At 46.3% G+C, this 57,503-nt stretch carries 63 protein-coding genes (1 of these 63 only partly in view); 53 read left to right on the top strand and 10 right to left on the bottom strand.

The window, feature by feature from the left end:
* The 4 genes from FE296_RS06520 to FE296_RS06535 form a co-directional block, all read left to right on the top strand.
* Positions 1–70 carry the 3' end of a metal ABC transporter solute-binding protein, Zn/Mn family gene (locus tag FE296_RS06520; RefSeq protein ID WP_150364553.1) on the top strand. 989 nt of this gene lie to the left of the window's left edge, so only the last 70 of its 1,059 coding nucleotides appear in the window; its start codon lies off the left edge, out of view; its stop codon occupies positions 68–70.
* 99 nt (positions 71–169) lie between these two features.
* On the top strand, positions 170–928 hold the full coding sequence (locus FE296_RS06525) for a metal ABC transporter ATP-binding protein (RefSeq protein WP_091018152.1): 759 nt from the start codon (positions 170–172) through the stop codon (positions 926–928).
* Between the two features lie 52 nt (positions 929–980).
* Entirely contained in the window at positions 981–1,784 is an 804-nt protein-coding gene (locus FE296_RS06530) for a metal ABC transporter permease (RefSeq protein ID WP_047843633.1), read from the top strand.
* A gap of 49 nt (positions 1,785–1,833) precedes the next feature.
* The gene (locus FE296_RS06535; RefSeq protein WP_124116152.1) at positions 1,834–2,547 is read left to right on the top strand and encodes a cytochrome c biogenesis CcdA family protein; all 714 of its coding nucleotides are present in this window, start codon (positions 1,834–1,836) and stop codon (positions 2,545–2,547) included.
* Between the two features lie 138 nt (positions 2,548–2,685).
* On the opposite strand, the gene splB is transcribed toward FE296_RS06535, so the two are convergent.
* Complete coding sequence (gene splB / locus FE296_RS06540) at positions 2,686–3,756, bottom strand: spore photoproduct lyase (RefSeq protein WP_124116153.1); 1,071 nt, start codon at positions 3,754–3,756, stop codon at positions 2,686–2,688.
* A gap of 191 nt (positions 3,757–3,947) precedes the next feature.
* On the opposite strand from splB, the gene mntR reads away from it, so the two are divergent.
* The 3 genes from mntR (at position 3,948) to FE296_RS06555 (ending at position 7,290) form a co-directional block, all read left to right on the top strand.
* Positions 3,948–4,376 carry a transcriptional regulator MntR gene (gene mntR, locus FE296_RS06545; RefSeq protein WP_036614415.1) on the top strand — a complete coding sequence of 143 codons (429 nt, stop codon included), beginning with the start codon at positions 3,948–3,950 and terminating at the stop codon, positions 4,374–4,376.
* Positions 4,377–4,586: 210 nt separating this feature from the next.
* On the top strand, positions 4,587–6,197 hold the full coding sequence (locus tag FE296_RS06550; RefSeq protein WP_150364554.1) for a family 10 glycosylhydrolase: 1,611 nt from the start codon (positions 4,587–4,589) through the stop codon (positions 6,195–6,197).
* A 91-nt stretch (positions 6,198–6,288) separates the two neighbouring features.
* The gene (locus FE296_RS06555) at positions 6,289–7,290 is read left to right on the top strand and encodes a patatin-like phospholipase family protein (RefSeq protein WP_124116155.1); all 1,002 of its coding nucleotides are present in this window, start codon (positions 6,289–6,291) and stop codon (positions 7,288–7,290) included.
* A 61-nt stretch (positions 7,291–7,351) separates the two neighbouring features.
* On the opposite strand, the gene FE296_RS06560 is transcribed toward FE296_RS06555, so the two are convergent.
* Both FE296_RS06560 and FE296_RS06565 read right to left on the bottom strand, forming a co-directional pair.
* Complete coding sequence (locus FE296_RS06560) at positions 7,352–7,684, bottom strand: hypothetical protein (protein WP_036614407.1); 333 nt, start codon at positions 7,682–7,684, stop codon at positions 7,352–7,354.
* 5 nt (positions 7,685–7,689) lie between these two features.
* The gene (locus FE296_RS06565; RefSeq protein ID WP_150364555.1) at positions 7,690–8,682 is read right to left on the bottom strand and encodes a DUF1385 domain-containing protein; all 993 of its coding nucleotides are present in this window, start codon (positions 8,680–8,682) and stop codon (positions 7,690–7,692) included.
* Between the two features lie 213 nt (positions 8,683–8,895).
* On the opposite strand from FE296_RS06565, the gene FE296_RS06570 reads away from it, so the two are divergent.
* The 5 genes from FE296_RS06570 to FE296_RS06590 all read left to right on the top strand — a co-directional run bounded on the left by FE296_RS06570 (position 8,896) and on the right by FE296_RS06590 (position 13,401).
* The gene (locus tag FE296_RS06570; protein ID WP_150364556.1) at positions 8,896–9,474 is read left to right on the top strand and encodes a YqhR family membrane protein; all 579 of its coding nucleotides are present in this window, start codon (positions 8,896–8,898) and stop codon (positions 9,472–9,474) included.
* Between the two features lie 76 nt (positions 9,475–9,550).
* Positions 9,551–9,994: a type II 3-dehydroquinate dehydratase gene (gene aroQ, locus FE296_RS06575; RefSeq protein WP_036614400.1), complete on the top strand. Its 444-nt coding sequence runs from the start codon at positions 9,551–9,553 to the stop codon at positions 9,992–9,994.
* A gap of 39 nt (positions 9,995–10,033) precedes the next feature.
* Positions 10,034–11,107, top strand: a complete 1,074-nt coding sequence (locus FE296_RS06580; protein ID WP_124116158.1) for a M24 family metallopeptidase — start codon at positions 10,034–10,036, stop codon at positions 11,105–11,107.
* A gap of 292 nt (positions 11,108–11,399) precedes the next feature.
* Positions 11,400–11,957, top strand: a complete 558-nt coding sequence (gene efp, locus FE296_RS06585; RefSeq protein ID WP_017687580.1) for an elongation factor P — start codon at positions 11,400–11,402, stop codon at positions 11,955–11,957.
* A 190-nt stretch (positions 11,958–12,147) separates the two neighbouring features.
* The gene (locus tag FE296_RS06590; RefSeq protein ID WP_150364557.1) at positions 12,148–13,401 is read left to right on the top strand and encodes an aspartate kinase; all 1,254 of its coding nucleotides are present in this window, start codon (positions 12,148–12,150) and stop codon (positions 13,399–13,401) included.
* 86 nt (positions 13,402–13,487) lie between these two features.
* Here FE296_RS06590 and FE296_RS06595 read toward each other — a convergent pair whose 3' ends face one another.
* Positions 13,488–14,237: a 2-phosphosulfolactate phosphatase gene (locus FE296_RS06595; RefSeq protein WP_124116159.1), complete on the bottom strand. Its 750-nt coding sequence runs from the start codon at positions 14,235–14,237 to the stop codon at positions 13,488–13,490.
* 263 nt (positions 14,238–14,500) lie between these two features.
* On the opposite strand from FE296_RS06595, the gene spoIIIAA reads away from it, so the two are divergent.
* The 26 genes from spoIIIAA to FE296_RS06725 all read left to right on the top strand — a co-directional run bounded on the left by spoIIIAA (position 14,501) and on the right by FE296_RS06725 (position 37,905).
* Positions 14,501–15,505, top strand: coding sequence for a stage III sporulation protein AA (gene spoIIIAA, locus FE296_RS06600; protein ID WP_036674989.1), 1,005 nt, complete (start codon positions 14,501–14,503; stop codon positions 15,503–15,505).
* Positions 15,498–16,016, top strand: a complete 519-nt coding sequence (gene spoIIIAB / locus FE296_RS06605) for a stage III sporulation protein SpoIIIAB (RefSeq protein WP_036614389.1) — start codon at positions 15,498–15,500, stop codon at positions 16,014–16,016. Before spoIIIAA ends, spoIIIAB begins: the two co-directional genes overlap by 8 nt.
* Positions 16,017–16,045: 29 nt before the next feature.
* Positions 16,046–16,249, top strand: a complete 204-nt coding sequence (gene spoIIIAC / locus FE296_RS06610; RefSeq protein ID WP_017687585.1) for a stage III sporulation protein AC — start codon at positions 16,046–16,048, stop codon at positions 16,247–16,249.
* Between the two features lie 32 nt (positions 16,250–16,281).
* A complete protein-coding gene (spoIIIAD, locus tag FE296_RS06615) occupies positions 16,282–16,671 on the top strand; it encodes a stage III sporulation protein AD (protein ID WP_017687586.1) in 390 nt (129 codons plus the stop codon).
* Positions 16,672–16,739: 68 nt separating this feature from the next.
* Positions 16,740–17,882 (top strand): stage III sporulation protein AE, encoded by a 1,143-nt coding sequence (gene spoIIIAE, locus FE296_RS06620; protein ID WP_397376270.1) that lies wholly within the window; start codon positions 16,740–16,742, stop codon positions 17,880–17,882.
* A gap of 31 nt (positions 17,883–17,913) precedes the next feature.
* Positions 17,914–18,744 (top strand): stage III sporulation protein AF, encoded by an 831-nt coding sequence (gene spoIIIAF, locus FE296_RS06625; RefSeq protein WP_190945059.1) that lies wholly within the window; start codon positions 17,914–17,916, stop codon positions 18,742–18,744.
* Positions 18,745–18,759: 15 nt separating this feature from the next.
* Complete coding sequence (gene spoIIIAG / locus FE296_RS06630; protein WP_017687589.1) at positions 18,760–19,398, top strand: stage III sporulation protein AG; 639 nt, start codon at positions 18,760–18,762, stop codon at positions 19,396–19,398.
* Between the two features lie 66 nt (positions 19,399–19,464).
* On the top strand, positions 19,465–20,295 hold the full coding sequence (locus tag FE296_RS06635; RefSeq protein WP_124116161.1) for a SpoIIIAH-like family protein: 831 nt from the start codon (positions 19,465–19,467) through the stop codon (positions 20,293–20,295).
* Between the two features lie 139 nt (positions 20,296–20,434).
* Positions 20,435–20,899: an acetyl-CoA carboxylase biotin carboxyl carrier protein gene (gene accB, locus FE296_RS06640; protein ID WP_036614903.1), complete on the top strand. Its 465-nt coding sequence runs from the start codon at positions 20,435–20,437 to the stop codon at positions 20,897–20,899.
* Positions 20,900–20,954: 55 nt separating this feature from the next.
* Complete coding sequence (gene accC / locus FE296_RS06645) at positions 20,955–22,298, top strand: acetyl-CoA carboxylase biotin carboxylase subunit (RefSeq protein ID WP_124116162.1); 1,344 nt, start codon at positions 20,955–20,957, stop codon at positions 22,296–22,298.
* Between the two features lie 218 nt (positions 22,299–22,516).
* Positions 22,517–22,927 carry an Asp23/Gls24 family envelope stress response protein gene (locus FE296_RS06650; protein ID WP_017687593.1) on the top strand — a complete coding sequence of 137 codons (411 nt, stop codon included), beginning with the start codon at positions 22,517–22,519 and terminating at the stop codon, positions 22,925–22,927.
* Between the two features lie 145 nt (positions 22,928–23,072).
* Positions 23,073–23,612: an alkaline shock response membrane anchor protein AmaP gene (gene amaP / locus FE296_RS06655; protein ID WP_017687594.1), complete on the top strand. Its 540-nt coding sequence runs from the start codon at positions 23,073–23,075 to the stop codon at positions 23,610–23,612.
* A gap of 14 nt (positions 23,613–23,626) precedes the next feature.
* Positions 23,627–23,860 carry a DUF2273 domain-containing protein gene (locus FE296_RS06660; RefSeq protein ID WP_017687595.1) on the top strand — a complete coding sequence of 78 codons (234 nt, stop codon included), beginning with the start codon at positions 23,627–23,629 and terminating at the stop codon, positions 23,858–23,860.
* 222 nt (positions 23,861–24,082) lie between these two features.
* Positions 24,083–24,535 carry a transcription antitermination factor NusB gene (gene nusB, locus FE296_RS06665; RefSeq protein ID WP_091028817.1) on the top strand — a complete coding sequence of 151 codons (453 nt, stop codon included), beginning with the start codon at positions 24,083–24,085 and terminating at the stop codon, positions 24,533–24,535.
* 117 nt (positions 24,536–24,652) lie between these two features.
* Positions 24,653–25,510, top strand: coding sequence for a bifunctional methylenetetrahydrofolate dehydrogenase/methenyltetrahydrofolate cyclohydrolase FolD (gene folD, locus FE296_RS06670; protein ID WP_017687597.1), 858 nt, complete (start codon positions 24,653–24,655; stop codon positions 25,508–25,510).
* Between the two features lie 10 nt (positions 25,511–25,520).
* Complete coding sequence (gene xseA / locus FE296_RS06675) at positions 25,521–26,885, top strand: exodeoxyribonuclease VII large subunit (RefSeq protein WP_150364559.1); 1,365 nt, start codon at positions 25,521–25,523, stop codon at positions 26,883–26,885.
* Positions 26,875–27,132 (top strand): exodeoxyribonuclease VII small subunit, encoded by a 258-nt coding sequence (gene xseB, locus FE296_RS06680; protein WP_017687599.1) that lies wholly within the window; start codon positions 26,875–26,877, stop codon positions 27,130–27,132. Before xseA ends, xseB begins: the two co-directional genes overlap by 11 nt.
* Positions 27,125–28,030: a polyprenyl synthetase family protein gene (locus FE296_RS06685; protein ID WP_411860564.1), complete on the top strand. Its 906-nt coding sequence runs from the start codon at positions 27,125–27,127 to the stop codon at positions 28,028–28,030. The genes xseB and FE296_RS06685 overlap by 8 nt, the downstream gene beginning before the upstream one ends.
* Positions 28,031–28,313: 283 nt before the next feature.
* A complete protein-coding gene (dxs, locus tag FE296_RS06690; RefSeq protein ID WP_036614362.1) occupies positions 28,314–30,221 on the top strand; it encodes a 1-deoxy-D-xylulose-5-phosphate synthase in 1,908 nt (635 codons plus the stop codon).
* A gap of 22 nt (positions 30,222–30,243) precedes the next feature.
* On the top strand, positions 30,244–31,089 hold the full coding sequence (locus FE296_RS06695; protein ID WP_124116164.1) for a TlyA family RNA methyltransferase: 846 nt from the start codon (positions 30,244–30,246) through the stop codon (positions 31,087–31,089).
* Between the two features lie 84 nt (positions 31,090–31,173).
* A complete protein-coding gene (locus tag FE296_RS06700; RefSeq protein WP_124116165.1) occupies positions 31,174–31,659 on the top strand; it encodes a hypothetical protein in 486 nt (161 codons plus the stop codon).
* 83 nt (positions 31,660–31,742) lie between these two features.
* The gene (gene ahrC / locus FE296_RS06705) at positions 31,743–32,192 is read left to right on the top strand and encodes a transcriptional regulator AhrC/ArgR (protein ID WP_017687604.1); all 450 of its coding nucleotides are present in this window, start codon (positions 31,743–31,745) and stop codon (positions 32,190–32,192) included.
* A gap of 237 nt (positions 32,193–32,429) precedes the next feature.
* The gene (gene recN / locus FE296_RS06710; protein WP_124116166.1) at positions 32,430–34,148 is read left to right on the top strand and encodes a DNA repair protein RecN; all 1,719 of its coding nucleotides are present in this window, start codon (positions 32,430–32,432) and stop codon (positions 34,146–34,148) included.
* 120 nt (positions 34,149–34,268) lie between these two features.
* On the top strand, positions 34,269–35,597 hold the full coding sequence (gene spoIVB, locus FE296_RS06715) for a SpoIVB peptidase (RefSeq protein ID WP_076215808.1): 1,329 nt from the start codon (positions 34,269–34,271) through the stop codon (positions 35,595–35,597).
* A 195-nt stretch (positions 35,598–35,792) separates the two neighbouring features.
* Positions 35,793–36,599 (top strand): sporulation transcription factor Spo0A, encoded by an 807-nt coding sequence (spo0A, locus tag FE296_RS06720; RefSeq protein ID WP_091018123.1) that lies wholly within the window; start codon positions 35,793–35,795, stop codon positions 36,597–36,599.
* Positions 36,600–36,948: 349 nt separating this feature from the next.
* A complete protein-coding gene (locus tag FE296_RS06725) occupies positions 36,949–37,905 on the top strand; it encodes a GGDEF domain-containing protein (RefSeq protein ID WP_150364560.1) in 957 nt (318 codons plus the stop codon).
* Positions 37,906–38,090: 185 nt separating this feature from the next.
* Here FE296_RS06725 and FE296_RS06730 read toward each other — a convergent pair whose 3' ends face one another.
* Positions 38,091–38,903, bottom strand: a complete 813-nt coding sequence (locus FE296_RS06730; protein ID WP_167483685.1) for a FlxA-like family protein — start codon at positions 38,901–38,903, stop codon at positions 38,091–38,093.
* A 202-nt stretch (positions 38,904–39,105) separates the two neighbouring features.
* Here FE296_RS06730 and FE296_RS06735 point away from each other — a divergent pair, with 202 nt between their 5' ends.
* The 5 genes from FE296_RS06735 (at position 39,106) to FE296_RS06755 (ending at position 44,736) form a co-directional block, all read left to right on the top strand.
* Positions 39,106–39,393 carry a TroA family protein gene (locus tag FE296_RS06735; protein WP_124116169.1) on the top strand — a complete coding sequence of 96 codons (288 nt, stop codon included), beginning with the start codon at positions 39,106–39,108 and terminating at the stop codon, positions 39,391–39,393.
* Between the two features lie 306 nt (positions 39,394–39,699).
* Positions 39,700–41,673 (top strand): AraC family transcriptional regulator, encoded by a 1,974-nt coding sequence (locus tag FE296_RS06740; protein WP_124116170.1) that lies wholly within the window; start codon positions 39,700–39,702, stop codon positions 41,671–41,673.
* A 159-nt stretch (positions 41,674–41,832) separates the two neighbouring features.
* Complete coding sequence (locus FE296_RS06745; RefSeq protein ID WP_017687612.1) at positions 41,833–42,870, top strand: NAD(P)/FAD-dependent oxidoreductase; 1,038 nt, start codon at positions 41,833–41,835, stop codon at positions 42,868–42,870.
* A gap of 204 nt (positions 42,871–43,074) precedes the next feature.
* Entirely contained in the window at positions 43,075–43,725 is a 651-nt protein-coding gene (locus tag FE296_RS06750) for a hypothetical protein (protein WP_124116172.1), read from the top strand.
* Positions 43,726–44,259: 534 nt separating this feature from the next.
* Positions 44,260–44,736 carry a hypothetical protein gene (locus FE296_RS06755; RefSeq protein ID WP_017687614.1) on the top strand — a complete coding sequence of 159 codons (477 nt, stop codon included), beginning with the start codon at positions 44,260–44,262 and terminating at the stop codon, positions 44,734–44,736.
* A 116-nt stretch (positions 44,737–44,852) separates the two neighbouring features.
* Here FE296_RS06755 and FE296_RS06760 read toward each other — a convergent pair whose 3' ends face one another.
* Entirely contained in the window at positions 44,853–45,452 is a 600-nt protein-coding gene (locus FE296_RS06760; protein ID WP_062835251.1) for a thymidine kinase, read from the bottom strand.
* A 176-nt stretch (positions 45,453–45,628) separates the two neighbouring features.
* Here FE296_RS06760 and FE296_RS06765 point away from each other — a divergent pair, with 176 nt between their 5' ends.
* Positions 45,629–45,841: a hypothetical protein gene (locus FE296_RS06765; protein WP_124116173.1), complete on the top strand. Its 213-nt coding sequence runs from the start codon at positions 45,629–45,631 to the stop codon at positions 45,839–45,841.
* 8 nt (positions 45,842–45,849) lie between these two features.
* Here the strand turns inward: FE296_RS06765 and FE296_RS06770 are convergent, their stop codons facing one another.
* Both FE296_RS06770 and FE296_RS06775 read right to left on the bottom strand, forming a co-directional pair.
* Positions 45,850–46,197 (bottom strand): potassium channel family protein, encoded by a 348-nt coding sequence (locus tag FE296_RS06770; protein WP_036607883.1) that lies wholly within the window; start codon positions 46,195–46,197, stop codon positions 45,850–45,852.
* A gap of 63 nt (positions 46,198–46,260) precedes the next feature.
* Positions 46,261–46,578: a DUF2627 domain-containing protein gene (locus tag FE296_RS06775; protein ID WP_062835248.1), complete on the bottom strand. Its 318-nt coding sequence runs from the start codon at positions 46,576–46,578 to the stop codon at positions 46,261–46,263.
* A 224-nt stretch (positions 46,579–46,802) separates the two neighbouring features.
* Between FE296_RS06775 and lpdA the strand changes: the two genes are divergently transcribed.
* The 5 genes from lpdA (at position 46,803) to lipB (ending at position 52,678) form a co-directional block, all read left to right on the top strand.
* The gene (gene lpdA / locus FE296_RS06780) at positions 46,803–48,227 is read left to right on the top strand and encodes a dihydrolipoyl dehydrogenase (protein WP_150364561.1); all 1,425 of its coding nucleotides are present in this window, start codon (positions 46,803–46,805) and stop codon (positions 48,225–48,227) included.
* Between the two features lie 139 nt (positions 48,228–48,366).
* Complete coding sequence (locus FE296_RS06785; RefSeq protein WP_036607878.1) at positions 48,367–49,395, top strand: thiamine pyrophosphate-dependent dehydrogenase E1 component subunit alpha; 1,029 nt, start codon at positions 48,367–48,369, stop codon at positions 49,393–49,395.
* A 2-nt stretch (positions 49,396–49,397) separates the two neighbouring features.
* On the top strand, positions 49,398–50,384 hold the full coding sequence (locus FE296_RS06790) for an alpha-ketoacid dehydrogenase subunit beta (RefSeq protein ID WP_017687621.1): 987 nt from the start codon (positions 49,398–49,400) through the stop codon (positions 50,382–50,384).
* 47 nt (positions 50,385–50,431) lie between these two features.
* Positions 50,432–51,859, top strand: a complete 1,428-nt coding sequence (locus FE296_RS06795; RefSeq protein ID WP_150364562.1) for a dihydrolipoamide acetyltransferase family protein — start codon at positions 50,432–50,434, stop codon at positions 51,857–51,859.
* Between the two features lie 111 nt (positions 51,860–51,970).
* On the top strand, positions 51,971–52,678 hold the full coding sequence (lipB, locus tag FE296_RS06800; protein ID WP_124116176.1) for a lipoyl(octanoyl) transferase LipB: 708 nt from the start codon (positions 51,971–51,973) through the stop codon (positions 52,676–52,678).
* Positions 52,679–52,704: 26 nt separating this feature from the next.
* Here lipB and prli42 read toward each other — a convergent pair whose 3' ends face one another.
* Entirely contained in the window at positions 52,705–52,806 is a 102-nt protein-coding gene (prli42, locus tag FE296_RS06805; RefSeq protein WP_017687624.1) for a stressosome-associated protein Prli42, read from the bottom strand.
* A 266-nt stretch (positions 52,807–53,072) separates the two neighbouring features.
* Between prli42 and FE296_RS06810 the strand changes: the two genes are divergently transcribed.
* Positions 53,073–54,206, top strand: a complete 1,134-nt coding sequence (locus tag FE296_RS06810; protein ID WP_124116177.1) for a M20/M25/M40 family metallo-hydrolase — start codon at positions 53,073–53,075, stop codon at positions 54,204–54,206.
* A gap of 135 nt (positions 54,207–54,341) precedes the next feature.
* Here FE296_RS06810 and mciZ read toward each other — a convergent pair whose 3' ends face one another.
* Positions 54,342–54,476 (bottom strand): Z-ring formation inhibitor MciZ, encoded by a 135-nt coding sequence (gene mciZ / locus FE296_RS06815; RefSeq protein ID WP_150364563.1) that lies wholly within the window; start codon positions 54,474–54,476, stop codon positions 54,342–54,344.
* Positions 54,477–54,823: 347 nt separating this feature from the next.
* On the opposite strand from mciZ, the gene FE296_RS06820 reads away from it, so the two are divergent.
* From FE296_RS06820 to spoIIM, 3 genes are all read left to right on the top strand, one after another.
* Positions 54,824–55,417 carry an NUDIX domain-containing protein gene (locus FE296_RS06820; protein ID WP_124116178.1) on the top strand — a complete coding sequence of 198 codons (594 nt, stop codon included), beginning with the start codon at positions 54,824–54,826 and terminating at the stop codon, positions 55,415–55,417.
* 2 nt (positions 55,418–55,419) lie between these two features.
* Complete coding sequence (locus FE296_RS06825) at positions 55,420–56,640, top strand: endonuclease Q family protein (RefSeq protein ID WP_150364564.1); 1,221 nt, start codon at positions 55,420–55,422, stop codon at positions 56,638–56,640.
* 160 nt (positions 56,641–56,800) lie between these two features.
* Complete coding sequence (spoIIM, locus tag FE296_RS06830) at positions 56,801–57,430, top strand: stage II sporulation protein M (protein ID WP_124116446.1); 630 nt, start codon at positions 56,801–56,803, stop codon at positions 57,428–57,430.
* Positions 57,431–57,503: the final 73 nt, after the last annotated feature.

Here is a 57,503-nt window from a genome sequence, read left to right on the forward strand (position 1 = left end):
AACAAACGGGGATGATTATTTCACCCTAATGGAGAAAAATTTGCAAAATCTGCTGATCGCATTAAAATAAGATAGAATGAAGAATTCAGATAGAAGAGTCTTTACCGTTCACGGTGAAGGCTCTTAGGACGCTATGGGATTCTTATATATAATGAAGGGCGGCTTTGCCATGCAGCAAATCATGCCACTATGTCATGATCCAATTATAGAGATCGAGAAACTATCATTTTCCTACGGGGACCAGCGAGTAATTGAGAATCTCGATTTTATGGCCCAGGAACGGGACTTTGTCGGGATTATCGGTTCCAATGGGGCGGGTAAAACGACATTGCTGCGCATGCTGGTAGGACTTCTTCCTCCTGCGCAGGGAGATATCAAACTATTCGGACAGTCGATCCGCAGGTTCAAGGACTGGGACCGAATCGGGTATGTGCCTCAAAAGAATGCATTTAACCCGTTGTTTCCTGCGACCGTTCGTGAAGTGGTCATGTCAGGCTTGTATAATAACAAAAACATGTTCCGTCGTATGTCTCGCAAATGTCAGCAACAGTGCACGGATGCGATGCAGGTGATGCGGATCGAGGATCTGGCGAACAAACGAATTGGTCAATTGTCCGGCGGACAGCAGCAGCGTGTATTTTTGGCACGAGCGCTTATCAATCACCCGGATCTGTTGATTCTGGATGAACCTACCGTAGGTATTGATGCTGAATCACAGGCCAGTTTCTTTGAACTGATTACCCATATGCATGAACATCACCGCATGACTTTTCTAATGGTGTCTCATGATATGGATCGGATGGAGAGTTATCTGGGTTCTGAAGCTGCGGTAACGAATGGCAAAATTAATTTTCATGTCCGTCATTCGCATGAGGTACAGGATTGTGCTGAGACCAATCTGCAACATACCACTGCACAGGTACGCTAGCCGTATGTATGGCCCATTAGATTAGAGTAAGGCCGAAGGAGTCGTGTTTGTTTTGGAAATATTAATGAGTGATTTTTTTCAGCGTGCGCTGGCGGGTGGGTTGCTAATCGGCATTACCGCTCCATTAATCGGACTGTTCCTGGTCTTGCGGCGGTTATCCATGATCGGAGATACCTTGTCTCATGTGACCATTGCCGGGGTTGCACTTGGATTCCTGATTGAAGTGTATCCCATTGCAGTGGGATTGATATTTGCCGTGCTTGCTTCATTTGCGATAGAGAAATTGCGCAAAGCATACAAGAGTTACGCCGAATTATCGATTGCTATTATCATGTCCGGTGGCGTGGCTCTTGCTTCCTTGTTCTTCACGCTGGGCAAAGGATATAATGCAGATGTCATGAGTTATTTGTTCGGCAGTATATATACATTAGACGCTACGGATCTGAAGCTCGTAGGTGTGGTTACGCTGATCGTGGTGATTGTAGTGGCATTGTTACATAAGGAATTTTTCCTGCTCAGCTTTGAGGAAGATGCGGCAGCGGTTACAGGATTGCCTGTAAGAATTCTGAACATGTTAATCACTGTGATGACAGCACTTGTCATTAGCACGGCGATCAAGATTGTTGGTGCGCTTCTGGTGTCAGCGCTATTGACCATTCCGGTAGCGGTCAGCCTGTTGATGGCCCGGAGTTTCAAATCCGCCATTATCTTGTCCGTAATTATCGGCGAAATTGCCGTAGTCCTTGGACTGGTTGTAGCAGGCATCTGGAACCTCGCACCTGGAGCAACGATTGTATTATTGCTGATCATGATGCTGATTCTGACGATGATTGGAAAAAAAGGGTTCCGAGCCTGACGACTGAACGAGCAAGCACGTGAGCCCGGGGAAGGGAGACATCCGCTTCATGCCTGATGTTAATGTATGGATGGCTTTTGTAGCAGGTTTGGTCTCATTTATATCACCATGTTGTCTTCCGCTGTATCCATCATACCTCTCCTACATTACAGGTATGACGGTGCAACAATTGAAGGATGACCGCAATCAGCGCGAAGTCCGTTTTAAGACGATGACGCATACGCTGGCGTTTATTTTAGGTTTTTCGGCTGTATTTTATTCGCTTGGCCTTGGTGCTGGACTGTTTGGCCAATTTTTCAATGATAACCGGGAACTGATTCGGCAATTGTCTGCGATTTTGATTATGCTTATGGGCTTATTTTTGCTTGGTGTGTTCAAGCCGCAGTTTCTGATGAAGGAACGCAAGCTGGATATGAAATGGAAACCTGCAGGCTATCTGGGCTCTTTTATATTTGGTATTGGTTTCTCAGCAGGCTGGTCGCCTTGTATTGGTCCCATTCTAACAGCGATCATTGCTATGGCTGCAAGTGAGCCCACAACCTGGTTGGCACTGATTACAGGTTATACGGCAGGGTTTGCAATCCCGTTCTTTATTTTGGCCTTTTTCATCGGTTCGACACGCTGGATCTTACGGTATTCCAATATCATGATGAAAGTCGGAGGAGCATTGATGTTGTTCCTTGGGGTATTGCTTTTTACAGATCAGATGACGAAGATTACCATCTGGTTGCAGCAGATTACACCAGACTGGATGATTATTTAAACGGATGAACTGAATTCATATTATTATGTATGGCATAGCAGGCTACATGTTACCAGGGACACTCTGGGTCATGTAACCTGCTTTTTAATCGTTAGTTAGGAATACTAATATCAGCATATGATGTCGCGCTGTTTCCGTTTAGGTGAAGTAATCAATATTGGCTAGTGGAAAATGTTCAAAGATCCGTTCCGTAATGAATTCGCGCAGCGCATCCTGCTGGTCATCCTTATACACATACTTGTACTGACCCCAGCGGCCCCATTTCATCTTGCGTTTCTCGATATCCATCTCCAGCTTGGTTTTGGGATAACGTTTCTCAATGGTTGCTTTGGCCGTTTTGGTAAAACGGTGCTGGATCATTTCAAAGGTAAGATCCCTGGTTGCTTCCTCTGGAAGTGTATCTGCGAGCTTCTGCAACAGCTCCGAGTATCCTTCTTCCCAGCCTTCATACCACATAATCGGAGCGATAATGAATCCCAGGGGATAACCGGCGTGTGCAATTTTGCCAGCAGCTTCAATGCGTTCCTCAAATCTGGAGGTAGCCGGTTCAAAGTTTTTGATAACATAATCCGAATTGACACTAAACCGGATACGGGTGTGACCGTTATGTTTAAGGTTCAGCAACGGATCAACGTGATGATATTTGGTTACAAATCGCAAGCGCCCATATTCTTCTTCCGCCATAAAACGGATCAAGTCACTTAAATTCTCTGTGATATGCTCGAGTCCTACGGGATCAGACGTACAGGCGGCTTCAAATCGCGTGATTTCAGGCGCCCGTTCTTCAATGTATCCTTTTGCAGCCTGAATGATCTCCTCAGTATTAACATAGACACGAACATAAGGTTTCGCACCAAGTGTAGTTTGAAGATAACAATAATGGCAGTGCCCCATACAGCCTGTAGAGATGGGAATGGCATATTCCGCTGAAGGTTTCGACTGGTCAAACTTGAGTGTTTTGCGCACACCAACGACCAGAGTACGCTTTGCCATCCGGTACTTTTCTTGTTCGGTTTCACCGGGCAAGTTTGTGATTCGGTTATGGGATGTGGTCATCTGATAAGGTATGTTTTTGGATGTCACCCATTCCATAATCCGTTTGCCTTTGTCATATTCCAACGCACCGGGTTCAAAATACACCAAATCGGGAATAAAGGGTTTAGTACCTTTTGCTTTACGAACTGGCGGTGAGGCTACACTTGTACTCACGAAATCACTCCTTTCGTTGCGGAACTTTGTTTAGTTTGCCTCGTTTGGTGAAAAGTCACGCCTGCCAATTACTTGTGTACCGTGCGCTGCAAAATGTGCAGGACTTGCCAATGCGTATTGATAACATGTATCATTATAAGATAGGGACCAGGCACGAATAGGGGCCGGTCAGAGAGAAAAGAGGGAAGCAGATGCCAACGCCCAGTATGGAAGATTATTTGGAGCGTATATACAAATTAATTGATGAAAAGGGCTATGCTCGTGTGTCTGATATAGCTGAAGGACTGGAAGTGCATCCTTCATCGGTGACGAAGATGATCCAAAAGCTGGACAAAGACGAGTACCTGATCTACGAAAAGTACCGCGGACTGGTGCTTACGCCAAAAGGTAAAAAGATGGGCAAACGTTTGATGGAGCGCCATCATCTGCTTGAACAATTTTTGACAACGATTGGTGTTCAGGAACAAAATATCTACAATGATGTTGAAGGCATTGAACATCATCTGAGCTGGGACTCCATTACATGCATTGAGTCCTTGGTTGAATACTTCCGTCAGGATGAGAGCCGGTTGCGTGACCTCAAAAACCTTCAGGATGTCATGAGTAATACGGAGTCTTAAGTTTCAGCAGTGGAATACACATGGTGATATACAATGAATTTGTATCCTGTGATCAAAGGATGCTTCTAGCCGTTTCAATGGCAGGAAGCATTTTTTTGTGTGCAATCAAACCATAATTTGGTGATTATCGCAACTAAACGAACAGTAGGAGCGTCTATTAAACTAGTAGAATTTACCGCAAATTTATAATGATTTTGGAGGACTGCACTAATGAACGTTCGTAAAGGATTGATGCTGCTGCTCATTTTTGTACTTGGATTACAGACAGCAGGCATGACGGCACAAGCGGCCGGGCAGAAGGAAATCGCTATTTTTCTAGACGGAAACCGTTTGGAATCGGATGTATCACCCTACATCTTGCCCAAAGTAAATGTAACGATGGTACCTCTGCGTGTTATTAGCGAAGGACTGGGTGCGTCTGTTTTATGGTCTCAAGCTACTCGTACCGTGACCATTCAGAAATCCGATTCGGTCATCTCTATGACGAGCGGGCGCCAGCAGGCGACCGTGGATAACGCTGTAGTTGGTCTGGATGCATCGGTCGAATTGAAACAAGGTCGGGTCATGGTACCCATTCGATTCGTCAGTGAGAACCTGGGCATTCGAGTGAACTGGAATCAGGCAGCCCAGACCATTGATCTGTACACAGGAGACGAATCAGTCCCAACTCCTGAACCAACTCCGGCAACCCCAGCGGAGCCTGGAGGCACGGGCACTGTACCAGCTTCTGAAGAGATGCGGGGAGCCTGGATTTCCACTGTGAATGGAGACTGGCCTTCATCCGGTGCCAAGGGAAATGTAGAGAAGCAAAAACAGGAGTATACGAAACAGCTAGATACTTTGCAAGGTATGGGCATTAACGCAGTATTTGTCCAAGTCAGAGCCAATGGGGATGCCATCTATCCTTCAGGTCTGGTGCCTTGGAACAGCGTATTGACAGGAACACAAGGTAAAGATCCCGGTTATGATCCCCTCGCGTTTATGGTTGAGGAGGCACACAAAAGAGGTCTGGAGTTCCACGCCTGGTTTAATCCGTTTAGAGCAACAAACTCAGCGAGTACATCGAACTTGGCTGCAAACCACATCTCCAAGCTTCATCCCGACTGGATTGTGAATGCATCCGGCAAAATGTACATTAACCCGGGTATCCCGGAAGCCAGACAGCATATTATCGATACGATCATGGAAGTGGTCAATCAGTATGATGTTGATGGTGTACATCTGGATGATTATTTCTATCCATCCAATGTGACTTTTAATGATGATGCAGCCTTCAAAACTTACAACACATTGAATACCAAAGACCGTGCTGAATGGCGTCGGGACAATATCAATCAGTTCGTTAAGCAGCTCGGGCAGAGCATTCACAGAGTGAAAGCTAACGTTGAATATGGAATTAGTCCATTTGGCGTATGGCGTAATAAATCCGTTGATCTGACAGGCTCTGATACCAAAGCAGGAGTAACCGCGTATGACAGCATGAATGCAGATGTGCGGACATGGATTAAACAGGAGTGGATCGACTATGTCGCTCCGCAGGTGTATTGGAGTATGACACTAAGCGCAGCTCGATACGACAAAGTCGTGGACTGGTGGGCGAATGAAGTGGCTAACACAAATGTAAAATTGTATATCGGTCACTCTCCTTATAAGTTAGGTACGCCGGAAATTGGCTGGCAGACTTCACAGGAGATCATCGATCAGCTGAACTACAACAACAAGTATGGTTCGGTCAAAGGGGATATATTCTTTAGTTCACAACACCTGACGAAGAATCCTCTCGGCTTGATTGCCAAATTAAAAGCCTACTATGGTCTATAAAACATTTTAACAACACAGTGATAAGACAAACCCTTGTTCTCATAGAGTGGCAGTAGAAATGTGGCTGCCTGGAGAACGGGGGTTTTTTGTTATGTTAATTAACGCGGTGTTTGAAGGTGGAGGCGTCAAAGGGATCTCGCTTGCAGGTGCTGTACAGGGTGCTCAAGACTGCGGCATTCAGTTTAATCGAGTGGCAGGCACATCATCCGGTTCCATTGTAGCTGCTCTACTAGCGGCTGGTTACAGGGCCGAAGAGATGAAAGTCATTATTGAGAATACCCCCTTTGTTTCATTGCTGCGTCGCTCCCCCATATTTAATACCCGATGGATCGGACCCGCGGCAAGGCTGTTCTTGAAGAAAGGCCTGTATTCGGGAGAAGCGTTGGAATCATGGATTCGCAAGATGCTGGAGCAGAAAGGGATTCGCACATTCGCTGACTTGCCGCAAGGTAAGTTGCTTATTACGGCATCCGATATATCCAATGGAACCATTCTGGTGCTGCCGGACGATATTCGACGGTTTGGCATTGATCCTGCCAAGCTGGATGTTGCAAAGGCGGTACGTATGAGTTGCAGTATCCCGTATTTTTTCGATCCGGTAGTCATACGCAAATCACCAGTATTCTCCAAAGGACTTCCTTTTCAGGATCAGTTTGTGTATGTCGTGGATGGTGGATTGCTTAGCAATTTTCCGTTGTGGCTCTTCGATGGTGATCGTTCTGAACGAGGAGGAGACTTTATTCCGGTTGTCGGATTCAAAATGGTGGGGAAGACGGAAGTGGAACCTGCCCGGATTAAAGGACCGCTAAGCATGCTTCAGGCCCTTGTGGAGACAATGCTCACAGCACATGATGAACGTTACATCGAACAGATTAACCGGTTTCGTACAGTGAAGATACCAACGCTTGGGATTAAACCGACTCAATTTCATTTATCGTTACAGGACAGCACAGCCTTATATCGATCAGGCGCAACCGCAGGGAATGAATTTTTCAACGGATGGAATATGAAAATGTATGATGAACAGCTGGACAAACAACGAAAAGAATTGCGCAAAAAACAAGCAGAAGCTCCACCTCTGATTCCTGTATAAGCGTGAAAAAAGCAATTCTCCGCATGCTGGGAGAATTGCTTTTTTGTATGTTCAGTCGATATTAGTGAAATTTCGGTATATCTTCATCGCTTTTCCCTTTTTGTCCCTGAATCACTTGGAAAGGATAATCCTTACGCTTCTTTGAAGAGCCGCTGCTCTTTCTGGCACTGGACTGTGCATTAACTTTCGCCATGGTTCGTGCCGATGGCTTAATCTTTGGTGATTTGGTTTTGCTTGCCCAGCGACGAGGCGGATATTTGTACAGCAGGAATACGGCTCCGAACACGACCAGAGGAATAATGATCCGGGATGGACTAGCGTTCCCCAGCCAAGTCAAGACTCCAACAGCAGCTAGTGCGATGAACGTCCAAAATAAGATTGCCTGCTTGTTCATATCATTCACCCTTTCACAGGATCGAGTGTTGCAACAGGTACTTCTGACGTAGCGGAGACATTGGCAAGCTTGGCATCCAACTCACGCATACGGTTAAACGAAGCAATGGACACTTCTACCTGTTCGTTGGTCGGTTCTTTTGTTGTCAGCAATTGCAGCCACAATCCCGGGTATCCGAGATAACGCAGTACAGGAATATCACGTACCGAATTCGTGAGCTTTAACAGTTCAAAAGAAATGCCTAGCACAACTGGCAATAACAACAGACGCTGACCCATCCGTTCCCAGAGGTTATCGTACGTGAAGAGAGAGTATAGAAACACTCCAATAATGACAGTCAACATAATGAAGCTGCTTCCGCAGCGGTAGTGCAGTCGGCTGTACTTTTGCACGTTCTCCGGTGTCAGTTCTTCACCAGCTTCATGTGCGCTGATCACTTTGTGTTCCGCCCCATGATACTGGAAGAGACGTTTAATCATCGGCGTCTGTGAGATTAACCACAGATAAGCGAGTAACAGGATCAGCTTAATGCCGCCTTCCAGTAAATTATGCAAAAACTGATTGTCGAATGCATTTTTGAATAGAAAATTCTCGATAACAACAGGAAGCAATGTGAGCACAACTTTACCAAAAAGGAATGAAAGAATGGCGACGGCGGTCACACCAATAATCATGCTAAGGCTCCAGCCCGAACCTTCTTTATCTTTTTGCTTGGCTTTCTCTTCCGGTTCCAGTTCATCATCAGCATAGGCGTCAGCAGAATAATTGAGATGTCTGCTACCTTTGACACTTGAATCTATAATGCTGACAATTCCGCGTAATAAAGGAATCCGCCGCATTTTCGTGACCCAGGACTTGTCTTGCTTGGGAACTTCCAGATACGTAATTTCGCCGTCTTTTCTACGAACAGCTGTAACGTTGACATGTTTCCCACCGAACATTACGCCTTCAATGACAGCTTGCCCCCCATAGCTGACAGGCTTGGATTGTTGAGGCAAATTATTCACCTTCCTATTCTGTTCTAGGCCTTCGCGATCAAAGGCAGTTTAATAACCCTATTGTATCGAATTTTAAGACCAATTTCTAGTTTGTGAGTCAAACCTTGAAGGATGTTGTTAAGATTGTCCTGTTTTGAACATACTACCTCGTAGAATCGGAGCGAAAATTCGAGGCATAATGCGGGATTATCAACTGAATGAAGGAGAATATCGATGACAGAACGTAAGCATGAAAATACATCACAAGATGAAGGTCAACGTCCCAATGAGCGGCAGCCAAAAGACAAGGGCAGGCGCCCTACCCAGAGGCAAGGTCAAGCACACTACTACACCAAGCCATTTTCCTTTGCGTTAGAGCTTGGCTTCTTTGCCGGTTTTATCTGGGGCGGGCTGCATTGGCTATTCTATCTGTTGCATTTTACGATTGTACCTGTCGGATTTCTGGCCGAGCCTTTTTTCAAACATGAATATATATATACCGCAGCAGGACATTTGACAGGCTGGCTGTTTTTTATCGTCTTTTCCATCTTGGCATCCTTGCTTTACACGTTCACGATTAGAAAACTAAAAGGGCCGTTACCCGGCATGGTGTATGGAATCGTCTGGTGGCTGATTCTCTTCATACTGGTCGGACCAAAACTGGGGATGATGAAACCTTTGAACGGTTTAACATGGGATTCGATCATCACGGAACTCTGTTTCTTTTTGTTATGGGGGCTGTTCATTGGTTACACAGTAGCCATGGAGTACACGGACGAACGCAAACGCGAGCCGGAGCAAGCGGGGGCATAGCGCAAAAAAGCTTCTCAATCCGGCAATGGCTGTGTTAAAATAGCAGATGGTTATTTGCAGAGAGGGTGGAGCAGCGATGAAACGAATTATTGTGATCAATGGTCCGAACCTGAACATGCTTGGTGTTCGCGAACCGGGCATCTATGGAACGCTTAGTCTGAAGGATATTGAGGACAAAATTCGCAGACAGGCTGACGAAATTGGCGTCTCCATCGCTTTTTATCAATCGAACCATGAAGGGGACATCATTGACCGCATTCATGCAGCGATGGGTGAGGCAGACGGAATAATACTGAATGCCGGAGCATTTACCCATTATAGCTATGCTATACGTGATGCAATCAATGCTGTAAAAGTCCCTACGGTTGAAGTACATCTATCCAACATTCATGCACGCGAAGCGTTCAGACATCATTCAGTGATTGCAGCGGAAACAATCGGGCAGATTGCCGGATTTGGCGAAGTAAGTTATGAACTGGGATTGCTGGCTCTTGTGCGTCATCTGGACAAACAAACCTGAGCCGGGAACCCGGGAATGTGAGAGAAAGAAGGGTTACCGATGGAAAACAAACGAGTAAATAAGTTGCGTGAAGCCATGCGTGAGCATGAACTCACAGCAATGCTGATTACAAACCCGATTAACCGTCGTTATATGACGGGCTTTACAGGCTCTGCGGGATATGTGCTGATTACGGAACAGAATGCATATTTGCTGACTGATTTCCGTTATATGTCACAAGCGCCTCAGCAAGCCAAAGGATTTACCGTTGTGGAGCATGGAGCTAAGCCGATGGATACGGTTCGCGAATTGCTGATATCCGCGAATATCAAAGAAGTGGGCTTCGAGCAGGATAGTGTTACATTTGGCACGCATTCCGCTTATGCTGAAGCACTTCAATCTATTGAACTGAAGGCTGTATCCGGGATCGTGGAACAACTTCGTATGTTCAAGGATGAAGATGAGATCGCGGTCATGCAGAGAGCAGCAGATCTGGCGGATGCCACGTTCAGCCACGTTTTGCAGTTTGCAAAACCAGGAATGACGGAGCGTGAAGTGGATCTGGAGATGGAGTTTTTCATGCGCAAACATGGAGCAACGTCTTCTTCGTTTGACACCATTGTAGCTTCGGGTGAACGTTCTGCTATGCCTCACGGTGTAGCGAGCAGCAAGGTCATCGGACAGAATGAGTTAATTACATTTGACTTTGGTGCACTTTTGGACGGATACTGTTCAGATCTGACACGTACCATTGCAACAGGTACACCTGTACCTGAACTGCGCAAAATTTATGACATTGTACTGGAAGCTCAGTTACATACGCTGGAGAACCTGAAACCGGGCATGACCGGACGGGAAGCAGATGCATTGGCTCGTGATATCATTGCAGGTCACGGATATGGAGATCAATTCGGACACAGCACAGGCCACGGTCTGGGTATGGAAGTTCACGAAGCTCCTCGTTTGTCCAAGCTTAGCGACGATGTATTGAAACCGGGTATGGTTGTTACCGTTGAACCGGGTATATATATTGACGGGCTTGGCGGCGTGCGTATCGAGGATGACGTAGTGATTACCGAGACGGGTATTCATATTCTCACGAAGTCGGACAAGAAGTTCACCGTAATCGGCTAAATTACAGCCACCAGGGATATAAGACGATTTTTAATGTGTTATTTAAATTGAAAATAAGAAATTTCACCATAACGGAGAGTGCAGAACCAATCTGAAGAAGCGAAGCGTTCGCCTTTATCACCGGATTTTCCCATTGATAATGGGATCAAAAAAATCTGGGGATAACAGCGATCGGAGGATGGTACTGCAATCAAAGTGAACGAGGTGGCCTTTCTAGGGCTCATTTTACATATAACATTAACCCCATCGTCTTATATCACCTACTTTTTAACCATATCAGGAGGGATTTTTTGTGATTTCAGTAAACGATTTTAAAACAGGCTTGACCGTGCAAGTAGATAACGATATCTATACCGTGCTTGATTTCCAACACGTTAAACCAGGTAAAGGTGCTGCCTTCGTACGTTCCAAATTGAAAAACCTGCGTAACGGTAACACCGTTGAAAAAACATTCCGTGCAGGCGAAACTATTGGTCGTGCCATCATCGAAAACCGTGGCGTATCCTACCTGTATGCAAGCGGTACAGAGCACACGTTCATGGATAACGAGACGTATGATCAGTTCACATTGACTAGTGATCAACTGGAATGGGAATTGAACTTCCTGAAAGAAAACATGGTCGTTAAGATCGTTAGCTACCAAGGTGAAATCCTGGGAATCGACTTGCCAACAAGCGTTGAGTTGAAAGTCATCGAGACTGAGCCAAGTGTTAAAGGTAACACTGCACAAGGCGCTACCAAAAATGCAAAAGTGGAAACAGGCTTGAACGTACAGGTTCCTTTGTTCATTAACGAAGGTGACGTTCTCCTGATTGACACACGTGAAGGTAAATACTCTTCCCGTGCGTAACTTTCACAAGCTGTAAGCTAATAAACGGTATTAACAACCCTTTGCCATTCCTTTGGCAGAGGGTTTTTTCGAAAAAAGATTAGCCTATCAGGCGCTTTCGTAATATACTGGGTTAAAGTCATTTCTTGTAGAGAATAATGACGATGGACATTAATTATGCATACTGCACAAGGTAGGGAGTGGATTTGCGTTGTCATTGTACGTCATGAAATTTGGGGGCAGCTCGGTCGGAGATACAGAACGCATGAAGCGTGTAGCCGGACGTGTTGTAGAAAAAGCTGATGAAGGACATCGGTGTGTAGTCGTGGTTTCGGCCATGGGGGATACAACAGATGATTTGATTGATCAGGCAAAACAACTGAATAGTGATCTGCCTGCTCGTGAGATGGATATGCTCTTAACGACAGGAGAACAGATTTCTATCTCTTTGTTATCGATGGCTATTCAAGCGCTTGGACGTAAGGCAGTATCGTTTACGGGCTGGCAAGCGGGATTCCGCACAGAGCCGGTTCACGGAAAGGCACGTATTCATGACATTCAACCTGACCGTGTGAATGCAGCACTTGCCGAGGGCAACATTGTTATTGTTGCAGGCTTCCAGGGCATGACGGAAGACGGCGAGATCACAACGCTGGGTCGTGGTGGTTCGGATACAACAGCTGTAGCGCTGGCGGCAGCAATTAAGGCTGATGCGTGTGAGATCTATACGGATGTAGACGGAATCTATTCTACGGACCCTCGGATCGTTAAGGTTGCGCGCAAGCTGAAGGAAATATCCTATGACGAAATGCTGGAACTTGCTAATTTGGGAGCAGCGGTGCTGCATCCGCGTGCAGTAGAGTACGCGAAGCATTCCGGTGTACCTTTAATTGTAAGATCCAGCTTTAACCATAATGAAGGAACGGTTGTGAAGGAGGAAGCAGCAATGGAACAAGGCGTAGTGGTTAGTGGTATTGCCTATGACAAAAACGTGGCTCGCATCAGTATTCTGGGTGTGCCGGATGTACCAGGAGTTCTGGCCGAAGTATTTGGTGCGCTTGCATCCAATCAGCTGGATGTGGACATTATCGTTCAGAGCGGAGTGATGGATGGCAAAGCGGACTTCTCGTTCTCTGTGGCGCTTTCTGATCGTGAGAACGCATTACGTGTCATTGAAAGTCTTCACAGCCGCTTGCCTTACCGTGAAGTCACATCTGAGGAGAACCTCGTTAAAATCTCCATTGTTGGCGCAGGCATGGTCAGTCACCCAGGTGTAGCTGCGAAGATGTTCAAAGTTATTTCCGCTGAAGGCGTGAGTATCAAGATGGTGAGCACTTCCGAGATCAAAGTATCTTGTGTTATTGACGGAGATAAGCTGCATGACGTCATTAAGGCATTGCATACAGCATATGATCTCGACACTGCCGAGCAAGCCGTTATCGGTGGACCTCAAGATCGCAGATAAGTATCTTCTGTGTATGTAAATTAGCAAAGGTGTACTGTTGCCAACGGGCAGCAGTACACCTTTTTTTGTTTTTCTCATGGCAATTCTCACATCAACTTGAACATCTTTCCGCCACGTATGCCTCTATAAGGTTGCATGAGGTTCCCCTCCCCCATCTCGGGAACACAATCCAGCAAGTTTAATTGAGAACAATATGAAATGTCATGAACCCTGCCTAACTTTTCAAGCCTACGCCCGCTAACAGATCCCTGAACCAGCTCCGGGATGCTCTCTTGACATTGGGATACCGCCTGATGAAGTACTATGCCAAGATCGTTTAGTTGGAGGGGAGAACAGGATTGACGGTGCAGTTCATCGATGATACATCCAGCACACAAGGCGTCCTCCAGTGCAAATTCATCCTGATTCCCCGCACATAACAGCAATACATCTCGTTGAAGTTGGCAGAGAACTGCTGTGACAGCCCTGACATTGAGAAATGATCCAGCTAGTACATGTTTCGCCCGGGAAGCTTTAATCAAGGCTCGGGTTCCATCGGTTGTGGTCAGTATGATTGTTTTATCTGCAATGTCCTCAGTCATATATTCATAGGGGGAATTCCCCACCTCGAATCCGGTGATTTTTTTGTCAAAACGTTCCCCGCCTCGAATGCAATCTTTCACTTCCATTTGTTTGGCTTGTGGAACGGTCTCTACGGCAATCACAGCGGAAGCGTCATACGCCAGAGCCGTAATAATCGTACTGGTCGTACACAATACATCAATGACAACTGCACTTCGCCCTGCAATATCAATTGTACGTACTTCATTCACATTGCCAACGACATCAACTCGCACTCCCCACAACTCCTTTCTGTATCTGGGGATCGGTAGTTCTGTTTTGAACCGAAATGGAACTTACCTATCTGCAAATACTATATGCATGCACATCTAGACGGGTGCCTAGAACAGAAGGGGCATCTATGGTTTCAACTCTCAACCGTATTCTGAAGAATTGATAGATTTCAGCGTCATAAATTAAATGTACAGGCATAAACTTGAGATATGAACAAGCGCCAGAAGTGTGAACCAAATGATCTCAAGGTTGGAGGAGCCTACTCATGAAGGTGAACTGGAGGGAACTTTTTCCGGAACCGATCCGAACCATTCTTGGAAGAATGCCACCCGCTCTATTGGAACAAGTGGAGGAAGTACGTATTCGTGAAGGCAGACCCCTGGAGATTAATGCAGGCAACACATACCACTTCCTGACACCTCAAGGTTGTCCGACCGGGAATCCTGAAGAAGCGTATGTTCCTCAGAAAGAAGTGACGCACAGGTTGCTGGACCTGATCAGTAACCATTCACTTTATACATTGGAAGAGGAACTGCGTAAAGGGTTCATCACCATACCTGGAGGACATCGAATCGGACTTGCTGGCCGAACGGTACTGAGCGGTGGGCGTGTCGAATACCTGCGTGACATCAACGGGTTTAACGTTCGGGTAGCCCGTGAGGTACATGGAGTGGCTGATCGTATCCTTCCTTATCTTCTCGATATGAAGAGCGGACAGGTCCTGCACACGTTGATCCTATCACCACCACAACAAGGGAAAACGACGTTGCTGCGAGATCTGGCGAGACAAATTAGCAGTGGTACAAAGCTTACAGGGGGAACTGAACTGGTTCAGGGAATACGTCCGCGTCTGAAAGTGGGCATTGTAGATGAAAGGTCCGAAATAGCTGGTAGCTACAAAGGAGTACCTGGCTTCGACGTAGGTCCTCGAACAGATGTGATGGACGGTTGTCCGAAGGCTGAGGGCATGATGATGATGCTTCGCTCCATGTCGCCCGATGTCCTGATTGTGGACGAGATCGGTCGTCCGGAGGATGCCGAGGCGGTGATGGAAGCTCTGCATGCAGGAGTCTCAGTGATTGCGACTGCTCATGGCCGTGACCTATCGGAGCTGTCGGCAAGACCCGCCCTCAGAACCTTAATTACGGAGCAGATGTTTCAACGTTATGTCCAGCTGCAACGGACGAGCCGGGGCATGACCTTTCGGCTGGCTGATGGCAAAATGCGTGGGTTGCAGCAGACCGGGGCAGGAGGTGAAGCCTTTGGTTAACATGTTTGGTGCGGTAATTATTCTGTTAGCGAGCACCCTCGCCGGATTTTACAAGGCCAGACAGTATGCATTAAGACCGAGACAGTTGCGAGAACTCATTGCAGCCCTCCAGCGACTAATGACGGAGATTAACTATGGGCTCACTCCACTTCCCGATGCCATGGGCAAGATGGGAGCACAGACCAAAGAACCTGTAAAGACGCTGTTTCTTCATGCAGCTACACAGATGGAACCTCCTCATGGACTCACTGCCCGGGAAAGTCTGCAGTCAGGCGTGGATCTGGCGTGGGGAAGATCGGCCATGAAGGCTGACGAGAAGGAAGTGATGCTGCAATTAAGCTTCAGCCTTGGCACAAGTGACCGTCAGGATCAGACCAAACATATATCGTTAGCCATTCAACAACTAATGCATGAGGAATCCCGTGCCCAGGCCGATCAAATGAAATATGAACGAATGAGCCGAAGCCTCGGGATGCTTGTCGGAGCGTTAATCGTCATTCTGATCTTCTGAAATAGCCGGGATAGTGAGGTGCCAAGGTCATGAATCTAGAAGTGAACGCAATCTTTCAAATTGCGGGTATCGGAATCATTATCGCCATGATTCACACGGTACTGAAACAAATGGGAAAGGAAGATATGGCTCACTGGGTGACCGTAATCGGATTTGTCGTTGTATTGTTCATGGTGGTCCGTATGCTGGACAGCCTGCTACAAGAGATCAAATCGATATTTCTTTTTCAATGAAAAACGGTCATGAAGCCGGATGGTGGTGACCTGTGGAAATTATCCAAGTTGTAGGTTTGGCGCTCATCGCAACAGTGCTCATTCTGGTCATTAAGGAACAGAAACCGATGTTTGCCTTTCTGATTGCTGCCGCGACCGGCATTGTCATCTTCATGTTGTTGATTGGCAAAATCGGTGCAGTCATCGAAGTGTTGAAGCGGCTTGCCGAGAATTCAGGCATGGAAAGTATTTATCTGAAAACGGTGCTGAAAATTATTGGCATAGCGTACATCGCTGAATTTGGCGCACAGATTGTCAGGGATGCTGGTCAGGAGAGCATTGCGTCCAAGATCGAACTGGCTGGTAAGGTACTGATCCTTGTACTTGCTATACCGATCATCAGCATTATTATCGAAACCGTCATGAAGCTGATGCCGGTGTAGAAAGGGCGTGCGGACTTCATATGAAATCAATGCATCATAAGCCGCAGTGGCGCCTTACGGTTGTGCTGATGCTCTGTTTTCTGTTTGGTATCCTGGGACAGGTTACTGCAACCTCGCCTTCCGGTGAGTGGATGGAGCAGCAGGCCGATCAGCTTCCCAAGGATCAGGTGGAGAAATACTGGGATCAACTGATGCAACAATACGGTGGTTTCTTCCCGGATGGGAAGACCCCTTCCTTCATGGATATGTTAATCCCCGGCAATGAAGGGTTCAGCCTGAAATCGGTGTTTGTAGCGATAGGAACCTTCATGCTGCATGAAATTTTATATAATGGCAAGCTTCTGGTCACGATTGTGATGTTAAGCGTACTCAGCATGATTCTGGAGACGCTTCAGACCGCATTTGAGAAAAATAATATTAGCAAAATCGCCTATTCCATCTGTTATATGGTCATCATCATCATTGCAATCAACAGCTTCAGTGTGGCGATTGGATACGCCAAGGATGCCATTACCGGCATGATCAACTTCATGATGGCCATGGTTCCCTTGTTATTCACACTGCTCGCCTCCATGGGGAATGTCATCACCGTCTCCGTGACACATCCACTCATCATTTTCATGATTCATCTGGTGAGTACATTGATTCACTTGCTGGTATTCCCGTTACTCTTCTTCTCAGCTGTTCTGCATCTCGTCAGTTCATTGTCTGACAAGTACAAGCTGACACAGCTGGCAGACCTCCTGCGCAATATTAGTGTGGCTCTGCTGGGTATCCTGCTGACGATGTTTCTGGGTGTAATCTCGGTTCAGGGTGCATCGGGCTCCGTAGCGGATGGAGTTAGCCTGAAGGCCGCCAAATACATCGCAGGCAACTTTGTCCCTGTCGTGGGCAGAACATTTGCGGATGCGACGGATACGGTAATTACAGCTTCTTTACTTGTCAAAAATGCAATTGGACTCACCGGAGTGATCATCATTTTGTTTCTATGTGCCTTTCCGGCACTCAAGATCCTGGCTCTTGCCTTGATATACAACGTAACTGGTGCCATTATGCAACCGCTTGGAGACACCCCGATTGTAGGATGCCTTCAGGCCATCGGCAAGAGTATGATCTACGTATTTGCGGCGCTCGCAGCCGTCGGGCTGATGTTTTTTCTGGCAATTACCATCTTGCTGACCGCGGGCAATCTGACTGTCATGATGCGCTGAATGTATGTTGGCAAGAAAGGGGATGAAAAGGATGGGGTGGCTGAGCAACTGGCTCCAGGAATTGATTATGATCGTTCTGCTGGCGACTTTTGTGGATATGCTGTTGCCCAATCGATCCATGGAACGTTATGTCAAGCTTGTGCTGAGCCTTCTCATCCTGCTGACCCTTTTATCACCCATAACCAAGCTCCTCAAAAGTGATCCGGTTGGCGAACTGAAACGGGCAATGTCGGCAATGGATGCTCCATCGAATGGGAATGCAACACTCGAACAGATATTAGCTCAGGGCAAGCGGCTGCAATCCAATGAACAGGAACAATCCTTACAATGGACAGCGAAAGAACTGGCTAATGTCATGAAAGGCCAGATTGAAGAAACAACAGGAGCGAGGGTTCGATCCGTAGAGGTACAGCTGGCAATGAGTAAATATGAAACCGAGATGGAAGCTGCCTCATCAGTCGAACTGCCTGTGATCCAGCGAGTGCTGGTCGAGATGGCAGGAGAGGATGGAGGAGGAGAAGTGAAGGCAGGGCAGCAAGAAATCGCTGCCAATACACAGCCCATATTTGGAACAGACACAGAATCCGAGAAGGATGAAACACATCAAATACAGCAGCCCATCCAGATCGGTCAGATTGAAGTGCCTGATGTACAGATTGATGTGAGTAGAAGGCAACGTGATGGAAATGAAACGTCTTCCGAACCTGTTATACGTGATCAGACAGATGAGACGAAGCAGCAAGGTGAGACATCCACAAGGTCCGAACATGCGGTGCAGATTATTACATTGTTGACTGAAAAGTGGGATATTGATGCGAACAACGTTCAAGTGACAGAAGCAAAAAGTGCTGAAGTGCTCTGAGAAGGAGGGTGTCCGATGAAACAATGGTTCAAAAAGATGGAAACCTGGATGGGTGGCGGAGAGGGTGGGGCAAGGCGAAGTCAAACCTTCCGCTGGCTGATTATCCTGGGTTTGATCGGGGTGGGAATCATGCTGTTCAATTCCTTCGTCAATGTCAAAAAAATTGATTCCGAAAATATCGGTCGGGAACCACCGGACCCGGCAACATCCATGGCATCCATACAGAGTGATCCGTCGGAACAGAATCCTTTTCAGGCGATCGAAATTGCATTTGAAGACAAAATCAAAGGTGTGCTGGAAAACATTGTTGGTGTGGGAACGGTTGATGTGATGGTTACCGTGGATTCCACAGAAGAATTGGTCGTTCAGCGGAACGTGAAGGATTCTCAGCAACTTACCGAAGAAACCGATGCTAGCGGGGGCAAGCGACATATGACGCAATATACCCGTGATGGCGAGATTATTACGTACGAAATATCAGGGGATCAGACACCTATAGTGACCAAAAAGCTCAAACCGCAGATCCGTGGGGTGCTTGTTGTTGCGAGGGGTGCAGAGAACAAGGTTGTGAAGGACCTGATAACCGATGCTGTGGAAAAAGGACTGAATGTGGCAGCCTACCGGATCTCGGTTGTACCGCGCAAACAAGACTAATCTGCTGTGTTGAATCACAAGATTCAATTCTCATAAGATTGAAGCCAATTTGAGGAGGAAGTTCTAATGAATAACAAACGTCAAACGGTATGGCTCGTTTCCATGCTGAGTCTGATGGTCATTTTGTCCGCGTATTATTTGTTCACTGAGGATTCCGGTCCAGTCAACGCGCCGGTGGCTGACAGTCAGCAAGTGGATGGAATCAAGCAAGGGGAAGCCAAGGAGACGGCAGGCATTCTTGATCCTACAGAAGGTTTGGTTGTGAATGAAGTGGTGAATAGCGGCGAAGTTGAAAGTGATCCAAGTGCGGCTGGCGCTGTGGAAGAACCGGCGGCTACGGAAGGTAAAGAAGCTGAAAATACAGAGAAAACACCTGCTGTCGAACCAGGCGAGAATAAGGTTGAAGCAGGCAAAGAAACCAACAAAGAGACCGACAAAGGGGCAACAACTACACCGGAGACAGACGGTCAGGCAGGAGGCACTGCAACGAAGACAGATGAGGAAGTCCTCAAGGAAATGGAAGAGCAGAATACGACAGCATCTGCAAGCAGCCAGTTCCAGAACTACCAATGGCAGCGTGAAGAGAGCAACAATCGCAAGTATGAGGAACTGATGACCGTGGCAGGGGACTTGAGTAAAACACCAGAGGAGAATGCCAAAGCAACGGAGCAGCTCCGTACACTGGAAGAAAAAGAAGCTAAAATCACTGGCATTGAGGAGACGCTCTCTCAACAGTTCGCTAATGCGATTGTTCAAGAAGATGCCGACAAGTATAAAGTTGTGGTCCTCAGTGACAAACTGGATGTAAAACAGGCAGTGTCCATTGTGGATCTGGTCATGAAAGAATTGGCGGTTTCACAGAACAAAATCAGCGTGCAATACGTCACAGAACAGTGATCCAAATAATGGAATTTCAGTCCCGGGAGCTGGTTGTACTCTCGGGCTCTTTCCATTTTTAATGATTATGATATAATACATAAAGCCATATGACCGTCCTAGTGAGACTGGCATGATGCCGAAGGAGTGAATAATGGAAATGTTTAAATTGAGTGAAATCAAAGAACTGATTAAACTGGTAGATGAAAGTTCCGTTCAAGAATTGGAAATTGAAAATGAAGGATCACGGTTATCGATCCGCAAACCGGGCAAAACGGAGTATGTTCAAGCAGCTGCTGTGCAACCGCAAATGATTGCTGCTCCGCAAGTACAGCCGGCCGCAGTGGTAAGTGAAGCTGCACCGCAGGTCGATACTACAAGTCATTTACATAAAATTGTATCTCCGATGGTAGGTACTTTTTACAGAGCTTCCTCGCCGGAAGCGGGTCCTTTTGTGAGCGCTGGTGATAAAGTTGTTGAGAAAACAACAGTATGTATCATCGAAGCTATGAAGCTGATGAACGAGCTTGATGCGGACATCAAGGGAGAAATCGTTGAAGTGCTGGTTGAGAACGGACAGCTGGTCGAGTATGGGCAGCCCCTTTTCCTGGTGAAACCGGAATAACCGTTATAGCTGGTTAACAGCTAACCGCATGAGCTTCGAAGGAGGACAAAACGAAATGAAATTTCAAAAAATACTGATTGCGAACCGTGGAGAGATTGCGGTACGTATTATTCGTGCCTGCCGTGAAATCGGCATCTCAACGGTAGCCGTCTATTCGGAAGCGGACAAGGATTCTCTGCATGTTCGTCTTGCAGATGAGGCTTACTGTATCGGACCGACACTGTCTAAGGACAGTTACCTCAACTTCACAAACCTGATGAGTGTAGCCACACTGACGGAATGTGATGCAATCCACCCTGGATATGGTTTTTTGGCGGAGAATGCTGACTTTGCAGAAATCTGTGGTTCTTGCAACATTACATTCATCGGGCCTTCACCCGAAGCCATTACCAAAATGGGAGACAAGGCTGTTGCCAAACAAACGATGAAAGATGCAGGAGTACCTGTTATTCCTGGATCAGACGGCCTTGTTGAAAATATGGATGAAGCCATCATGATTGCTAGAGATATCGGATATCCTATCATTATCAAAGCTACTGCTGGTGGCGGAGGTAAGGGAATTCGTATTGCCGAAGATGAAGAAACGCTGATTAAGCAGATTACCGCTGCTCAGCAGGAAGCACAAAAGGCATTTGGCAATGCAGGTGTATATCTGGAGAAATTCCTGACAGGTATGAAACACGTGGAAATTCAGATCATTGCTGATAAACACGGAAATGCAGTACATTTGGGAGAGCGTGATTGCTCAGTTCAGCGTCGTCGTCAGAAATTGGTAGAGGAAGCTCCGTGTCCGATCCTCTCCGAAGACGTGCGTACACTGATGGGCGAAGCTGCGGTACGGGCTGCCCTTGCTGTGGATTACTCGGGAGCGGGTACATTGGAGTTCCTGCTCAGCCCGAATGGCGAGTTCTATTTCATGGAGATGAATACGCGTATTCAGGTAGAGCACCCGGTAACTGAGATGGTTACTGGCGTGGATCTGATCCGTGAGATGATCTCGGTAGCGGAAGGCAACCCACTTTCATTCCGTCAGGAAGACGTGGTTATCAATGGCTGGTCCATTGAATGTCGTATCAATGCTGAAGATCCGGACCGTAACTTTATGCCATCACCAGGCAAAATCGGATTCTACCTTGCACCGGGAGGACCTGGCGTTCGTGTAGATAGTGCTGCTTATCCGGGTTATACCATTTCACCTTTCTATGACTCCATGATCGCTAAATTGATCGTGTGGGGAGCGAATCGTGAAGAGGCGATTGCCAAGATGAAGCGTGCGCTTGGGGAATTTGCAATTGAAGGCATATCCACAACTATTCCTTTCCATCAGAAATTGCTGGAGCACCCAACGTTCATTCGTGGTGACTTTGATATCAAATTTCTTGAAGAAAACGAGATTTAAAAGGTATATTGGGCTTGTTTGTCATAATGTAGCCCAAATGATATAGTATGTAATAATAAGAGCGCATGTCTCCTGCAAAGGATAAGCCCGCATCTCGCGGATGTTTGCAGGAGTTCCGGTAAAGCCGGACCGGAAGGGTTCTGAAGGTTGATTAACCTGAGTCCAGCGCCCTGACGGATGGCCGCAAACTTATCTCGCGAAAGGTGTGTTGAACAGTTATGAGTACACTACCGACTGAATTTGAACGAACGGATATCGGTGAAATCCAGATCGCACCTGAAGTTATTGAAGTGATTGCTGGATTGGCAACCCTTGAAGTGAAAGGTGTGGCAGGCATGAGTGGCGGATTCGCTGGCGGATTTGCTGAATTGCTTGGTCGCAAAAACCTTTCCAAAGGCGTTAAAGTTGAAGTGGGCCAACGTGAAGCTGCAGTTGATGTTTCCGTAATTATCGAGTACGGATACCGTCTGCCACAGGTGGCTACGGAGATTCAACAGAACGTGAAACGTTCCATCGAGAACATGACAGGCTTGAATGTGAATGAAGTGAATGTGCACATTCATGACGTTCAGTTCAAGAGCACCGAGAAAGTGGAAGAGATCGACCTGAACAGTCAGCGCGTAAAATAAAAGAAGACAGATTCCCCCGGCATCATCTGCCGGGGGTTATCCCGTCTTGGACAGGTCTTCATTATAGCGAAAGCTGGATGAGGATCTGATTTTTGCTATTGAACAGGTTAAGTAATGTTAGTGAGCAAGGGAGGCTGTGCAGTTCGTGGCTAAAATACTGGATCGGCTTCTGTTGTTTATATACAGCATAAGCGTTGGAGCAATATCGGCAGCCGTCATTCTTCTGATTAGCGGTGTGCTGCCTTACGAATTGAATTACCAGCAGGAACAAAACGTTATTGTTGCGTCTGTTATTGCAGCAGCGATTTTGTTTATCCTGAGTTTGCGATTTTTCTACATCTCGGTTCGGCGTGAGCGTGCATCGTTGCCGTCTGTAGATCAACGTACTGAGTTTGGTGATGTACAGATTTCGATGGAGACGATTGAGAATCTCTGTTTGAAGGCAACTTCCCGTTTCCGGGGAGTACGTGATGTCAAGGCACGCATACGTGTGGTTGAGTCAGGACTGGAGATTATGATCCGTGCAGTAGTGGATGGTGAGACACCTATTCCTGCGCTGACTTCTGATCTGCAAAAGGCGATTCATGATCATGTACAAGAGATTACGGGCATCCCGGTTTCTTTTGTCACGGTGTATATCGCTAATGTGACCCAGTCGCCTAACTACAAGAGTCGAGTGGAATGAGGTGAGTTTCACTGATGCTGTGGAAAGAGATTTGGGATAGTCACAGAGGCCGAATTACCGGAATTATCGGCGGCATTTTTTTTGGATTTCTTTATGTATGGATCGGTTTTTGGGATATGTTGTTCTTTGCACTCTTGGTGTTCATTGGTTATACGTTAGGCAGACGAAGCGATTCGAAGCTGGGTTCGTCCATTCCCTGGAGGGAGTGGGGACAATGGCTGGGCGATCGCTGGCGTCCGTTTAAGTGACCTACCTGAACCCTGCAATATGTTTCTTCCGAAAATAGAGCTGTAGTTTAGGTTGCCCGTTTTTTGGAGGAAACGTATTGCAGGTTTTTTTGTGAAAAGGGATAACAATAACAATACCGTGTAAGCCATCGATCTAACCGATACAGGATTTGATGAGATGGATGCATGGATTATAAAATAAGCATGATGACGCTCCAGACGGAGCGCTGCAGGAGGCAGGACATGAAAAGACGTTTGGCAAGGGAAATTGCAGTACAAAGTCTGTATCAGATGGAAATGAATGAGGTGGGTGCAGCAGAAGCTGTAAACATGTTGATCAATGAAGCTGCTGAAGATAATGAGACCGAAGTAGTTATCCGCGATGCAGATGTAATGCGTACTTATGTTACTGAGATTGTACAAGGAGCCTGGAACAATAAGGAAGCCATTGACGGGCTGCTCGTGGATTATTTGAAAGGTTGGCAGATTAGCCGTCTGTCACGTGTAGATCGCCAGATTCTACGACTGTCTACGTATGAAATGGTGTTCCGTGATGATATTCCGGCAAAAGTATCTGTCAATGAAGCAATCGAACTTTCCAAATATTTTGGTACAGAAGAATCCGGTAAGTTCGTCAATGGTGTACTTGGACGCATGATTCAGGAAGTTGACACCATTAAAGCAAAATTATCTTAAGTTATGATTAACTATAGTGCGTGTTCAAAAGGACCGGTTTTCAGTATCCTTCGTAATCAAAAGCGGTTTTTTTGAACAACCTCTAAATTTATATTCACATAAGGGAGAGAGAGTACAATGACAGCATCTATTATTAACGGTAAAGAAGTATCCCAAGAGATCCGCGCAAGCATGACAACAGAAGTAAAACAGCTTAGCGAACAGGGGGTAGTACCTGGTCTGGCTGTTGTGCTCGTCGGGGAAGATCCGGCATCCCAAGTATATGTGCGTAATAAAGAAAAAGCATGTCACGACCTCGGTTTCTACTCCGAAGTGCATCGCTTGGATGCAGATACATCCCAAGAAGATCTGCTTGCGCTGGTGGACAAGCTGAACAATCAACAATCGATTAACGGAATTTTGGTGCAACTCCCACTACCGAAGCATATCGAAGAGAAAGCGGTCATTGATGCAATTGCCGTTGATAAAGACGTAGACGGATTCCATCCAGTCAATGTTGGTAATCTTGTTATTGGAGACGATAGTCTGCTTCCATGTACTCCAGCGGGTGTAATTGAACTGATCAAGCGTACTGGATTGGAAATGTCAGGTAAACATGCGGTAGTCATCGGAAGAAGCAATATTGTCGGCAAACCGGTATCGCTGTTGCTGCAACGCGAGAATGCAACGGTAACCATGTGTCATTCCCGTACCGCCAACATGAAAGAAATTACACGCCAGGCGGACATTCTAGTTGTAGCCATCGGCCGTGCCAATTTTGTGGATGCTGATTTTGTGAAACCGGGTGCAGTTGTTATTGATGTTGGCATGAACCGTTTGGAGAATGGCAAACTGGCAGGAGACGTTGATTTCGAGAGCGTGAAAGAAGTTTCTGGTCCAATTACACCCGTTCCTGGTGGTGTTGGTCCGATGACAATCACAATGCTGATGCAAAATACATTGATCGCTGCCAAGCGCGCTCACGGATTGGCCTAGGGTTTTGTCTGTGGCAGATCAAAAGATCTACTCCATCAAAGACCTGAACCGATATATTCGAATGAAACTGGAATCGGATCAGGTCCTGTCGGACGTTTGGCTACGCGGGGAGATTTCGAACTTCACACATCACTCCAGCGGCCATATGTATTTTACATTGAAGGACAAGGACAGCCGGATTAAGTCGATTATGTTTGCGTCCCATAACCAGCGATTACCCTTTGTACCGAAGGAGGGTGCAAGGGTTATTGCTCGTGGTAATGTCTCGGTGTATGAACGGGATGGGCAGTATCAATTCTACGCTACCCATATGCAGCCGGACGGGATTGGAAGTCTGTATCTGGCTTACGAACAGCTGAAGAAAAAGCTTGAGGATGAAGGGTTATTTTCACCTTCGCGAAAAAGACAGATCCCTCGTTATCCACAGACCATCGGGGTTGTAACTTCACCGACGGGAGCGGCAGTGCGGGATATCATGATCACACTCCAGCGCAGGTACCCTTCTGCCAAAGTTGTTTTATATCCTGTTCTGGTTCAAGGCAAGGGTGCAGCACCTTCCATCGTCAAAGCGATTGGCAACCTGAACCGGATGGGAGAAGCCGATGTACTTATCGTTGGACGTGGAGGCGGTTCACTGGAGGAATTGTGGGCGTTCAATGAGGAGATTGTGGCAAGAGCAATAGTCGCTTCGGATATTCCTGTCATTTCTGCGGTTGGGCACGAAACGGACTTCACTATTGCTGATTTTGCAGCCGATTTGCGTGCGGCTACACCTACAGCAGCTGCGGAATTAGCTGTACCTAATCGAGCTGAGTTACTTGATCAGATCGGACAACGTCAGCGCCAGTTACAGCATAGCTTGCGTCAGCGTGCTGTACATAATCGCGAACGGCTCGCAAGATTACAGCGCTCGCCAGTGCTGGTTCATCCAAGACGTACCTTGATGCAGCATACGGAACGGCTGGATATGATGCACCAACGGCTTTTGAGAACAGTGGATACACGTATGAAATGGACAGGAGAGAAGCAGGAGCGTCTGCGAGCAGCACTGCAACGATTCAATCCTCGTGAGCAGGTCAATGCAGCACGCCGTGAGAATGCGGCAGCACGCAGACAACTGGAACTTGCGATCAGGTCTATAACCAGATCGAAGCAGCAACAGTGGAAATCATCTGTGCGGCATCTGGATGCGCTTAGCCCGCTTAAAGTCATGTCACGGGGATACAGCCTTGTCTATGATGAGCAAGAACAGCGATTGATCAAGTCAACGAAGGATGTACAGCCTGGAGATTCAATTAAGATTAAATTAACAGACGGACAGCTGGACTGTCAGGTTTGGGGAATGAAGGAGGACGACAATACCCATGGCGAATGAACCGGAATTGAATTTTGAAGAGGCAATGGCGGCATTGGAAGACATCGTAGGTCAGCTGGAACATGGTGATGTTCCGTTGGAACAGGCCATCGATCTGTTTCAACGCGGGATGAAGCTTTCGCAACTTTGCGGTTTGAAGCTGGAACAAGTGGAACGTAAGATCGAGATGATCGTAGAAGAAGATGGAGAGCTTCGCAAGAAGCCTTTCGGAACTGCTGACGATGAGAGCGGTGAAGTCCATGAGTAATCGTCCTTCGTTTCAAGCATACCTCGAAGAGGTTACAGCTGAGGTGACAGAAGCGTTGAAACACACGCTTCCTGATCACTGGGATGTACCCCAATCGTTGACGGATGCGATGCAGTACTCACTCATGGCCGGAGGCAAACGCCTTCGTCCTCTTCTGGTCGTTGCTGCGGCGGAAGCCTTCGGTGCACAGCGTACAGCTGCAATGCCGGTAGCCTGCGCCGTGGAGATGGTTCATACGTATTCACTGATCCACGACGACCTGCCTGCTATGGATAATGATGATTACCGCAGGGGAAAATTAACGAATCATAAGGTATATGGTGAGGCAACAGCCATATTGGCAGGTGATGCGCTGTTAACCCATGCTTTTTATAGCATTGTTCAAGCTGGACGCCGTAGCGGTGTAGCGGCAGATGCGTTGCTGTCCATCGTAGAGGACATGTCCGAACTTGCTGGAGCAAGAGGCATGGTCGGCGGCCAAGTTGCGGATATGGAAGGCGAGCAAGGATTGACTGATCTTGCACAGCTTCAATATATTCATTTGCACAAAACGGGTGACCTGATTGTTTTCTCCCTCATTGCTGGAGCACGAATCGGTGGAGCAACGGAAGGACAATTGGAAGCGTTGCGTGTGTTTGGCCGTGATTTGGGGCTGGCGTTCCAGATTCAGGATGATATTCTCGACCTGACGGGTGACGAGCAGAAGATGGGCAAGAAAACACAGAGCGATGTGAATCAGCAGAAGGTAACATATCCTTATTTTATTGGCATGGAGGCTTCTGTAGCTGAGGTGAAATCCCTTACCCAATCTGCGAAAGACGCACTCGAAAGAGCTGAGTTACCTGATGCATCCAGATTGCTGGAAATTGCAGATTACCTGATGCGTCGAGACCATTAGATTCTGATAAAACGTGCTGTTTCAAAATCTGTATAACCGTGTAATGAATGTAATGTCCTTTTTCCGAGTAGATGGAAAAAGTCTGTCCCGAGTGGATGCGGGAATACATATGGAGAAGAATTCTAAATAACTTGCTGGCGGAAATGCTCGTTATCGGGAGTATAGTGCAGTAAATTATGATTCTTGTTCTTTTATGTTATAATGATTTAATGTCATTTGATTCATCATGTATATATCAATTTACAACAATAACTAAACAATCTAGGAAAGCGGGGAGATTCTCGTGCTGCTTCCACAAATTAAACAACCCAGTGATCTAAAGTCGATGTCTCAGGATGATCTTGCCCTTTTATCGGCAGAGATCCGGCAGTTTCTGATTGAGAAACTGTCTGTTACAGGTGGGCATCTCGCACCCAACTTAGGCGTGGTTGAGCTCACGGTAGCCCTGCATTACTGCTATAATAGTCCAGCAGACAAAATGATTTTTGATGTAGGGCATCAGGCTTACGTGCATAAAGTCCTGACAGGGCGTATGGATCGCTTTGATACATTGCGTCAACATAATGGCCTGTGCGGGTTTGTCAAACGCAACGAAAGCGAACATGATGTATGGGAAGCTGGACACAGCAGTACTTCTTTGTCCGCTGCGATGGGGATGGCCCTTGCACGTGATCTGAAGGGTGAGGACAATCAAGTCATCGCGATGATTGGTGATGGAGCGCTTACAGGCGGTATGGCTTTTGAGGCCCTCAATCATATCGGTCATGAGCAGAGAAAACTGATGGTTATTCTGAATGATAATGAAATGTCCATTGCTCCAAATGTTGGAGCCATGCATAAATATTTGAGCAAGATTCGTTCGGATCGTCATTATCTGAAAGCGAAAGATGATGTCGAGGGGATGCTCAAAAAAATCCCAGCTATTGGGGATCGTTTGGCCAAATCGGCAAGCTGGATCAAAGATAGTGTCAAATATATGATGGTACCAGGTGTTCTTTTCGAAGAACTGGGCTTCACGTATTTGGGTCCGATTGATGGGCACGATATTCCCAAATTGATTGAAACCTTCAAACAGGCAGATAACGTTGATGGTCCTGTGCTCGTTCACGTGCTCACTACCAAAGGCAAAGGTTATCAGCCAGCTGAAGCCGATTCGCACAAGTGGCACGGGATTTCTCCGTACAAAATAGAATCCGGTCAAGTGCTGAAAGCTGTGGGGAAACCGATGTACACGGAAGTGTTCGGTCAAACGTTAATTGATCTTGCGAAGCAGGATAAGCGGGTCGTAGCTGTAACGCCAGCAATGCCTACAGGCTCAGGTCTCATTCCTTTTAGTAAGGAATTTCCTGACCGCATGATTGACGTAGGGATCGCAGAACAGCATGCGGCAACGATGTGTGCTGCACTGGCTATGGAAGGCTTGAAGCCGGTCTTTGCCGTGTATTCTACGTTTATGCAACGTGCATATGATCAGATCGTACATGATATTTGCCGACATAACGCGAACGTGATGTTTGCTATTGACCGTGCCGGGTTTGTTGGTCCGGATGGGGAAACACATCAAGGGGTGTATGATGTGGCATTTATGCGCCATATTCCAAATATCGTTCTGATGATGCCAAAAGACGAAAATGAATTGCGCCACATGATGAAAACGGCGCTTGATTATAATGAAGGTCCAATTGCTTACCGTTATCCACGAAACAATGTGGTCGGTGTACCTCTGGATGATGTACTTGTTCCGATTCCGATCGGATCATGGGAGCAACTGCGTCCATCCGAAGGATATGCTGTCATCGCTTCAGGGTCGATGGTGCAGCTTGCAGAAGAAGCAGCAGAGATGGTGAAACGGGAAGGGATTACAGCAGGCGTAATCAACGCTCGTTTCCTGAAACCTCTTGACGAGCAAATGTTACGTGATTTAGCTGTTCGAGGCACCAAATTGATTGTACTTGAAGAAACATCCCAAGCAGGCAGCATGGGTAGTGCAGTGCTGGAGTTTTATGCAGAACAGGGACTGCATGATGTTCATGTACAATTGATGGGGATTCCGGATCGCTTCATCGAGCATGGCAGTATTAAGGAACAACGTGAGGAAGTGGGTCTTACCGTTGAGAATGTATGTGCTGAACTGCGCAAGATGGCTGTTCAATCATCTTACGGCATACCCAAAACACGTTTTCCTTCGTAAATTTACATGATAGGAGACAGACATGTCACTCCCGAAAGAACGAATTGATGTTCTGCTGGTTGAGCAGGGCTATTATGAAAGTCGTGAGAAGGCAAAAGCTGCAATCATGGCTGGACTGGTATATGCCAATAATGAGCCAATCGAAAAGGCGGGCATGAAAATTCCAAGGGAAGCCGAGCTGAAAGTTAAAGGCTCGGTACATCCCTATGTCGGCAGAGGCGGATTGAAGCTCGAAAAAGCGATCCGTCATTTCGGCCTTGATATGAATGGACTTGTCATGCTCGACATTGGTTCATCCACCGGTGGATTTACGGATTGTGCACTTCAGCATGGCGCGTCTCACGTCTACGCTATTGATGTAGGGTATAATCAGCTCGACTGGTCTTTGCGTAATGATGAGCGGGTTACTGTTATGGAACGAACTAATTTCCGCTATGTGACTCCTGAAGATCTGGCGGGACCCGTGCCGAACTTTGCCAGCATTGATGTGTCGTTCATTTCACTGCGAATCATATTGCCGCCACTTCTGGCTCTTTTGAAACAACCTGCAGATGTCGTTGCATTGATTAAACCTCAATTCGAGGCAGGGCGTGAAAAAGTAGGCAAGTCCGGTGTGGTACGTGATACGAAGGTACACAAGGATGTATTGCAGACGATGCTTCATTTTGCCAGTCAACTTGGTTTACATCTGCAGAGTTTAACTTTTTCACCGATAACCGGTGGAGAAGGTAATATAGAATTTCTCGCACATTGGCGTCTGGAAGCACCAGAGGCAACACAACCAGAGATCGATCCAGCTTCACTTGATGCACTTGCGGAGCAAGTTGCAAAGGAAGCAGCTCATACATTTACGGGAAACTCATCATAAGATGGGTTTCTTTTCGCTGGAAAGGTGATTGACGTAAAGGGAAATCATTACTGAACCTCGAATATGTCTTCGAGGTGAGCAATAATGAATGGTCAATATGACACAATCGTTATAGGTGTACTTGCTGTCTGTTTGATCTTGTGGCTGTTCTTTGGCTTGCGTAATTGGGTGAACCGACCGACGCCGGTAAGCTTGTCTGGAATGCAGCTGAACGTGAAGATTCAGGATTCCCCGGCCTTGGATTTACTTGAAGCACAGGGTTACGAAGTCATCGGTGGCAAAATGAAAATCCCTCTGGCATTTGAGGCCAATGAATCCGTTTATTACAGCAGATTATTCATTGATTATGTTGCAGAACGTGAGGATCTCAGATACCTGGTGAAAACGTCTCGTCGCAGACAACCACTTGAAATGACTGGCCCTGCGCTAAGGGATCGCTTCCTCAATTATCTTTTGTTATATCCTGGCTGTGAAGGATTGCTGTATGTTGACGTGGAGGATTCCGATATTAAGTTAATCAGGCTCATGGACTATCAGGAAGATGTGTATGATGGAGATGATCTGGACTAATATATAAGAATGAACATTGCAGGGCAAAGTCTGCGGCGAATACAAATGCTGCTTTATTGCAATACATTTAACTGGAGGCATGTATGAAAGGACAAAGGCACATCAAGATTCGTGAAATCATTAGTCAAAATGAAATTGAGACCCAGGATGATCTGGTTGAAGCACTACGCAAATCAGGTTTTCAGGTGACTCAGGCGACGGTATCCCGGGATATCAAGGAACTTCTGTTAATCAAGATTCCGATGGATGACGGAAGATACAAATACTCTTTGCCAACAGATCAACGATATAATCCGATTCAAAAGTTGAAGCGTGCACTCGTTGACAACTTCTTGCACATTGATCACACAAACAATCTGGTTGTGATGAAATGTTTGCCAGGAACAGCCAACTCCATTGCAGCTTTGCTTGATAATATTGAGTGGAATGAAGTCATGGGGACGATCTGTGGAGATGATACCATTCTGATTATCTGCCGGACTGAAGGTAACAGCGTGACCGTTATTGAACGCATCATGGGTTACATTGCTTAAAGTGCGTGTTCAAAAAGATTGGTTTTCAGTACCGAGAAGATGGGATGAAGCTAGAAATGGAGTAGCGGAGCGTAGGGAAACTACGTGAGCAACGGACATTTCGGCTGAATTCCATATTCGATGCTGATGATGCCACCAGGCATCCTTCGTAATCAAAAGCGGATTTTTGAACAACCTCTTGAATAAATGGTTCAAAAACATAATTTCTGAGTTAGTCATCCGGAGGTGTTTTTGCAGATGTTAGTTACGTTATCGATTCGTAATCTGGCTGTGGTGGAAGAAGTGGACGTTGTATTCCATCCGGGATTCCATGTACTTTCAGGGGAAACGGGTGCAGGTAAGTCGATTATTATAGATGCACTTGGCTTAATTGCCGGTGGACGAAGTTCAGCTGATCTGATCCGGTACGGATGTGAGAAGGCAGAGATGGAAGCCTTGTTCGAGATGGAGCAGAGTCATCCGGTATGGCAGACATTAGAGAAGTTGGGTATCCATTGTGAGCCTGAAGAGCATCTGGTCATTCGACGTGAACTGAACACACAGGGGAAAAGTACGTCCCGCATTAATGGGCAATTGGTCAATCTGACCATGCTGCGGGAAGTAGGCGAGAAGCTGATCAATATTCATGGACAACATGAACATCAGAGTTTGCTGCGTGCAGAGAGCCATCTGGGGCTTCTCGATACTTATGGCTCGGAAGTCATCGGACCTGTCAAAGCGAAGTATCAAGAGCGTTACAGCAAGTTTATCACGGCGGAAAAAGAACTGCGTGCGCTTCAGGAGTCCAGTCAGCGGGCATATCAACTCTTGGACATGTATCGGTTTCAGCTTGAGGAGATCGCAGCAGCAAGCCTTACAAGAGGCGAGGATGAATTACTCGGGGAAGAACGGGTCAAACTATCCCATAGTGAGAAAATGATGGACAGTGTTGCTGGTGCATATGATCTGCTCAGTGGTCAACGCGGACTTGAAGCTGTGAGCATTGCTCTTTCAAGAATTGAAGACATTTCTGGATATGATAGCAAAGGACTGCAACCAATCGTAGAACAGCTGCAATCCGCATTTTATCAATTGGAAGATGCAACATTTCAGTTAAGGGATTACCGGGAGAAGATTGAATTTAATCCGGCAAGGCTGGAAGAAGTGGAGCAAAGGCTGAATCTGATTTCTGGCCTCAGACGGAAATACGGGGACAGTGTTGAACTTATTCTGAGTTATTACGATCAGATTAGCCATGAAACCGACCAACTGGAGAACAAGGACGAACGGCTGGAGAAATTGCGAGCTGAACGTGACAAAATGCTTAACCTTGTGATGGAGTCTGCTGAAGAACTTAGCAAGGTTCGCAAACAATGCGCCGAGGAACTTGCTGCACAGGTGGAAAGCGAACTCAAGGATCTGCAAATGGAGCGGACTACGCTGCGTGTTCAGATTACTCCTTTCGAAGATCCGAAGGGCATTGAATGGAATGGACGCCGTATTCGTCTGAATCGTCAGGGTGCGGACAATGCGGAATTCCTGATTTCGCCGAACCCGGGCGAGCCATTACGTCCACTTGGCAAGATTGCTTCAGGTGGCGAGTTGTCGAGAATGATGCTGGCGATGAAGAGTATCTTTGCACGACATGACCGGATACCTGTGTTGATTTTTGATGAAGTTGATACCGGAGTTAGCGGTAGAGCAGCTCAATCCATTGCGGAAAAACTGTTCCGCTTGTCTTCGACTTGTCAGGTTTTCTCAATAACTCACTTACCACAAGTGGCTTGTATGGCAGATCATCAGTATCTCATTGAGAAACATGTCTACGATGGACGGACGATGACGCAGGTGGAATCGCTGTCAGACGAAGGCAGAGTGAAGGAATTGGCACGTATGCTGGGCGGCGTGGAAATTACAGAAAAAACGCTGCATCACGCACAGGAAATGCTGAATTTGGCGGAAGCCAAAAAAGGGTGAAACGGACGGCTGGCGTAATGATTGACAGTAATAAAAGCCTGGGGGCGAGGTTATCTTATAGGTACGCAATTGGCGACCACCTTTCGTCAAGCGAAAGAAGCAAAGGGAGTGTGACAGCCATTGAATTCCCCCCTCAGGAAGAAATTGCTAGGTCTTTTATTTGCCTTCTTTCTTTGTGTGATTAGCCAGGCCATTCAGCCTGTGCAAAGTTATGCTTCACTGCCGGATGAATTGCAGGTGTTTGCTGGCAGGCAAGCGGATGTCCGGCTCGCTGTACCTGCTGCTTCAAGCGCCGTTGTAGATCGTCCAGATATCGTTGGTTTGGATGATCAGGCAGCGATGCATGTTACCAGGCAACAACCTTTGCATCTTCACCCTCAACAGACGGGACATGCCAAATTAACGTTGAAGTTGTGGGGTAAAATTCCGGTCAAAACTGTGCATGTGAATGTGATACCGGATTTGCGTGTTGTACCCGGGGGTCAAACGATTGGCGTCAAAGTTAAATCGGCAGGCATTCTGGTGGTAGGTCATCATTTGGTCCACTCTGGGCAGGATGAGCGTGTATCGCCAGGAGAAACGGCAGGCATTAAGCTCGGAGATCTGATTACGCATATGGATGGTAAGCGTCTTGATGGCGTGGCAGGTGTCTCTGAAGCCGTTGAACTTGCAGGTAAAAGTAAAAAAGGTATTGATGTTGTGTTGAAACGTGGTAAGGAAACGGTGAAGACACGATTAACTCCGGCGTATGACTCCGAGGATCAAGCGTGGAGGCTTGGATTGTACATTCGTGATTCTGCAGCCGGTGTTGGCACACTTACCTTCTATGCTCCAGATCAGGGCGTATACGGCGCACTGGGCCATGTCATTACAGATATGAACACACAAACATCTATTGTTGTGGGTAGTGGTCAGATTGTTCAGTCCAATGTGACGTCCATTTCTAAAAGTGAGACCGGTGATCCGGGTGAAAAACGTGCTCATTTCCTTAAGGAAAGCAAGATTTTGGGCAATATTGAACGTAATACGGCTTTTGGCATCTTTGGTAAAATGTCTGGAAATCCTGAGCACAGTCTGTATTCAAAAGGTATTCCCGTCGCCTTCTCTCATGAAGTCAAAGAAGGACCAGCCGAAATACTTACCGTGGTTGACGGTCAACAAGTTGAACGCTTCTCCATTGACATTGTTCATGTGGCAGATCAAACCGAACCAGCAACAAAAGGTCTGGTACTTCGAATCACGGACCCGAAACTGCTGGATAAGACCGGAGGTATCGTTCAAGGCATGAGTGGCAGCCCCATCGTACAGAATGGTAAGTTGATCGGTGCAGTTACTCATGTATTCGTGAATGATCCGAAATCGGGTTACGGTTGCTTCATTGAATGGATGTTACAAGATGCTGGCGTTATGATGAAAAAGGAAAACGATAAAAACCTCAAGGCTGGTTAAGCAGCCCTGAGGTTCTTTTTTGTCGAAAGCAAACATAATATATCGGATAATGAAATAAATTATTTATTATAAAGGATCAAGAAAAAAAAATAAAGAAAAATAATTTTCGACAGGAGGAATTTAACTTGCTGTGTCGAAAATTTAACCTGTAAGGAAATGTACGAAACGATGTTTAATTTAAAGGAGGATACCGTTTTGCAAAAAATTGAGGTATTGCTGGCCGATGATAATCGTGAATTTACGAATTTGCTTGCCGAATATATATCTGAGCAGGAAGATATGGAAGTTACCGGTATTGCATACAATGGAGAAGAAGTACTGCAATTGCTGGAGCAAACTCGGGATGTGCCGGATGTATTGATTCTGGATATTATCATGCCTCATCTGGACGGTTTGGGTGTGCTTGAGCGCTTGCGCAACCTGAACCTGTCTCCACAGCCTAAAGTCATTATGCTTACGGCATTCGGACAAGAGAATATCACACAGCGTGCCGTGCAACTCGGAGCTTCTTATTATATTCTCAAGCCGTTTGACATGGAAGTGCTTGCGAATCGTGTGCGTCAACTGGTTGGAACACAGACCGCGATGTCTACAAGCAACGGATCATCCATGTTCATGAAATCCAATGTTGTGCCAATGGGCAAACACAAAAATCTGGATGCAAGCATTACGTCCATCATACATGAAATCGGCGTTCCTGCGCATATTAAAGGATATCAGTATTTGCGCGAAGCCATTACGATGGTGTATAACAATATCGAAATTTTGGGAGCCATCACCAAAACACTATATCCGGCGATTGCCGAAAAATTCAAAACCACGCCGTCCCGCGTCGAACGTGCCATCCGTCATGCCATTGAAGTGGCATGGACTCGCGGTAACATCGACAGCATCAGCCACTTGTTTGGCTACACGATCAACATCAGCAAGTCGAAGCCGACAAATTCGGAATTCATCGCGATGGTCGCTGACAAGCTGAGAATTGAACATAAGGTAAGCTGAAAGGGTAAGGAGTAGTGATCGGGCAAGGAAATTTTGAATTCAGATTAGATTCTGGCCAAATGAATTTTGGCGGCCAATATCAGAATTCGTTCATTTCATGCAGATAAACTTTTGTAATATATGCTAACGAATACCGTCATTTATTGGATTTAAGATATCCAGTAAATGACGGTATTTTTGCATAAACGAAATAACACAGAACATGGGGGTAAGAATTTTATTTCATAAACTTTTACCCTCAGTTAACGCTTTTTCAAGTAGAAAGTGGTACGATGTGACCATTGACAAAGACCTACATATATATTTAAAAAGTTCGGATTAGATGCTACGAACAGAGGAGTAGAATAGTATGTTTACGCAAATAGGCGAGATTGCTGAAGCAATTCCTGTAGTACATTCTGATACAAAATGTGATATCGTCTATCATCTTTTCAAGTCCAATCCTAGTCTGGAAGGTATAGCTGTTATGGGGGAGAGGTGTGTGTCATTAATGATGCGGGCCCGATTCTTTCAGCAGATTGGCACCCAGTATGGCTATAATCTGTACATGGGACGTCCTGTAGAACTGGTAATGAACACGCAGGCACTGGTCGTGGATTATTCGGAACAGATTACAGATGTCAGTGTTCTAGCCATGGACCGAGATGAAGGGGAAATATATGATCTTGTGTTGGTCACGTCAGGAGAACGTTTCTTTGGCGCTGTGAGTATTCGGCGTTTGCTACTCGCTGTTGCTGATGTACGGGCTGAAATGGCGATTTTTATGAACCCGCTGACTGGTCTTCCAGGTAATCATATTATAGATGAAAGGCTGTCTCAGGCTCTTAAGATGGACCAATTTAGCGTACTGTACGTTGATCTCGATCAATTCAAATCCTACAATGATAGCTACGGCTTCAAAATGGGAGACCAGCTTATTCAGGCGACTGCTAACTTGCTTCGCAAGCTATTTGTTCCCCCTGAAGCTTTTCTTGGACATATCGGTGGTGATGATTTTATCACGATCCTGAATCACCATGATTACAAATATATTAGTAAGGAAGTCATCTCAGGTTTTGAGGAAATGAAAAAGACATTTTACAACGAACATGATTGGCATCATCAATATGTTCTGGGAGAAGGACGTTCCGGGCTAAATCGGCCCATCCCTCTCGTGTCGGTATCCATCGCCGTTGTAACCAACAGCAAGCGAAAATATGAAAACATAGATCAGATTATTGATGAGGCTACACGGATCAAAAAAGGTTGTAAAGCGATTGCCGGTAGTGTCATCTGTGCAAATGATTCCGCCATTACTCCGTGCTAGAAATAAGAAAAACTAATAGTAGCTATAACTACTAACGTTAAAGATACAAGAAAAACCGCTACTTATCAGGACTTAGTCACCTGTAATAGCGGTTTTTCTATTATCTGATGCGAGTCGAGTGTTTTCTTGCGAAAACACTTCAACCTCATTATGTATACATATGAGTATGTTTGAGCAAAGGGTACTCAGATTCGAATATCGACGGATGGATATGAAGCAGCAGGAGATGTAGATGCCGTAGTTTGCGGGCCTTTTCCGGATTCCTGATCTGTGGTTCCGCCATCTGATGGGTGGTTCTTACTTTCCGTTTTCTTTCCTTCATTTACTTCCTGATCTTCTTCTCCAGATGTTGCAGAGATAGGAGTTTGTGCCGATTCTTTAGGCGCGGATTGATGGATCTCTTCCACCAGTTCCCCAATCTTCTGATTAACCTTGTTTAACTGGGAGTTGATGTCCTGGACGGTCTCACGCTTTGCCTGAAAGACGGTGCGTTCTGAATTTTCCAACATCATTGATTTGCCGAGATCGAGATCATTTGTAGGAGGATTAATCTCCAGAACAAGTCGGTCGAAGCGGGTTTCTCCTTCGGTGGTCTGAATGGAGCCCTGCATGCGATCACGCAAACCGACCAGCTTACCCAATTGATCATAAGTCTGACTATGCTTGATCAGGTGATCGAGTGAAGGGGCTTGTGTCTCGTCGGTTGGTTTGGGTTGTTGCTGTTGAGTCTTTTCGGGCTGTCTTAATTTGTTCTTTTCTTGCAATTCTTCAGCTTTAATTTGGGCAATCTGGCTGTCGATCTGTGATATGGAGCTTGTTAAGGATTTAATTCGCTGAGCTTTGGTTTTGGTATCCAACTCGTCATTGGTTTTTACACCTTGCATTTCTTCATTGAGCCGGACCTTCTGCTGCATGAGTCCCTGAATTTCTTTATCCCGATTGGAGACTTGATTCCCGGGAGTGAAACTGCTTTTGGTTGCAGATGAGATTGAATTCATATCCTCTGTTCTCCTTCTACTCTTTATCATGGTTCTATTTACATATATCGGATGTTAAGAGAAGGATTTGAATAGCTCTTTTTTCGTCTGAATGGATTCATTTACATCGGTTGTATTGCGTGCTTCATCATAATAACTGATGGTTATCAATAAGTGAGTAGAGTACAGACACAATCTATGTAGACGGAGATGGGTTGGTAAAATGTGGAATGATTATTATATCGCCGAAGTGTCGGTCATGCAGTTCTATGATAAAGCACCGTTTGCTCTAGGTGATAATTTTGGTCGGGGAGGTCAGGCAGTCTACAGCGCGCTTGGTTTGAATCCTCCTGCAGATAAAAAAGAGATCTTAATGAAGGATCAACTGGTTGAAGTTTCATCGGAAGCGATTCCTGAGTTTGCCGGAGACTACATTATTCTAACAGCAGATAATCTGACCCTGGAAGAAGTTGAACTCCAAACCGGTCTGGAGTTCACTGGATGCGGTTAAAAATGATCGTGTGTTTATCTGGAGCCCGGATCGTTCATGGTACTTTGACCCGATTGCAACATTGGATCAAACCGAGGAATTGGCTGCGTGGTTTACGAAGATCTCTGAACCAAATTAAGTCTAACAAGTGATGGATGAGATGAAATCCAATTCCACTCTAAATTTCAGTTGATAATGAAAATTATTATCATTTATAATAAAGGAACATTAGTGAACCTCTGCTACATATATGTTATCGGATGTATGGCAGAATGATGACCTTGTAAGGCCTTTGTTCCGGGTGAGGCTGGGATTGGAGAGTATTTGATGCAATTAGACGAACAGATGAAATGCTGGAATCATGCCGCTGTTAAGGTTCTGGATATACGACGAATCGTTATGGAGGCAGGGGCACAACTGAGTTCCTACACACTTCCGGCAAATGCTTTTATATATACGATTCGAGGCTCGGCTGACATCCAAATGGATGGTAGAGCTTACAATGCAGAGCGATTTTACATGCTTCATGGGGCCAAAGGATCTTCACTGGATATCCAAACCAACGAAGATTTTGAATATATTCTGCTCTATTACAGAGCATTTCTTGCCTTTCCTAGTTTTCGCAAAAAGTGGTTATTGGCACAGCCAGAGGTTGCACCGTTCTCTTTGCAATATGGATTTACACCAAGTAGTCCGCTGGGGTTGTTACGTTACCTTGATGAGCTTGAGGGTGCATGGATTCAATCAGGCAATCTGGATCTGCTTCATACAAAAAGTTTATTTTACCAATTCATTCATGAAATGATGGTTCAGTTGGCAGAGCAGGAGATCAAAACAGAGCTTGCTGACCCGGTGAAACAAACACTTCGTTATATACAGAACCATTATAGGGAACAGGTGACGCTTGATTTCCTGGCTGAACAGTTCAACTACAGCTCCCGACATTTATCTATGCAATTCAAACGACAGACGGGTTACAGTCCAATTGATTATTTAATTCAGACCCGAATCGCCAAAGCTCGGAATCTGCTTGTACGATCTGATGCAACGCTGAGTGAAATTGCAGCAGAAGTGGGTTATTCGGATGTGTATTATTTTAGTCGTATCTTCAAAAAACATGTGGGGATCTCTCCGATTCAGTATCAACGAAAGATAAGAGAAGAAGCGAGAACAGAGGATCGTCCATTGGTAATCTCTGAATCGTCCATTGGCCGAAGATGGAAGTCGGGATATATTGATTATGAGAATCATTATCAATATATAGACGGAGGGTCTACACCAATGAAAAGAAGAAAAACAAGTTCCAGTATGGTTATGGTTGCATTATTGAGCATAACGATGCTCCTCGCAGCCTGCTCTTCAGGTACAGCAACAACACCAGCAGCTGGCGAAGGAACGGGTGCCAGTTCCAATAACAGCAGTACTGCAGTATCATCAGACACAGGCAGCCAGACGAACAAAGACAATGAAACACGCACGGTCTCAACGGTTAAGGGTGACGTAGTTGTTCCAGCGAATCCAAAACGGGTTGTTGTATTGTATCTCCAGGGGGATGTCGTCGCACTGGGAGTTAAGCCAATCGCTACCTCAGATGTATATGATGGGGCTGCATACAAGAGTGAGCTAGAGGGTGTAAACGCATTGGGTACCTGGTTTGAACCGAATCCTGAAGCTGTCATTGATCTTGATCCGGATCTGATCATTGTTCCTTCAGAAGAGACGTATACCTTATTAAAAGATATTGCACCTACGGTATATATTCCGTATGAGAAATTGACTACAGAAGAGAGACTTCATGATATAGCAAGTATCTTTGGCAAAGAACAGGAAGCCGAAACGTTAATCACCAATCTCAACAACAAAGTCGAAGAGAGTAAGAAAACTCTTGCAGATGCAGGCATTCTGGACAAAACAATCTCCATTGTGGAGGGTGGTTTGAAAGGTATGGTTATTGTAGAGAGCAAACAATTTGGCCGTGGATCTCAGGCGGTGTATGAGTACTTGGGAATGAAAGCACCTGAAGTCGTACAGAAAAAAATCGACGTGGTTTCGGACGCGGCAGGCTCCACGATCTCCATGGAAGTCCTTCCTGAATATATCGGAGACTATGTGTTTCGCTCTGTGTATGAAGGGGCAGATAACTTGACGGATAATCCAATATGGAGCAGTATCCCAGCGATCAAGGAAGGTCGTCTGATTGAGATTGATTTCGATTTCTTCTATTATTCGGATATCTATTCAATTAATAAACAACTTGATTTTGTCGTTGAAAAGCTGTTGGCGGCACCAAGAGCGCAATAGTAAAGAGCAGATGTGTTCGTGAAATGTTTGTACAAGAAATGTTTGTTTTTTAGCCATTGTATTTTGATAAGATTACCATTACACTAGGATTTAAGTGATAATGAGAATCGATATCAAATACTCGATGTTCTGGATCGAATTAACGGAGGTATTTTTAATATGAATCAGCAGCTGGAACTTTATGATGTAACCATTATCGGCGGTGGCCCTGCGGGTATGTACTCTGCCTTTTATAGCGGCATGCGAGATATGAAGACCAAGTTGATTGAGGCACGTGACAGATTGGGAGGTCGCATGCTCTTTTATCCGGAGAAAATGATCTGGGATGTCGGGGGTGTGACGCCAATTCTGTGTGAAGATCTGATCAAACAATTGGAAGAACAGGCAAGAACTTTTGAGCCAACCCTCGTATTTGAACAACAGATCGAAGGATTCGAGCGTCAACCTGATGGCACGATTCTGTTAACTTCTGCAACAGGTGAGCAACACTGGACACGTACCGTCATTATGGCAATCGGATATGGTATATATAAAATGGCCAAGCTGGAGCTTGAAGGTGCAGACCGCTATGAGGTTAGCAATCTGCACTATACCGTGCAGGAACTAGAACCATTCCGTGGTAAACGCGTGCTGATCTCGGGTGGAGGCGACTCTGCTGTGGATTGGGCGAATGAACTGGAAGCCCTGGCAGAGCAAGTTACGGTTGTGCATCGTCGTGACCGCTTTGGCGGGTTGGAGCGTAATGTACTGCGTATGAGAGAATCCTCTGTAGATGTCCGTACACCATATGCGGTAGAGACCTTGCATAGTATGAGTGGTGATGTGATTGAACAGGTGACCATCTCACACGTGGACACAGGTGAAACTGAACTGCTTGAAGTCGATGCTGTCATTGTAAACCACGGCATGAAGAGTGACTTTGGTCCAATCCGGGATTGGGGACTTGATCTTGGCGAATGGCATGTCACTACAACGGAGAGATTGCAAACCAATATTCCTGGTGTTTTTGCCGCAGGTGACTTTGTAGATTATGGTAGCAAACTGTACCTGATTGCAGGTACTTTCACTGATGCAGCCCTAGCGGTAAACAGTGCGAAGCTTTACATGGACCCTGAAGCGGAAAAAGTGGCTTATGTTTCTTCCCATAACAGTCGCTTTAAGGAGAAAAATAAAGCCCTTGGTGTTGTAGAAGAATAAAGGTCAGCGATCGGTTATATTAAGATGACTTCGGGTTAATCCCGAAGTCATCTTTTTTGCATAAAATGGGTAATAAGAAGGCATAATGGCACAAGATAGAACACGCTTAGAATTGAACATGAACCACCAAATGTCTATAATAAGCCTGAGAAACTGTAGAATAACATCAAGATACAATAACTAGATCAGAGTGGAGTGCAGCGTATGAAAAAGGGATCACAGCCACAACGAGGTTTCACCTTCATCCAGCGGTGGTTCAAACGATCTGATAAAAAAAAGATCAAATGGTCTGAAATGTATCTCGCACTGGCTGGCGCGCTTCATCGCTTGTTGGTTGAAGGGCGGCGTGAACGTTCAGCAGCCAAACGGCTGCATCAGGACTTGCCCATTAACGCGTTGGGCGAATTGAAGCTAGAGCCAGGGGACATTGTGTACACGCCAAGCTCGGAATCAACTTATTACGCCGGGCATATGGGCATTATTGGTCTCGACGGCAAGGTGTATCATGTGCACCCTTATGGGCCTGTATTTGCTGATTCATTAGAGTGGTATCTCACGCGGTTTTATGAAGGTGATCGCTTCATTGTATTTCGCTCCAGATTGAATGAGGCAGGCATGAAAGCAGCCGGGTGGGTACATGATCATTACAAGCAGGTAAAATTCTACCGTTTGCAGACCAATCTGCGCAGTATTGAGCGCAATTACTGTTCCAAGTTTATATATCAGGCCTATCAGTTCACATCGGGACTGGATCTGTGGAGCCGCAAATTTACCCGAATGAATCAGGGTTATATCTATCCATTTCGAATTGAGCGCTCTTCAGAACTGGAAGTACTGGGAACCTTTTATAAATAAGGTTGGGACCGACTAAAATACTGTTCTTCCGAAAATAAGGAGAGCAGGTTCTGTCGGTTTTTTTTGTATGTGTAGAGATTAAAAACAGGAAAAACGCCCAAAACGTCGAATAGATTATGAGATAGGCACGCACAACTTGGAATCGTATACATAAAAAAAGGCGAAATGATTTTTAGCCCAGAGCACAAAAATGACTACGAAGTAGACGAACAAGAAAGAGTGAAGCGAGATGAAATGGCCGGGTTTCTTACAACGATTCCGACCGAACAAAAACGTGGTTAAGCTATCGGACTATATCCCAAAAAAGGAAAGGAGGCACTACTGTTCCATATGCAAGAAAAACGTCAAATCGGTCGTGCATTATGCGGCTCCACAGGGAAATGTTTCAGGTGTATGCAGTTCTTGTAAGTCTTTGGCGGATGAACGAGGAATGTTTCCCATTTAATAAGAAGAGATGCGCTCAGGAAATAAGAATTTTTTGATTTATGCGCGTTTTTGTAGTACATTAGCAAATGTATTCGAAGGAGGATTCTAATGTACTCAGGTAGACAAGACGATACTTTATACATCATGACCTACACCTTAAACAGCGGTATCAAGGGTACGGTTCCACTGTCTAATAAGCAGATTATTGAGTGGCTGGATTGCTACAGAAATGAGAAGCGCTTCGTGACCGAAATTGGCAAGGAGTTTTTTGGATTGAATGCAGGATTGGTAGCAGACTTCAAGGTTCAAAATCATTTATCGGATTATCAGCAGACCATTATGCCTACACAGCAGCAGGATAACCTGGAACGCTTGTCCAGTGCTTATAAATCAACCGAGTTATTAATGAAGATTGATTGTAAATGTGGCACGGCTTATGTGACGGAATCCCCATACAAGCGCACAAAATGGTACTGTACAAAGTGTAAAGAGATTGTATTTTTGGATGCCAAAAAAGGAATGGTGGAAACGTCGCGTGGTGACGCTTACTACATGACCAACAAATATTTTGTTTCCCGGGACTAGCGGGAAGTGACTCTGGAAGCATCGCTGTGAAGCGATGCTTTTTTGTGCGAATATTTGCTCCATAACAAAAAAGCCCCAAGGGGCCTTTTTGAAAGATATCTAAGATCTTTTAGAAATTATGATGAGCATTCAACTTTGTGAGGAGGAATGAAGCAGCAACGACAGCGTGGCTCGTAAGCTTCTGAATCGCCAATCATGACAACCGGACCCAAGGTAACAGGCTCCCCATTGACGATACGTTGCGTAAAGGCTGCATCCGGGCTGCCACATACCGCACAGAAAGCCGAGAGTTTCTCAATGTCATCTGCCATGGCAAGCAAACCACCGACATATCCGAATTCCTTACCACGGTAATCCATATTAAGTCCGTCCACAATGACATGTTTGCCACAATACGCTAACTCCGAGACAAGTTCCATAATGGCACTGCTGAAAAATTGTACTTCATCAAATGCAACAACATCAGCATCTATGGTTTGGTTCAAGATCATTTCTACGGATTCCGGGGTTAATTGCCGGGGAATGGAATGGGCAGGGAGTCGATAACCAATTCGGCTTACGATCTCGTCTTGGGCAAACCGATCATCCTCGGCTGGTTTGTAGGCCACAACCTTTTTACGGCCAAATTGTATTAATTTCTGACAACGGCGAATGAGTTCACCGGATTTTTCACTGAACATGGGTCCAGTAATTACGGTAATACGTCCTGTTTGCACGGTGCTGCTACTCCTCTCACATACGGGATTCAACAAAAAAAGCGACCTTTACAGAGTACCACAAAATCTTTGAAAAGAGCCAGAACTAATCTGCGCAGCTTTGTGTTACTATATGGATTGTTAAGGTATTGGTTACGGCAGCTAATTAACAGGAGTTGTGAAAAGAGGTGTTTAGTATGAGTGAAGCATTAACATCACTGCAAGCGCAATATGAAAGTCTGAAAGAACAGGGATCTCTAAATGAAGCGGCGCAGGCATTATTTGCAGAACTGTTCGCAGAAGCGGAGAGACTGCAGGCAAGTAACCTTACCTTGCGTAGAACGATCTTGAAGTCTTCTTCCAAAGAATCACGTATGTCTACCAAACTGCGGGATGCCTTATACGAATGACCCGGAGATTACTCCGGGTCCTCTTCTGTCTTTAATTTGCGAGGGAATAGAATACCTGCTGTAATTCTGGCAATCATGGCAAAGGTGAGACCAATGCCTGCAAACATGTAGATTACGGTAAAGGCTTTGCTGAATCCGGTGGTTGGTACAAATTCAGGATGTCCCACTGTAGTCAGGGTAACCGCACAGAAGTATAACGCATCGATCCAGTGCAGACCTTCAACACGAGTGTAAAACAAAGTGCCTGACAGCAACGTTGCTGCCGTTAACGCGAACAGAGCCAGAAACTTTGGGTCTTTGAACGCATGGAAAATGCCTTTCAGCAATCGTTGTAACGTGATTAGAAATGATACCATGATGATCCATCCTGTCTATGTAAAGTAGGCGGTGTGTTGTATAACACACAAAAAAGCCCGGACTCATGGAGTCCTTCCGGGCGTCTCTGCTTTTTCGGGTACACTTTTGGACCGGAAACGGGGACCTACATAATTACGCTTGCGGTCACGGAACAAGATCCAGCCTCCCAGAAAACTCATACCTGCGGCAAAAAGGACAAGTCCACCGGCAAAGGAGAGCCATTGGAAACCTGGTGAAATTAGTTCGTTCCCGTGCTCGGCATAATATAGGAACAGGGCATCTTTCATCATCAGAAAACCCTTCATTGCCATTAAACCGGGGATGACCAGAACAACAATCGCCAAAAAACGCGCAAAGACCAATCTTGTATTCATGAGCATTATACCCTTTCTGCCAAAGTCGACATTAAATAAAGGTTACGCTTACAGATCATACCTGATTCCATCATAGCTTGGAATGCATAGGCTGTCCATGTGTGATTGCTTCAAACTTTGAGTTGACCGCTCAAGGAGAGTACAATGGCATATAGAGGGTATAAGCCAAACCATGATTCAAGCCATCATAAATGATATTGAAATTTGATTCATAGAGGAGAGCATGAGAGATGCCAATTACATGTGATGTTGCAATTCTTGGAGGAGGAACCGGTGGATATGTAGCCGCAATCCGGGCTGCACAGCTGGGAAAACAGGTCGTTATCATTGAGAAGGACAAGCTTGGCGGTACCTGTCTGCATCGTGGCTGTATTCCGAGTAAGGCTTTGCTAAAAAGTGCGGAAGTATACGCCGAGATCCAGGAGAGCGAGACGTATGGTATCGAGACAGCTGGAGCTACACTTGTATTTCCCAAAGTACAGGCGCGCAAGGATGCAATTGTCGAACAGCTTCATCAGGGCGTTCAGTATTTGATGAAAAAAAATAAAATCCAGGTTGTACACGCGAAAGGTCGCGTCATCGGACCATCCATCTTCTCACCGCAGAGCGGAGCAGTCGCTGTGGAGTTTGAAGATGGAGAGATGGATACGGTAGTTCCAACCAATCTTATCATTGCCACTGGTTCGCGTCCTCGTGTGTTGCCGGGCCTGGAACCGGACGGTAAATTCATAATGAGCAGCGACGAAGCCCTGCGTATGGATGAACTTCCTGCATCACTCATCATTGTCGGTGGGGGCGTGATTGGACTGGAGTGGGCATCCATGCTGAATGACTTTGGCGTAGACATCACAGTAGTAGAAGCAGCTGCTCACGTGTTGCCTGCCGAGGATGAGGATGTTGCCAGAGAAATGCAGCGATTGCTCGGCAAACGAGGTGTTCGTTTCCTAACAGGTGCCTCTGTTCTAACGGAAACATATAACACAGATCAAGAGGGCATCCAGATTGATGTGCAGCTTGGTGAAGATAAGCAGGAAACGCTGAGAGCGGAGAAAATGCTCGTATCAGTTGGACGTCAAGCTAATGTCGAAAATATTGGACTTGAAAATACAGATATCAAACTGGAGCGTGGGTTCATCGCTGTGAACAAACAGTTACAGACCGGTGAAGGTCACATCTACGCCATTGGTGACTGCATCGGCGGTTTGCAGCTTGCACATGCCGCAAGTCATGAAGGTATTCTCGCTGTCAATCATCTGGCGGGCGAAACGGTACATGCCGTAGAATCCCATCGCATCCCGCGCTGTGTGTATACACGTCCGGAAGCAGCAAGCATCGGATTCACCGAGCGAGAAGCCAAAGAACGTGGATATGACATTAAAACAGGCAAGTTCCCATTTTCGGCTATTGGCAAATCGCTTATTCACGGAAGTCGGGATGGATTCGTGAAGGTGATCGCAGATGCCAAGACGAATGATATATTGGGGGTACATATGATTGGCACCCATGTGACGGAATTAATCGCTGAGGCTTCTCTGGCTCAGATGCTGGATGCCACACCTTGGGAAGTCGGACAAACCATTCATCCGCACCCTTCTCTGTCGGAAATTATGGGTGAAGCCATGTTGGCGGTCGATGGAAAGGCCATTGGAATGTAAGTCAAACAAGCTTATGAGAAAGGTTCTTTCCTTTTTTGGGTAAAAGGGATTATAATAAGGTTAAGCCAAGTCTTAGTACCAGGTTATAAGATCGGGTAGTAAGAGTGGCACAGGCTCTGATTAAAAGGAGGTACCTCATATGAGTTCACAAGGTACTGCAGACGCGGTCCACCGGCATCAACAGCTGGGACTTAGCGATGGTGAAGTATTGGATATGTACAAATACATGCTGCTCGCGCGCAAGTTTGACGAGCGTTGCTTGCTCTTGCAACGGGCTGGCAAAATTAACTTTCACGTATCCGGTGTAGGACAGGAAGCTGCGCAAGTAGGTGCTGCTTTTGGTCTGGATCGGGATCACGATTATTATTTACCTTATTACCGCGATTACGGTTTTGTACTGGCGGTAGGCATGACTCCGCGTGAGTTGATGTTGTCTGCTTTTGCGAAGGCAGAAGATCCGAATAGTGGCGGTCGGCAAATGCCGGGTCACTTCGGTCACAAAAAGCTGCGGATTGTGACGGGTTCAAGCCCGGTTACAACACAGGTTCCGCACGCTGTTGGATTTGCACTGGCTGCCAAAATGAAGAAGCAAGAATTTGTTTCTTTTGTTACGTTTGGCGAAGGATCAAGCAATCAGGGTGACTTCCATGAGGGAGCTAACTTTGCAGGTGTGCATAAATTGCCTGTCATTATTATGTGTGAGAACAATCAATATGCAATTTCGGTACCGATTCACAAACAGTTGAGTGGCAAAATATCCGATCGAGCACAAGGATACGGGTTCCCCGGACTGCGTGTAGATGGTAACGATGCATTAGAAGTATATGCTGCAGTGAAGGAAGCACGTCGCCGTGCTATAGCAGGGGAAGGCCCGACACTGATTGAAGCGATGATGTATCGGTTGTCACCTCATTCCACCTCCGATAATGATCTGGCTTACCGGACCAAAGAGGAAGTTGAGGAGAACTGGAAGAAAGATGGCGTTCCTCGCATGAAGAACTACTTGATCGATTGCGGCATCTGGGACGAAGCCCGGGATGCGGATCTGGCTTCCCAGCTTGCGATGGAAATGAAAGAAGCAACTGAATATGCAGACAACGCGCCATATCCTAAACCTGAGGACACTCTGACGCACGTTTATGCGGACAGCGAAGAAGGGGGACGGTAAGTATGGCAGTGATGGAATATATTGATGCAATCCGTCTCGCGATGAAAGAAGAGATGGAACGGGATGAGAATGTTTTTATCCTTGGTGAAGACGTAGGTCTCAAAGGTGGTGTGTTTACCACAACTAAAGGGCTGCAAGATCAGTTTGGCGAAATGCGAGTGATGGACACACCTTTGTCTGAATCCGCTATTGCAGGTGTTGCCATTGGTGCAGCGATGTATGGCATGAAGCCGATTGCCGAAATGCAATATTCGGACTTCATGCTGCCGGCAACCAACCAGATCATTAGTGAAGCGGCGAAAATTCGCTATCGTTCCAACAATGACTGGAGCTGTCCGATTGTTATCCGTGCGCCGATTGGTGGCGGGATCTTCGGTGGGTTATATCATTCTCAATGTCCGGAATCGATTTTCTTTGGTACACCTGGTCTGAAAATTATAGCTCCTTACTCGGCATACGATGCCAAGGGACTGCTCAAGGCCGCTATTCGCGACCCGGACCCGGTACTCTTTTTTGAAAATAAAAAATGCTACAAACTTATCAAGGAAGATGTGCCTGAAGATGATTACATCGTTCCGATTGGTAAAGCCAACGTACTTCGTGAGGGTGCGGATATTACAGTGATCGGTTACAGTCAGCCGCTGCATTTTGTAATGCAGGCTGCTGAGGAGCTGGAACGTGAAGAAGGCATTACAGCACACGTTCTGGATCTTCGCACATTGCAACCGTTGGATCGTGAAGCGATTATTGCTTCCGCTCGTCTGACAGGCAAAGTGCTGATCGTACACGAAGATAACAAAACGGGTGGTGTAGGTGCCGAAGTTGCTGCGATTATTAGCGAGGAATGTCTGTTTGAACTGGATGCACCGATTCAGCGTCTCTGCGGACCTGACGTGCCGGCCATGCCAATTAGCCCAACATTGGAGAAATTCTACATGCTGAGCAAGGACAAAGCCAAAGCAGCAATGCGTACACTTGCCGAGTTTTAATTTCGTTTTTTGGATCGTTTAAAAGTAAAGTTTGGAGTGATAATCAAATGGCTGAACGTATGAAATGGATCGAGGTCATTATGCCGCAATTGGCGGAATCGCTGGTCTCGGCTACCATAGGCAAATGGTTGAAAAAACCGGGCGACCGTGTGGAACAGTACGAGCCGATCTGTGAAGTAATCACTGATAAAGTTAATGCCGAGATTCCATCCACTGTGGATGGAATTATGGGTGACCTTTTGGTGGAAGAGGGCACAACGATTGCTGTTGGTGAAGCAATCTGCCGCATGCAGGTCGCAGCTTCTGACGAAGAAGCGGCTGAGCAAGTAACACAAGTATCGCAGCAACATGTCAACCACACTCCTGTTGCCGCCTCAAATACAGCAGCACATGACCCGAACCAGCCGATGCGCAATCGGTATTCCCCGGCAGTGCAATCCTTGGCAGCAGAGCATGGTTTGAACTTGCAAAGCATCCAAGGCACTGGAGCCGGTGGTCGTATTACCCGCAAAGATGTGCTGGCATTTGTTGCACAGGGAGGTAGCGCGGCTGGATCGTCTGCACAAGCATCATCTGCAGCAGCACAGCATACACCTTCTGGTGTGCCGTCTGCTTCTCCATTCAGCGGAGTGAATCGTGGAAATGGAGAAATGGGTTTAACCGCTGGAGAAGCGATCTCAGCGTCCGATGCAGGTGTTCCTGTGAGACATTCAGGCATTCATCTAACCGAAAGCCCGAAAATTCCACAGATCGAAGTGGAAGGTGGCGGGCAGGGAAGATCGGAGTATTTCATCGATGTTACCCCTGTGCGTAATGCCATTGCCCGGAATATGCGTCAAAGCGTATCTGAAATCCCGCATGCATGGACAATGATTGAAGTGGACGTAACAAATCTTGTGATGCTGCGCAATAAACTCAAGGATGAGTTCAAGCGTAAGGAAGGCATCAATCTGACATATCTGTCATTCATGATGAAGGGAGTCGTTAACGCGATTAAAGACTACCCAATCATGAACTCGGTATGGGCAGTGGACAAAATTATCGTCAAACGGGACATTAACCTGTCCATGGCGGTAGGAACCGAAGATTCCGTACTTACACCCGTAATCAAACATGCCGATCAGCGAAATATTGCAGGTCTGGCCCGTGAAGTGGATGAACTGGCTCGCAAAACACGTGAAGGTACGTTGAAGCTGGACCATATGCAAGGTGGTACGTTCACGGTGAACAACACAGGTTCATTTGGTTCGATCCTGTCCCAGCCAATCATTAACTATCCACAGGCAGCGATTCTTACATTCGAGTCGATTGTCAAGAAACCAGTGGTTATTAATGATATGATCGCTGTTCGTTCGATGGCTAACCTGTGTCTGTCGCTGGATCACCGAATCCTGGATGGTGTAATCAGCGGACGTTTCTTGCAACGTGTCAAAGAAAACCTTGAAGGATATACCATGGAGACCAAGGTGTATTAAGTAAATAGTTGTCGGGGAAGTGTATGTGCCGGAGGCCGTGCACTTTTCCTGCTGTCTACGGACAGGTGCTCAATTGTACACTGAACCTGAAGCAGAAGGGTGTGGGGAATCATGAGCAAGCCGCTGGATGTTGCATACATACCAATGCTTGATTATGAAGAGGCTTGGAACCGCCAGAAAGCGATTGTGCAGCGATTGGACGAGGGCGAGGGAGCGGAGCAGATGCTGCTTTTACAACACCCGCCTACGTATACGATCGGCTCACAAAATCATCCGGAGCATCTGCTTCTCAGTCCGGAAGAGTTGCGTGAGCAAGGGATTTCTTTGTTTCAAATTGACCGCGGCGGTGATATTACTTATCATGGCCCGGGCCAGTTGGTAGGTTACCCGTTATTGATTCTTGGTCGGGATGAAGACCTGGATCTGCACGGCTATTTACGAAAACTTGAGCAGGTACTTATGGATTATCTCGCAGACCAGGGTATCGAAGCAGGACGCAAAGAGGGTTACACGGGTGTATGGATTGGCGATATGAAGATTGCTGCAATTGGCATCAAGTTTAATCGTTGCAAAAACCGCCGCGGTTTTGTAACCAGTCACGGGTTTGCTTTTAACATCAGCTCAGGCATTCAACATGCAGGTTTTCAGGGGATTGTTCCTTGTGGGATTGAGCAGTATGGCGTTACCTCACTCGAGGATATAACGGGCAAGTCTTATTCGGTGGAGCAGGTAGCGCAGGAGATTGTTCCGTACTTTAATCGTATTTTTCCATATCAAATTAATTGGGTCACGGAAAAAGAAGCCCTTCAACGTCTGTAAACAGTTCGTCGAAAGGCTTTAGGTTGCTATCCGAACAGCAACGGTTCGAGAGCTATGAAAAGGGTGGACCCAATCATGGCGATCAGCATGAGATAGATGATGATTTTGAACCATTTCTTTTTTTGCATGATGAGAGAACTCCTTTCAACATAAAGTGTATGTTCAAAAAGACTGGTTTTCAGTACCAAGAAGATGGGATGAAGCTAGAAATGGAGTAGCGGAGCGTAGGGAAAACTACGTGAGCAACGGACATTTCGGCTGAATTCCATATTCGATGCTGATGATGCCGCCAGGCATCCTTCGTAATCAAAAGCAGACTTTTTGAACAACCTCATAAAATAAACAAGCCATAGTAATTGTATTGTACCGTATCCACGAGAGGGAGGAAAGTCCTATGATTAAACAACAACGTGTTATCGATCAGTTCATGGAACTGGTGCAGATTGATAGTGAAACGAAAAATGAACAGAACATCTCGAAAGTGTTAAAAGAACAGTTTACAGAGCTTGGTCTTCATGTCTATGAGGATGATACCATGGAGCAAACCGGACATGGCGCCGGAAACCTCGTCATTACCTGGGAAGCCGAAGGAACTGAAGGGGTTGCACCAATCTTTTTTACATGTCATATGGACACCGTGACGCCGGGACAGGGAATCAAGCCTGAACTGGGTGAAGATGGCTGGATCCGCAGTGATGGAACAACGATCCTGGGAGCAGATGACAAAGCAGGGATTGCGGCATTGTTCGAAGCGATTCGTGTGATCCAGGAAAACAAGATTCCACATGGTAAAATTCAATTTGTCATTACGGTCGGCGAAGAGTCTGGCCTGGTGGGCGCACGTGCCATGAATCCGAAGGATATCGATGCCGAGTTCGGTTATGCGCTGGATTCTAATGGAGCTGTAGGCACGATCTGTGTTGCTGCACCAGCGAGAGCTGAAATTCAAATGAGCATCTATGGCAAGTCTGCCCATGCGGGCGTGAATCCGGAAGACGGGATCAGCGCCATTCAGGTAGCAGCCAAAGCAATTGCAGCGATGACACTGGGCAGAATTGATGATGAGACAACAGCAAACATTGGTAAATTCCAGGGTGGATCAGCACTCAACGTGGTATGTGACTTTGTACAACTTGAAGCGGAAGCTCGCAGTATTGTGCAGGAGAAAGTTGAATTGCAGGTTGCACAGATGCGTGACGCGCTCGAAACAACATGTCGCAAATACGGTGCTACAGCTGAATTCAGAAGTGAGATCCTCTACCCTGCATTTGGCTTCCATGATGAACACGAAGTTGTACAGCTTGCACAGCGTGCCATCCGCAGTATTGGGCTGGAGACAAGTACGTTTGCATCCGGTGGTGGCAGTGATGCCAATATCTTTAACGGATTCGACCTTCCGACAGTGAATCTGGCGGTAGGGTATGAGGATATTCATACAACCAAAGAACGCATTCGTGCTGAAGATATTGTGAAGTTGTCCCAGGTGGTCGTGGCTATTATTCAGGAAACGGCAGCTGGCAAGAAATAACGTGTACTTCTTAGACAAAAGTCCGAACCCGGTTTGTACGGATTCGGACTTTTTGCGAATTCATGTTATATTTCAAGGGAGAAGACTCGTTAATTTAGGGTCAAATTGAGTCAATGGGTGAATGGATTAATGACCTCATTTGCGTCCAGCGAGCAGATCGACTAACTTGGCATCCGGGCCCCACTCGCGCAACCATTGCTTGAGTATGAGCTGCACTTGCCGGGCTTGTCCTACCATGTGTACGGATTTAGGCGTCAAATAACTGTTCATCAAAATTCCCCCTGATTTGTTTATATTTACTGTGAGAGTTCTATACGCTCACCATATGCCCAAAATCAGAGATTTATACATTAAGCGAATATATAAATTGAGCTAATCCTTCACACAAGAACGGAGAGGACAGAAATAACCAAGAGAAGCGGAGCGTTCGCCAAAAAGCTTTCTGAAGGAAAGCTGCATCGTAAGCATAAGCTATCACCAAATTTTATCTATTAGTGAAAGAAATCAAAAAATCTGGGGATAACAGCGATCGAAGGGTTGTTCTGTCATCGGAGTGGTTAGTGTAAATATTTTTAGTCAATTTATATATAATCCAACGATATGGAGTTGAAGAACAAATGAAACCAAACCAATCTGCCCAATCCATCCACGCGACGCAACCTGCCAATCCAAAACTGGATGAAGTGACCGTATCCACCAAGCCAATCTTCGAGGGCAAAGTGATTTCACTTCAAGTCGATACCGTTAAACTGCCAAACGGCCAGACGGCTACACGTGAGATAATCCGACACCCTGGAGCGGTAGCTGTACTTGCTCTGAACGGGGATCGCATGCTTGTTGTGGATCAGTATCGTCAGGCAATGGGACGTACCGAAGTAGAGATTCCTGCGGGGAAACTGGACCCGGGTGAAGAACCAGAGGTTGCAGCAGCACGTGAATTGCGAGAAGAGACGGGATATGTGGCCAAGTCGCTACGTCATTTGCGGTCGTTCTATACTTCACCGGGGTTCGCAGATGAAATCATTCATCTCTACATCGCAGAAGAGCTTGAAGCAGGGGACATGGCGCTGGACGAAGATGAATTCCTTGAAGTATCCGAGATCACGCTGGAGGAAGCTTACGCTCTCATGGACGAGAACCGGATTAGTGATGCTAAAACGATGATGGCTGTGTACGCGTGGGACCTTTACAGAACGACAGGACGGTTCTAGGCATGCAAGACCAACTGAAAACATCCTCGATGTGGGAACCCTGTTATACAGACCTGCATATTCACATCGGACGAACCTCACGGGGTGAGGCTGTTAAAATTAGTGGCAGTCGGGATCTGACATTTGAGAATATTGCCCGGGAAGCTTCGGAACGTAAAGGAATTCATTTGCTTGGTGTTATTGATTGTCATTCTCCGGTTGTACAGATGGATATCGAACAATTGCTGGAGAGTGGTACCATGTCCGAGATTGAGGGAGGCGGCATTGCCTACCAGGACACCACCATTCTGCTGGGTACAGAAATTGAGCTGCGCGAGCCTGGAATGCGTGAGTTCCATATGCTGGCGTACTTCCGTGATCTGAAAACGATGAAGTCCTTCACGGACTGGATGAAACGTTATATGAAAAATGTGAATCTCAGTTCTCAGCGGGTATACGTGCCCGCTCTGGAGATGCAAGCCGAGATTAAGGCACGTGGTGGGCTTATTGTGCCTGCACATGTATTTACACCGCATAAAGGCATCTATGGTAGTACTGCGCCCCGTATGAGCGATGTGCTGGATACTAGTCTCGTGGATGCGGTAGAGCTGGGGTTAAGCTCGGACTCATCCATGGCCAGTTATATTCGGGAGTTGGATCATGTACCGTTTCTGACCAATTCGGATGCTCATTCACTTGGTAAGATTGGACGGGAGTATAACGAACTGCAAGTTGCTACCCCTTCTTTTGATGAGTTCCGTATGGCACTCCAAGGAGAAGCCGGCAGGAGTATTACTGCCAATTATGGACTGAATCCAAGGCTGGGCAAATACCACCGTACCTACTGTGCAGCATGTGGCAGTATTATGGACGAGCAAGCGATGTCAGCAGAGCGTTGCCCTCACTGTGGCAGTCTGAAGCTGGTTCAGGGGGTTCTGGATCGCATTCTGGCAATCTCTGATCGGGAGAGTCCTCATGTTCCTGCAAACAGACCGGCCTATCATTATCAGGTACCACTGGAGTTCATCCCCGGACTTGGCAAAGCCAAACTGCGCCAGCTACTGGACCATTTTGGTACAGAAATGAACGTCCTTCATCTTACGCGTGAGGAAGAGCTTGCTGCGGTTGTTGGACCTGTGCTAGCAGGCTTAATTGTGGCTGCACGGAACGGACAACTGGTGCTGTCCTCCGGAGGTGGCGGCACGTACGGAAAGGTTGCTGTTCAGGAAAAAGCTTCGGAGTGACCCGTGTAAGTACTCCTAGGTTCAACTGATAAAGCTTCTCTTCACGTAGAGTCAATCTGGACAAGAAGTCATACAGGTGCATTCCGGTTCATAAGAATGACTATGAGGATGTAACTGATAATCCTTGCAGCATGATACCGGAAAGGGGATTCGTACCTGTATGCGCTCTTCCTACTTTACATTTAAAGGTCAGACTTCGTTATATGTATTCGTGGCTGTCTTGTTTCTGGTCGGCGTCATTTTTGGCGCGCTCATGGTGAACGCATTGTCTCTTGAGCAACGTCAGGATCTGGAGGGTTATCTGGGCAATTTCTTCATGACCGTGCAGCACAGTGCACAGGTGACAGAGACCGGGGCATATTGGGACATTGCCATGCTTCATCTGAAATGGGTAGGTCTGATCTTTATTCTGGGTTTATCCGTCGTTGGACTACCCGGTATACTGGTTCTGGATTTTTTGAAAGGTGTGCTCATTGGATTCACAGTAGGGTACCTTGTTGGACAGTATTCCTGGAAAGGGCTGCTGTTTGCACTGGTGTCCGTGGCACCGCATAATTTGTTCGTCATTCCGATCCTTCTGGTCTGCAGTGTGGCGGCGATGACGTTCTCGTTATACATCATTCGCAATCGTGTTTTGATGCAGCGAACACCTGGTCGACAAAGGCCTTTTGCTTCATATATAGTGTTAACTTTGGTTATGGCTGCATTGCTGCTCGGCGTGGCGTCTTTTGAAACATGGGTTACACCTGCGATGATGCGTTGGGTCACGCCAATGTTACTACCGGCCTAACGTGCACCGTATAGTGTAAAATGTTGACTTTAATTACGCACTCCCCCTATAATGAAAAGAGTGGGTTAAGTTG

Origin of the sequence: Paenibacillus sp. UASWS1643 (assembly GCF_008693195.1) — a bacterium.
GTDB lineage: Bacteria > Bacillota > Bacilli > Paenibacillales > Paenibacillaceae > Paenibacillus > Paenibacillus amylolyticus_B.

Excerpts from the sequence above, each read along its gene's own strand:
- FE296_RS06525 (WP_091018152.1), top strand. The coding sequence starts at position 170 with ATGCAGCAAATCATGCCACTATGTCATGATCCAATTATAGAGATCGAG.
- FE296_RS06535 (WP_124116152.1), top strand. The coding sequence starts at position 1,834 with ATGCCTGATGTTAATGTATGGATGGCTTTTGTAGCAGGTTTGGTCTCA.
- mntR (WP_036614415.1), top strand. The coding sequence starts at position 3,948 with ATGCCAACGCCCAGTATGGAAGATTATTTGGAGCGTATATACAAATTA.
- FE296_RS06550 (WP_150364554.1), top strand. The coding sequence starts at position 4,587 with ATGAACGTTCGTAAAGGATTGATGCTGCTGCTCATTTTTGTACTTGGA.
- FE296_RS06555 (WP_124116155.1), top strand. The coding sequence starts at position 6,289 with ATGTTAATTAACGCGGTGTTTGAAGGTGGAGGCGTCAAAGGGATCTCG.
- FE296_RS06560 (WP_036614407.1), bottom strand. The coding sequence starts at position 7,684 with ATGAACAAGCAGGCAATCTTATTTTGGACGTTCATCGCACTAGCTGCT.
- FE296_RS06570 (WP_150364556.1), top strand. The coding sequence starts at position 8,896 with ATGACAGAACGTAAGCATGAAAATACATCACAAGATGAAGGTCAACGT.
- aroQ (WP_036614400.1), top strand. The coding sequence starts at position 9,551 with ATGAAACGAATTATTGTGATCAATGGTCCGAACCTGAACATGCTTGGT.
- FE296_RS06580 (WP_124116158.1), top strand. The coding sequence starts at position 10,034 with ATGGAAAACAAACGAGTAAATAAGTTGCGTGAAGCCATGCGTGAGCAT.
- spoIIIAA (WP_036674989.1), top strand. The coding sequence starts at position 14,501 with ATGAAGGTGAACTGGAGGGAACTTTTTCCGGAACCGATCCGAACCATT.
- spoIIIAC (WP_017687585.1), top strand. The coding sequence starts at position 16,046 with ATGAATCTAGAAGTGAACGCAATCTTTCAAATTGCGGGTATCGGAATC.
- spoIIIAE (WP_397376270.1), top strand. The coding sequence starts at position 16,740 with ATGCTCTGTTTTCTGTTTGGTATCCTGGGACAGGTTACTGCAACCTCG.
- spoIIIAF (WP_190945059.1), top strand. The coding sequence starts at position 17,914 with ATGGGGTGGCTGAGCAACTGGCTCCAGGAATTGATTATGATCGTTCTG.
- spoIIIAG (WP_017687589.1), top strand. The coding sequence starts at position 18,760 with ATGAAACAATGGTTCAAAAAGATGGAAACCTGGATGGGTGGCGGAGAG.
- FE296_RS06635 (WP_124116161.1), top strand. The coding sequence starts at position 19,465 with ATGAATAACAAACGTCAAACGGTATGGCTCGTTTCCATGCTGAGTCTG.
- accB (WP_036614903.1), top strand. The coding sequence starts at position 20,435 with ATGTTTAAATTGAGTGAAATCAAAGAACTGATTAAACTGGTAGATGAA.
- accC (WP_124116162.1), top strand. The coding sequence starts at position 20,955 with ATGAAATTTCAAAAAATACTGATTGCGAACCGTGGAGAGATTGCGGTA.
- FE296_RS06650 (WP_017687593.1), top strand. The coding sequence starts at position 22,517 with ATGAGTACACTACCGACTGAATTTGAACGAACGGATATCGGTGAAATC.
- FE296_RS06660 (WP_017687595.1), top strand. The coding sequence starts at position 23,627 with ATGCTGTGGAAAGAGATTTGGGATAGTCACAGAGGCCGAATTACCGGA.
- nusB (WP_091028817.1), top strand. The coding sequence starts at position 24,083 with ATGAAAAGACGTTTGGCAAGGGAAATTGCAGTACAAAGTCTGTATCAG.
- folD (WP_017687597.1), top strand. The coding sequence starts at position 24,653 with ATGACAGCATCTATTATTAACGGTAAAGAAGTATCCCAAGAGATCCGC.
- xseB (WP_017687599.1), top strand. The coding sequence starts at position 26,875 with ATGGCGAATGAACCGGAATTGAATTTTGAAGAGGCAATGGCGGCATTG.
- FE296_RS06685 (WP_411860564.1), top strand. The coding sequence starts at position 27,125 with ATGAGTAATCGTCCTTCGTTTCAAGCATACCTCGAAGAGGTTACAGCT.
- FE296_RS06695 (WP_124116164.1), top strand. The coding sequence starts at position 30,244 with ATGTCACTCCCGAAAGAACGAATTGATGTTCTGCTGGTTGAGCAGGGC.
- FE296_RS06700 (WP_124116165.1), top strand. The coding sequence starts at position 31,174 with ATGAATGGTCAATATGACACAATCGTTATAGGTGTACTTGCTGTCTGT.
- ahrC (WP_017687604.1), top strand. The coding sequence starts at position 31,743 with ATGAAAGGACAAAGGCACATCAAGATTCGTGAAATCATTAGTCAAAAT.
- recN (WP_124116166.1), top strand. The coding sequence starts at position 32,430 with ATGTTAGTTACGTTATCGATTCGTAATCTGGCTGTGGTGGAAGAAGTG.
- FE296_RS06725 (WP_150364560.1), top strand. The coding sequence starts at position 36,949 with ATGTTTACGCAAATAGGCGAGATTGCTGAAGCAATTCCTGTAGTACAT.
- FE296_RS06730 (WP_167483685.1), bottom strand. The coding sequence starts at position 38,903 with ATGAATTCAATCTCATCTGCAACCAAAAGCAGTTTCACTCCCGGGAAT.
- FE296_RS06735 (WP_124116169.1), top strand. The coding sequence starts at position 39,106 with ATGTGGAATGATTATTATATCGCCGAAGTGTCGGTCATGCAGTTCTAT.
- FE296_RS06740 (WP_124116170.1), top strand. The coding sequence starts at position 39,700 with ATGCAATTAGACGAACAGATGAAATGCTGGAATCATGCCGCTGTTAAG.
- FE296_RS06745 (WP_017687612.1), top strand. The coding sequence starts at position 41,833 with ATGAATCAGCAGCTGGAACTTTATGATGTAACCATTATCGGCGGTGGC.
- FE296_RS06750 (WP_124116172.1), top strand. The coding sequence starts at position 43,075 with ATGAAAAAGGGATCACAGCCACAACGAGGTTTCACCTTCATCCAGCGG.
- FE296_RS06755 (WP_017687614.1), top strand. The coding sequence starts at position 44,260 with ATGTACTCAGGTAGACAAGACGATACTTTATACATCATGACCTACACC.
- FE296_RS06765 (WP_124116173.1), top strand. The coding sequence starts at position 45,629 with ATGAGTGAAGCATTAACATCACTGCAAGCGCAATATGAAAGTCTGAAA.
- FE296_RS06770 (WP_036607883.1), bottom strand. The coding sequence starts at position 46,197 with ATGGTATCATTTCTAATCACGTTACAACGATTGCTGAAAGGCATTTTC.
- FE296_RS06775 (WP_062835248.1), bottom strand. The coding sequence starts at position 46,578 with ATGCTCATGAATACAAGATTGGTCTTTGCGCGTTTTTTGGCGATTGTT.
- lpdA (WP_150364561.1), top strand. The coding sequence starts at position 46,803 with ATGCCAATTACATGTGATGTTGCAATTCTTGGAGGAGGAACCGGTGGA.
- FE296_RS06785 (WP_036607878.1), top strand. The coding sequence starts at position 48,367 with ATGAGTTCACAAGGTACTGCAGACGCGGTCCACCGGCATCAACAGCTG.
- FE296_RS06790 (WP_017687621.1), top strand. The coding sequence starts at position 49,398 with ATGGCAGTGATGGAATATATTGATGCAATCCGTCTCGCGATGAAAGAA.
- FE296_RS06795 (WP_150364562.1), top strand. The coding sequence starts at position 50,432 with ATGGCTGAACGTATGAAATGGATCGAGGTCATTATGCCGCAATTGGCG.
- lipB (WP_124116176.1), top strand. The coding sequence starts at position 51,971 with ATGAGCAAGCCGCTGGATGTTGCATACATACCAATGCTTGATTATGAA.
- prli42 (WP_017687624.1), bottom strand. The coding sequence starts at position 52,806 with ATGCAAAAAAAGAAATGGTTCAAAATCATCATCTATCTCATGCTGATC.
- FE296_RS06810 (WP_124116177.1), top strand. The coding sequence starts at position 53,073 with ATGATTAAACAACAACGTGTTATCGATCAGTTCATGGAACTGGTGCAG.
- mciZ (WP_150364563.1), bottom strand. The coding sequence starts at position 54,476 with ATGAACAGTTATTTGACGCCTAAATCCGTACACATGGTAGGACAAGCC.
- FE296_RS06820 (WP_124116178.1), top strand. The coding sequence starts at position 54,824 with ATGAAACCAAACCAATCTGCCCAATCCATCCACGCGACGCAACCTGCC.
- FE296_RS06825 (WP_150364564.1), top strand. The coding sequence starts at position 55,420 with ATGCAAGACCAACTGAAAACATCCTCGATGTGGGAACCCTGTTATACA.
- spoIIM (WP_124116446.1), top strand. The coding sequence starts at position 56,801 with ATGCGCTCTTCCTACTTTACATTTAAAGGTCAGACTTCGTTATATGTA.